This window comes from Pseudomonas sp. PDM02, from assembly GCF_014852285.1.
Taxonomy (GTDB): Bacteria; Pseudomonadota; Gammaproteobacteria; order Pseudomonadales; family Pseudomonadaceae; genus Aquipseudomonas; species Aquipseudomonas migulae.
On the sequence record NZ_JACVBL010000010.1, the window covers coordinates 1 to 56825 of the forward strand.

The window sequence follows — 56825 nt, forward strand, 5'->3', positions numbered from 1 at the left end:
AGCACAAGGTCGGCAGCCTCGCGCTTGAATTCAGGAGTAAAGGAGCGGCGTTGTTTGGTCATCTGACACCTCGATCTGGCGAGCATTCTCGCCTAAATGGGTGTCCGGTTTCATTAGACCACTACAGTATCCAGCGCCCAGATGCAATTGGAGCACTCGCTCTAACGGAAAAAAACGCCTTGATGACGCGCATTTTTTTCCCCGCTCACTCGCTCCATAACCGCTAGCATCCCCATCAATGTTTTTGGGGAGTGGCCGTATGACCATCATTACTTGCGTAGAAGATCTTCGCCTGTTAGCTCAGCGGCGTGTGCCGAGAATGTTCTATGACTATGTCGACACGGGCTCCTGGACTGAGAGCACTTATCAAGAAAACGAAAGTGACTTTGCGCGGATCAAGTTCCGTCAGCGGGTAGCGCGCAACATCGAAAACCGCTCACTGGAAGCCAAGATGCTTGGAATCGACATGGCAATGCCAGTCGCTATCGCCCCGACCGGGCTCGCTGGCATGATGCACGCCGACGGTGAAATTCTTGCGGCTCGGGCTGCAGCATCGGCGGGCATTCGCTACACCTTATCGACCGTCAGCATTTGCTCGCTGGAGGATATTGCTGATGAGGTGGGATCCCCTTTCTGGTTCCAGTTGTACATCATGCGTGACCGTGACTTTATCGGCCGCTTGATTGATAGAGCAAAAGCCGCAGGTTGTGATGCACTGGTGCTTACTCTTGATCTGCAACTCAGCGGCCAGAGGCACAAAGACCTGAAAAACGGTCTGAGCACCCCTCCTCGGCCAACCCCTGCAAATATCCTGAACATGCTGAGCAAACCCCGCTGGATCAAAGGAATGCTCGGCACCCGCCGACACCACTTCGGCAACATCATGGGGCACGTCAAAGGCGTCGATGACCTGAGCCAGCTTGCTGAGTGGACGTATGATCAATTCGACCCGAGCCTATGCTGGGACGATATTGCCTGGGTCAAGCAGCGCTGGGGTGGAAAACTAGTATTGAAAGGCATTCTGGATGTAGAGGATGCGCGAATGGCAGTCAAGGTCGGTGCCGATGCACTCATCGTGAGTAATCATGGCGGACGTCAACTCGATGGTGCACCTTCGAGCATCAAGATGCTGCCGGCCATTGTTGACGCAGTAGGCAACCAGGTCGAAGTCTGGCTCGATAGCGGTATCCGCAGCGGACAGGACGTGATCAAGGCACTGGCTCTTGGCGCCAAAGGCACTCTAATCGGTAGAGCCCACCTATACGGCCTTGGTGCATCTGGGGAAAAGGGTGTTCGGCAAACACTGGAGATCATTGCCAAAGAGATGGATCTTACAATGGCACTTTGTGGCTATACCGACATCAGCCAAATCAATCACAACATTCTGTTGCCTGGTAGCTACCCGACGCCATAACGAACCCATCAAAATTGCTTTTTTGTATAGTTATGGTGAAAACTTTTTCACCCATTTTTACAGCACTGGTTAATTCTCCGAATTTTCAACTGAAGCGACTTTAGATTAATCCTCAGTATTTCTCTAAAGAGCATCAAAATTATTTCAACTATGAAACTCAGCGCAACCACCTAATCAATTTCAAGAATATAAGCCCATAGTTAATTTTAAGAAGTGATTTAGACATACGAAAAACAGACTCCCAGGGAAGTAATCTTAACAGCAAACGGAATATTAGTTTCTGGAGTACCGCGCACATCAAATGGGTTGGTACTCAGAAAAACAAAAATAATAAACACTCGAGGACAATGCCCTTCCTTTTTATAGGCAAGCATTGCTACGTCCTATTCCTGCCCGCGAAAACCCCACTCTACAAAGGAGTCACGTAATGAGAAAAACTTCACTTATTGGTGCCATGGCACTGTCTCTGATATCACCATTGATTGCCATGGCCGATGGCACGCCCCCTTTGCGCATAGGTATCGAGGCAGCTTACCCGCCCTTCGCCTACAAGACTTCGGAAGGCAAGATAACCGGCTTCGACTACGACATAGGGAACGCCCTATGCGAAGAAATGAAGGTCAAGTGCCAATGGATAGAGCAAGAGTTCGACGGTCTTATTCCTGCCCTTAAAGTCCGTAAGTTCGATGCCGTGCTGTCATCGATAAGCATCACTGAAGAACGTCTCAAGTCGGTGGACTTCACTGATAAATATTACAATACCCCGGCTCGCCTAGCGATGAAAGAAGGTGCCGTGATCAACGATCCATTGACTGATCTGAAAGGTAAGAAAGTCGGTGTGCAACGTGCGTCAACCTTTGATCGCTACGCAAGCCAGGTCCTGGTTCCTGCCGGTGTGGAAGTGGTGCGTTACAGCTCGCAGAACGAGGTCTTTTTAGACTTGGCCGCAGGACGTTTAGACGCCACTCTGGCGGATGCGGTGAACATCGATAATGGCTTTCTGAAGACCGACGCCGGCAAAGGCTTCGCTTTGGCAGGTCCGGCCTTCACTGACAAGAATTACTTCGGTGAGGGTAAAGGTATTGCTGTGCGCAAGGGAGATAAGGTCTTGGCTGAAAAGATCTCCACAGCCATTGCAGCCATCCGGACTAATGGCAAGTATAAAGTAGTCCAGGATAGATACTTCCAGTTCGACGTCTTTGGCGACTAATTACTTCCCCTTGGTAATGGCGCAACTCTCAACTTAGTGATTGCGCCACTTTTTCGTTGAATTGGCAGCGCCCGATATCTCAGAGCGCGTTTTAAGGACTTGAATCATGCTTTATGGCTACGGTTCGACCATACTCGATGGTGCCTGGCTTACGCTGTTATTGGCCCTATCTTCCATATTGCTGGCGATCACTCTTGGCCTGATTGGCGCAGCGCTTCGGTTGTCGCGAATCAAGTGGATGGCGCTTTTGGGTGAAGGCTACGCCACCATCGTGCGAGGCATCCCTGACCTGGTGCTGATTCTATTGGTTTTTTACGGTGGCCAGCAGGTCGTGAACCTCGCAGCGTCGATGGTCGGCCACGAGAACTACATTGATCTCGACCCGTTCTGGTCTGGCGTGTTCACCCTGGGATTAATCTTCGGCGCCTACTTGTCCGAAACCTTCCGCGGTGCCTTTATGGCCATTGCAAAAGGACAGAGCGAGGCAGGAGTTGCCTATGGTATGAGCGACTCTCAGGTTTTTTTCCGTGTATTAGTACCGCAGATGATTCGCTTGGCCATTCCTGGTTTTACCAACAACTGGCTGGTGCTGACCAAGGCTACGGCGCTTATCTCCGTGGTCGGCCTGCAGGACATGATGTTCAAGGCAAAGAGCGCCGCAGATTCGACACACGAACCCTTCACTTTCTATCTGGCAGCGGCAGCGCTTTACCTGGTGCTGACCAGCGTTTCATTGCTGGCACTGCGTGTTTTGGAAAAACGCTACTCCGCGGGTATCAAGGCGGTTGAACTATGATCTTCGACTACAGCGTTATTCTGGAGAACCTACCGCTTTATCTTGCAGGCATGCTGGTAACCCTCAAACTACTCGTGATCTCCCTGACCTTGGGTCTGGTGTCGGCAGTACCGCTGGCACTGATGCGGGTGTCCAGAAACCCGTTGGTAAACCTGCCGGCGTGGCTCTATACCTACGTAATCCGTGGCACACCGATGCTGGTACAACTATTCCTGATCTACTACGGCCTGGCGCAGTTCGAGGCATTACGCGCAAGCGCGCTTTGGCCTTACCTCTCCAACGCCACCTTTTGCGCCTGTATAGCCTTTGCCATAAACACCAGTGCCTACACCGCTGAGATCCTTGCTGGCAGTTTGAAAGCTACACCTCACGGCGAGATAGAGGCGGCAAAAGCTGTCGGCATGTCGCGTGCCAAGCTGTATCGCCGGATCTTGTTACCTTCGGCCCTGCGCCGGGCGCTGCCGCAATACAGCAACGAAGTGATCATGATGCTGCACACCACTTGCCTGGCGTCGATTGTCACACTGATCGACATTACCGGTGCCGCACGCACGGTGAGTTCGCAGTATTACCTGCCGTTTGAGGCCTTCATCACAGCAGGCTTGCTCTACCTTGGCCTGACCCTAATCTTGGTGCGCCTGTTCAAGCACGCCGAGCGCCATTGGCTAGCGTACCTCGCCCCGCGCAAGCACTAGGGAGTGGTGCCAAGCACGCTCAATTCATTACGCGCCTAACCCCCCGCTTCTTCGCGCTGCCTGAACGATGGCTGGCCAAGGTCAGTCGTGAAGCCACCCATCAGGAGCGCGTTCCGAGCGACATGGCCACAGGAGATCGAAACCATGTACAAACTAGAAGTCCAAGACCTGCACAAACGCTACGGTACTCACGAAGTGCTCAAGGGCGTGTCCCTGACCGCCAAGGCTGGTGATGTTATTAGCATCATCGGTTCAAGCGGTTCCGGCAAAAGCACCTTTTTGCGCTGCATCAATATGCTGGAGCAACCTTACGGCGGAAAGATCCTGCTCAACGGCGAAGAGCTGAAGCTAACGCCAAGCAAAGACGGAGCGCTTAGAGCCGCTGACCCCAAACAATTGCAGCGTATGCGCTCGCGCCTGGCAATGGTGTTCCAGCACTTCAACCTCTGGTCACACATGAGTGCCATGGAAAACGTCATGGAAGCTCCCGTACACGTGCTCGGTTTTTCCAAAAGTGAGGCTCGCGACAGGGCCGAACACTACCTGAACAAGGTCGGAGTGGCACACAGGAAAGATGCTTATCCAGGACATATGTCTGGTGGCGAACAGCAACGCGTGGCCATTGCCCGCGCTCTTGCTATGGAGCCGGAAGTGATGCTGTTTGACGAGCCCACGTCGGCGCTAGACCCAGAGCTCGTTGGTGAAGTACTTAAGGTAATGCAAGACCTTGCGCAGGAGGGACGCACTATGGTGGTGGTGACCCACGAAATGGGCTTTGCTCGTGAGGTTTCTAACCATCTGACCTTTTTGCATAAGGGACTGGTAGAAGAGAGCGGTTGCCCTAAGGAAGTGTTGGCAAATCCAGAATCCGAACGGCTCCAGCAATTCCTTTTTGGAAGCTTGAAGTAGTCGGCCGCTTGCATCTCCGTCGTAGAGCGCCTTGGATTGCCTTCCCTACACACTAGCTTTCTAGCTGACAGGCCCAATAACGCCGAGCGAACCACCACGTAATCATTTCCAAAGCACTTTCATGACTTAGACCGTTGCTGTAGTGGTCATTTAGAAACAAAGTAGATCTATCGAAGGCTGAATGCACATGCATTCGGCCAACGTCAAATTATTAGAAACCGTATGTAATCCTCGATGATCAATGAGGCCAGAAATGCACGGATTATCGCCTGATTGCATCGGTAATTTGACTGACTGCAAAGGGTCGATTGCTGCCTGTCGCGGAGGGCAGCAATCGGCCATGAGCGGCCACTCGAACACATCACCTGATCGGCTGTTTTGCAGGACGAAGCAGTCACCGATGTTCCGCTGCCAACATTGACCTGAATTGAGAAGTGATCTCTGAAGATAGCCCGGCAGCTTCGAACACTGCGCAGGTGAAGCTAACGGGTGCAGGGCCTGGAGCAGTTATAATGCGGTCTGCAACCACAGCCACTGCACTGCATCGATAAAGCGTGCGCCCCTCATAACCTACGGCATTCTGCTGTAAGAAGTCAGCGCTGTTCGATGTATGAGGAACCGTGTCGAGAAGCCCGGCCCTCGCAAGTGCCAGCGTTCCCCCACAGATACCGGCAATTGTCGCTCCACTTGAACGACTAGCATGAAGAAACTCTCGAATATCCGGTGCTTCTGCACGCTCCCAGACCATTCCTCCAATGACGACAACAACGTCCGGTTTCCAGTCCAGACATTGTTGCAAGCTGCTATCGACAGTTACAGCCAATCCACCCTGCGAGAGGAACTGCCCCGTAGCAGAAGCGAAAAACCTGACGTCGATCCCGTAAAACGGAGACGCAGTTCCAGCAATGAAAGCATATTCCCAGTCCGTAAAACCGGGTGTCAGTATCAATCCCACGCGTGCCATCAGTCAGAATCCTCCATGAATGCCAATAACATATGGCGACAACACACATACATCAAGGGCTGCTATGGGTCGTTTGCTGCCCCTCGCGATAGGTCGTTATCAACCATTTGATGTGCCTACACCTTTGAGGGATATCCGCCCGGCTAACGTCCGTACAAACCCGGAAACCGTACTCAAGCCAGCAACTCACTAATCCACCGCGCCTGCCGGGCGACATCCTGCACCTTCTCCTCAGGCACAGCCTGCCGCGCGCGGGCGAACTGGGTGAGGGTCTGTTGCTTGTGACGCAGGATGCGCTGCCATTTGACCAGGAACGCCGGGGTGCGTGCCTGCATCTGCAGCGGGCCGAAGTACAGTTCTTCGGCGGTGTACGTCACTGGTCCGGCGCGCTCGGCGACGATGATTTCGTAGTCGAAACGGTTTTCGCGCAGCACTTCCTCGCAGAGGATGCGGTAGCCATTTTCCATCAGCCATTGGCGCAGTGGCTGCTCGCCGCCATTGGGCTGCAGGATCAGGCGTTCCTGGCCGCTCAGGTGCGCCTTGCCGCTGTCGAGGATGTCGCGGATCGTCTCGCCGCCCATGCCGCAGAGGCTGATCGCGGTGATCCCGTCGCCCGGTTCGATTGCCGCCAGGCCATCGGCCAGGCGCACGGTGATGTGCTGGTCCAGACCGTTTTCGCGCACGGTGCGTTCGGCCGAGTGGAACGGTGTCAATGCCACCTCGCCCGCCACCGCCGATGCGATGGCGCCACGGCGCATCAACGCCACCGGCAAGTAGGCATGATCCGAGCCGATATCGGCCAGGCGCGCACCGGCTGGCATATGCGCAGCCACGCGCTCCAGGCGCATGGACAATGTCTGTTCGTTCAACTGCAGGTCCTTTTCACCACGGATGTCCGGCACCGTTGGCATAAGTGCGGGCCGCACATGATGCTTGGTGAGGGTGGCAGGGTAAAGCGCCGGCGCGGGTTGTGTGATGAACTGCCTGTCGTCTTGCCTTCGGGTAGACAGGCTTGAACGGTTGAGTCGCCCTACTCCCGATCTTTCGTCGTACGGATGAGGTTGCCCCGTAACTTCACGATTGCCTGCTGCAATTGCACGAAGTCGTCGGCATCCAGACCGGTTTGCGGGAAGCCGTCTTCGGAGAGACCTTCACGCAATTTTCGCCCCTCTTTTGTGAGGCTGATCCGCACCTGGCGTTCGTCTTCCGGGTCGCGCTGGCGTAGCACATACCCCATGGCTTCCAACTTCTTCAGGATCGGAGTGAGGGTGTTGGATTCCAGGAACAGTTTTTCGCCGAGGCTGCCAACGGTCTGGTTGTCTTCCTCCCACAGCGCCACGAGGGTGATGTATTGCGTGTAGGTGAGTCCGAGCCGTTCGAGCATTGGCTTGTAAGCCTTGCCGAAGGCGAGGTTGGAGGAATAGACCGCAAAACACAGGAAGTCGGAAAGTTTCAGGTCGAGGGCGGATGTCTTTTCAGTGGGTTTCATGAGCATTCTCCGGGCCAAAGACAAATGGATCGCAAGGCCCGACTATACATCGCATGCGATGGTGTCGGAAGTGCTCGTTCCTCTGATGTTCGTTATCCAAGTGCAGCAGGCCGGTGACGGTCGACGCACGGCTCACCAGGGAGTCGTGCGTCGACGGACACTGCCGCCGTCAGCATCAAGTCTTCATGCTTTGGGCTTTTCACTTACCTCAGCGACTTGAACCCGGCTTTTTATATCGACTCACGACGTCTGAACATTCAAATACACATCAATGTTGCCGCGCGTGGCCTTCGAGTACGGGCAAATTTGATCCGCCGCATGTGCAACAGCGCAAGCGACCTCATAAGGCAGGCCTGGCAGGTTGACGTTGAACCCGGCCTGCAGGAAGTAAGCATTCCCGGTTTGCCCCAGATCAATCTCGATGTCGACGGACACGTCGGCCGGAATAGCCACCTTCAACTCTTTGGCCGCAAGGCCAAGCGCTGCGATGTAGCAAGCCGACCATGCGCCGGCAAACAACTGCTCGGCCGTCGGGTGCGGCTGGGTGGCGGCAAATACGTGGGCCGGTTTGGCGCTCCCCGGCGTTGAGAGTTCGATGTCGAGGTTGCCGTTGTGCCCGCGCGAATTGTTGCCGGAGCTGCTCAGGGTGGTGTGAGTCTTGCCGGTAGCCAAGACTTTTTCGATTTTGCTCATCAGTGATTCCTTGAGTTTTTTATTAAAGTCAAATAGCACAAAAGATACGTAACTATATGACTTGGCTCATTTTATAGACGAGATCAGAGCGCCGGGAATGACGGAAAAACCGATCACCTTCGGCTTTTCCGACCACCTTGCTGCCCTTCGCCAGTTGAGATGAAGCCCATCACCGCTCGTCGCCAAGTCGCGACAGGATCTTTGACATCAAGGGGTTTTTGCTTGAATATTAATACATCGCATACGATCTAATCGATAGCGATAACAAGCCACTACATCCCTTGCCGTTTGGAGAATCCGCCATGAACACCGCAAGCAGCCGCACAATCTCTATCTCTCACGCTGCCCATGGCCACAACGGCAACAACTGGATCACTGCTGCATGAAACTGATCCAGCTTCGGGCGTTCTGCTCAGTGGTCGACATGGGCAGTTTTCGTTCGGCGGCGCGAACGCTGGAAGCGGCTCAAAGCACCTTGACCGAGTCGATTCAAAGTCTGGAAAGAGAACTGGGGGCCATCTTGTTGGTGCGCTCCAATCAAGGCATCAGCCTGACCCTGGCCGGCAAGGTTTTCCTGACCAGGGCACGCTCGATCATTCTGGATTGTGATCGCGCAGTACAGGACGTCCGACAATGCAACGGTGCGCCCGAAGGTCAGATCGCATTGGGTGTCACGACGGAGCCCTTGGCTGCGTGCCTGATGCCGGTCTTCAACAGTTTTACCCGCCGATTTCCAAACGTGCAGTTGCACGTCGCCGGTGGCCAGACGAAGAAGTTGATCGAAATGATTCGCGCGGGCCGGCTCGACTTTGTGATGTGTCCACTGAGTGCCGACGTTTGCGATATCGACTTGCAGATTGAGCGGCTTTACCGCTCGAAAGCCAGCGTCATTGCGCGCAAGGGGCATCCCCTGGCGGAGGCTCGCTCAGTGCGCGACCTCGCCGACTGCCAGTGGATCAGCGTCCGCCCGGCGGGGATTGCCGGTAGCGCGGAGAAGCAACTGATCGAGCTGTTCAAAGCCCAAGGCTTGCCGCCCCCGAAGATCGCGATCACGACCGAGTCGCTGCTGGAAATGCTGCACATCATCTCCGAGACAGACTACCTGACCATTGAGCCCGGCATGCTTGCCGGCATGAAGCTGTTTTCCTCGTCGCTGACCAGCATTTCGATTCGCGAGCCGCTGGAGTCGTGCGAGGTGTGCCTGATCAGCCGTCGAGTGTCACCCTTCACCCAAGTGACACAAGAACTGACCAGCATGCTGATTTCGTACTCACGCTTGCGTCACCGAGCCAAGGGGTGAGGCTCGAGTCGTCATTCACGCGCGTCCATTACCGTCACCAGAATCCTGATCGCTCACGCCTGAAAGTGGTCCCCATGCGAAGTTCTCAGTATCCTGCGCAACACTGAAAACGCGTGACACAAGGAAGTCCCCATGTTTATCCATCGCAGTTGCATCACCTTGCTGGCGAGTCTGATGCCGTCGCTGTGCATGGCGAGTTCGTTTTCCATAGATTCTCGCTCCGAGAGTCTCTACCAACAGGCTGTCCCGTATCTGCAGCAAGCCAATAGCAAGCTTGAAGCGGTGCCTTCCAATTTTCCCACGGCGAGTGCCGAGGAGAAGCAGCGCTCAATGGCGCTGGTCGACGAAGCGGGAGTGTTGCTCAGGCCTGCGATCACATTGCTGGAGCAAGCCGCAGCGCTTGAGCATCCGGTAGCGCAGTATCGTCTGGCGTTGATCTACGTGATGCTCCATCCGAGCGACGTGATAAAGGAGAAGGCTTGCCCCTTGTTCGAACAAAGTCTGGTACATGGCTTTGCTCCAGCGGCACTCGAGATTTCGTCCTGGTGTGTGGCGTTCACGGACACCGTCCAATACCAGACAGCGCTGCAGGCGATCGAGGCCAGCATGCCCCTCTATGAGAAATACTTTCCGCAGCCGGTTGTAAAGCTTGAGTGTCGACGCGAAGAGCCCGTGGGCATGGCAATGCAATGGGGCAGCAGCCGTGATTATCAAGCGGAGATTTACCGGCTGCAGGGTGACAGTAACCGCGCGCAGCGCTGGGAGTTTTACCAGAAAGCGCTCGATATCAATGACTGCTACAGGGTGAAACGGCGCATGGCGAGTCGTACCTGACCTGCGCCCCCTGAACTGAAGGGCGGTGAATGGTGAAACGAAACCGGTGACGGCTATAACCGCCGTCTACCGGTTCAACCTCTCAAGCCAGCCGATTACAGATCGGTGATTTCCTTGTGGCGCGGTACCAGCAGTTTCATCACGCTCCACGCCACCAGGTAGGCCACCGCACAGATGGCGAACATGATCATGTAGCCGGTATGAATATCGTTGATCGATTTGTAGTAGTCGAACACCCAACCACCAAGCTTCGTCATCGCAACACCGCCCATGCCGCCGGCCAAACCGCCAATGCCGACCACTGACGCGATGGATTTTTGCGGGAACATGTCAGACACGGTGGTGAAGATGTTGCACGACCACGCCTGATGCGCCGACGCCCCGATGCCGATCAATATCACCGGTACCCAAAAGCTGATGTAACCCAGTGGCTGAGCCAGCAACACCAGCAGCGGGAAGAAGGCGATGACCAGCATGGCTTTCATCCGGCCGTCATACGGCGCATCGCCACGTGCCATGAAATAGCTCGGGAACCAGCCGCCGCCGATACTGCCGACCATGGTCATGCTGTACAACACGGCCAAAGGCAACACGATGGCCGCGCCCTTCATGCCGTACTGCGCCGACAGGTAGGTTGGCAGCCAGAACAGGAAGAACCACCACACACCGTCGGTCATGAATTTGCCGAAGGCGAACGCCCAGGTCTGGCGGTAGGTCAGCAACTTGAACCACGAGACTTTTTTCTCGGCAATGCCCGGTGCCGGGGTGGCAATCACCTGCGCATCGCTGCGGATGAAGGCCAGTTCCTCTGCCGAGAGGCGTTTTTGATTTTCAGGTTTTTCGTACAGCGCAATCCACACGGCCACCCAGACAAAGCCCAGCATGCCGATCACGATGAACGCCGCTTCCCAACCCCACAGGGCAGCAATCAGCGGCACGCAGATCGGCGCCAGGATCGCGCCCACGTTGGCACCGGAGTTGAAGATACCGGTGGCGAAGGAGCGTTCCTTCTTCGGGAAGTATTCGGCCGTGGCCTTGATCGCGATCGGGAAGTTACCCGCCTCGCCTATCGCCAGCACAGCGCGGGACAGCATGAAACCGGCAATCGAGACCGGGATCACCGCAAGGCCGAACGCACTGCTCACCGCTGCGATGCCCTCGCCCATCGGCACTGAAAAGGCATGCATCATGGCGCCGGTCGACCAGACAGCGATCGCGATGATGTAGGCCTTCTTGGTGCCGATCTTGTCGACGAAACGGCCGGCAAACAGCATGGATATCGCGTACACAAACTGGAAAACGGAAGCGATGTTGGCGTAGTCGCTGTTGCTCCAGCCAAATTGCGTCGACAAATCCGGCGCCAACAGACTGAGCACCTGGCGGTCGAGGTAGTTGACGGTGGTGGCGAAGAACAACAGTGCACAGATCGTCCAGCGATATTTGCCGACGGACTGGCCGACACGTTGCGCATTGATGGGCTCGTTCAGATTCATGGCATCACTTTATTATTGGATTGTGGTGATGATCTCTCGGTTTCAAGCGAGATCAATTCTTACGCGCAGCGAACTGCTCCGTGGCAATCGTCAGACGAGTAGCACGTGCAATCGGGGGGTATCTACAGATAACGGGGATGACTGAGCACCTGGGCAGGCAATCAGGACCGGACCACAAGAAGCGGTATGCGGGAAGGCTGGAAAGCGGATTGAGTTCATGATGGGACCCGGTTTTTGTTTTTAGGGGTGTAACATCGTATGTCGTCGTACAACTGCGCCTTTTATAACGACTCCCCTACCCGGCTGTCAATCCGGAAAATGGCCGTTCGTCTCGACAGACAACCCGCCGAACGGCAAAGGCTGTGCCGCCCTTGAAGAGATTAGTGGTCCGGGTGTGGTCGTGGGTATTTGAAAATCAGATAGTCGTACGACAACGCATGTCATTACGAACATTTGAACGGTAGGAGCGAGCCTGCTCGCGATGGTCGTGAACAAAAACGCGTGTTATCTGGATAAACGCGGTGTTCTGAAGTCCATCGTCGGAACGCCGCCCGGAGCCGGCTCGCTCCTACAAGTATTGAAGGGGCTTATTTGACCAGCCGTTTTTCCTTCGACGGCCTATACCCGAAATACGAGCTGTAGCACTTGCTGAAATGACTCGGTGACACAAAACCACAGGCCACCAGCACATCCACCTGGGACAGTTCCGTGTGCTGCAGCAGGCGCCGCGCTTCGGTAATGCGCAATTCCATGTAATAGCGCTGAGGCGTAGTACCGAGCTGTTCCTTGAACAGACGCTCGAGTTGGCGGCGAGAACGGCCTGCGTAGACGGCCAACTGCTCCAACTCCAGAGGTTCTTCGAGGTTGGCGTCCATCAGCTTCACCACCTCGCGCAAGGGTGCGCTCACGCAGACATTTTCCGTTGGTTTGATCCGCCGGTAACGCGACTCTTCGAACGCGAGGATGTCCTCGATCCCTTCGACAAGAGCCTTGTCGTGCAAGCTCTTGATCCAGTCCAGCGCCATGTGGAACGCGCCCGAAGGACTGGACGCCGTGAGCCGGTCCCGATCAATGACAAAAGGCTCGCTGGTGACATGCGTCGCTTTCGCCACTTCTGCGAGCGCGGGACGATGTTCGGGGTGAATCGCGCAGCGATAGCCGTCGAGCAAGCCGGCACTCCCGAGGAACCAGGCGCCGTTCCACAAACCGGCCAGGCTCACGCCATGGTCGGCGGCCGCTCTCAACAGACTGGCCAACTCGTCAGAGGCCTTCAGCTCGGTCCTGTAACCACCGCAAATGACCAACAGATCGAGTTCGTTTACGGCGGAACAATCGATGCGCGCATCCGGCCGGATGACCAGCCCCAGATCGCTGACGACCTCCCCGTCGTGCAAGCCGAACGTGCGCGACGAGAACAGTTTTGGCCGTAGCAGATTCGCCGTGACGATCGTATCCAGTGCCTGCGTAAATGCCGGCAGCGAAAAATGTTCGAGCAGCAAAAAGCCTGTCCGTGTCAGTTGAACAGGCTCGTCGGGGTTGTCGTTCAGATAGCGAAGATTTTTCCCCTTCATGCCTCCGCTAAATTGGCGTCGTTCGATCAAAGTTTTTGGCACTCGGTTACGGCGTAGATAAAACCTAATGCTACCTGCTGGCGCTCAAAACACCCTAGCGCCATTTACACCTGATCATGCCAACTGGAAGCCATGACGAAGCGGGTCCTTGTCATCGACAAAAATGGTGTTGTGCCCGGTAATCTGCGCCCAGCCACCGATGCTGGGGCGAATGCCGTCGAAAGGGCCGACTTTCTCCGCAGACTCGACTTTGCCTTCGAAGATCGTGCCGATCAGGCTCTCATTGCGGAACGTCTCGCCTACGCGCAACCGGCCCTTCCCCACCAGTTGCGCCATCCGCGCCGACGTCCCGGTGCCGCCGGGAGAGCGGTCAATCGCTTTGTCGCCGTAGAACACCGCACTGCGGCCATCGGCGGCGGTACCGTGTTCGTCGTCGCACCAGATGACATGGTGAACGCCACTGATCCGGTTGTTTTCGGGATGCACGGGATCACACACGCCTGCCAGTGCCGAACGAAGTTTCTGACTCAGGCTGACGATGTCTGCGGTCGTCATCCCCGTCAGGCCGGCCCAACTTTCTTGTGGTTCAACCACTGCATAGAAATTGCCGCCATAGGCAATGTCGACGGTGAAGGCTCCAATGCCCGGCACCTCGACCACCACGTCGGCGCTGTGCAGGTAGCTCGCCACGTTGAACAGTCGGATCGAGTCCACGTATTCGCCGCTCATGACGTAATCGACATCGACGCGCCCGGCCGGTGTTTCGATGGCCAGCCGGCCCGGTTCGCGAGGCGTGACCAGCCCCTCTTCAATCACCACGGTGGACAAGCCGATCGTACCCGCCCCGCACATTGGCAGGCAGCCGCTGACCTCGATGAACAACGCGCCAAAATCACAATCGTCGCGGTTCGACGGGTAGATGATCACGCCGGACATGATGTCGTGCCCACGGGGTTCGAACATCAGCGCGGTGCGAACCCAGTCATGATCACGCACGAAAATCTCACGGCGTTCGGCCATCGAAACGGACGGCAGCAGAGGCCCGCCACCGGTCACGACCCGCACCGGGTTCCCGCACGCATGGGAGTCGACACAAAAAAAGCTACGTCTCATTCTGAAGGTCTCTCAAAGAAGTGCGCGTGGGGAGTGACGCTGCAACGCGCCGCGTGTCAGCCGGTCCAGCAACAGTGCCACCGCGACGATCGCCAGACCGGCGCGCAACCCCAGGCCCATCTCCATTCTGGAAAGACCTCGCGTCACTTCGGCACCGAGTCCACCGGCACCAACCAGGCCCGCCAACACCACCATCGCCAGGGACATGAGAATGCATTGGTTGAGCCCGACCATCAGCGTCGGTGCGGCCGTCGGCAGTTCGATCTTGAACAGAATGTCCCGGGGTGAAGCGCCGGACGCCTGGCCCAGTTCCAGCAGGTCTTTCGGCAACTGTTTGAACGCCAGGGTGGTCAGCCTGAGCATCGGCGGAATGCCGTAGACGATGGTCGCGATAATTGCCGGCACTCGCCCGAGGCTGAACAGCATCACGGCGGGAATCAGGTAAACCCACGGTGGCACGGTTTGCATGATGTTGAGGATCGGCAGGAAGGCTTCATCCACGCGTTTTACCCGTGCCGCCAGCACACCAAGCGGAAAGGCGATGGCCACCGAGATCAACACCGCCACCGAGACCAGCGCGATGGTTTGCATGGAGGCCGCCCAAAGGCCGGCGAACAGGCAAAACGCCAACATCAAGGCGGCAAACACCGCGACGCGTTTGTTGGCGAAAAAGAACGCGCCGACCACGACGATGGCGATGAACAGATAAGGATGCGGCGCCAGCAACGCGGACTCCACCGTGCCCAGCACCGCCTCGATGACTTGGCTGATGCCTTTGAACACACCGTGCAGATTGGCGTTCAGCCAATCGACTGCGGGCGCCAGGAATTCACCCGGGGAAAATTGCAGTTCTGAGGCACTCATTGGCTTTCTCCCATCCGCGAGCGGGCAGCGTGCTGCGCCAACCGATCCAGAATCATGGTCAGAATGACGATGGCGATGGCCGCGTTGATCGACTTGGCGATATCCAGTGTACGAACAGCGCCGTAGATCGATTCACCCAACCCGCCGGAGCCGACGATGCCGGCGATAACCACCATGCCGAACGCCATCATCAAGCTCTGGTTCACCCCGGCCATGATGCTGGGCTTGGCGAACGGCAGGCGAATCTTGAAAAACATTTGCCAGCCGGTGACACCACTGGCATCGCCCAGCTCGATGAACTCTCGCGGGGTCATCCGAATCCCCAGGGATGTCAGGCGTATCGCCGGCGGCACGGCCACGATAAAAGTCGCCAGCAGTGCGGTGGCCGGGCCGTAGCCCAGCAGCGCGATGGCCGGCAACAGGTAGATGTAGGGCGGCATGGTCTGGATCAGGTCCAGCACCGGATCGACCACGCGATCAACCGACGGTGCGAGACCGGCCAGCACGCCCAATGGAATCGCGACCACCAGCGCCAGTACGGTGGCCGTCAGCACCAGCGCAAGCGTGCTGACCGTCTCTGGCCACAAGCCGATCACGTCGCAGAACACCAGCGCGAGGCCCGCGAGAATCGCGAACCGGGCGCCCACCACCCGCCATCCGATCAGGGCGATGGCCAGCGCGACGAGGTAATACGGCGGATAGGCAATGCACCAAAGCACACTTTTATAAACGCCCGTCAGCAGTGCATTGACGCCGTCGAACAAAAACTCGCCATGGTCCGAGAGCCATTCCAGGCTCGAGTCGATGGTCGCGTCGAATTGATCGGAAAAGTCCGGAATGCTCATGTCGATGCCTCCAGAACGGTTTCGGTTGTTGAGGCCGAGAATTCATTCGGAATGCCCTGAACGCCGCGAAGCAGATCGCGCGGCGTAATGATGCCCACCACCACGCCGTTGTCGATGACTGCCAGCGCGTCGCGCTCGGACTTCATCGTCAATCCGATCAGTTCGTTGATGTCTGCGCCCAGCGAAGTCTTGCTCAGCCTGGAAATGTCGCATCCCGGGTTTGCGACCTTGAAAGGCTCGACCGGCGTCATGACCGAGTGAGCCTTGACCAGGTGGAGCCGGGAAATACCTGCCACAAACTCCGCGACATAATCGTCCGCCGGGTTAAGCACGATTTCCTCGGCGGTGCCGACCTGGATGATCACGCCATCCTTCATGATTGCGATGCGATCACCGATGCGGATGGCCTCGTCCAGGTCGTGAGTGATGAAAACCGCGGACTTGCCAAGCTCCTTGGTCAGCTGGCGAAACTCATCCTGCAACTGCCGGCGAATCAATGGATCAAGCGCACTGAACGGCTCATCCATCAAAATCACTTCAGGGTCGGCGGTAATCGCGCGGGCCAGACCGACACGTTGCTGCATGCCGCCAGACAACTCCGTGGGGTAACGCGATGACCATTCGCTCAGCCCCACCTTGGCCAGTGCCTGCTCGGCCACTTTGTACCGCTCAGCCTTGCCGACGCCCTGCACTTCCAGACCGAATGCCGTGTTCTCCAGCACCGTTCGATTGGGCAACAACGCCACACTCTGGAAGACCATGCCGATGTGACGCGCCCTCACCTCTCGAAGCTGCGCTGGTGTCAGGGAAGACAGGTCCTTGCCTTTGACCAGCACTTTGCCTGAGCTCGGCGTGATCAGTTTGTTGAGGAGCCTGATCAAGGTGGATTTGCCACTGCCGGACAAGCCCATGATGCAGAAGATTTCGCCTCTTCGAACCTGGAGGCTGACGTCGGAGACCCCGACCACACAGCCGTAGTTTTGCAGGATCTGAGTCTTGGTCAGCCCTTGCTGAGTGACAGCGTTCATCGCTGCCGGTGCGGCTTTCCCGAAGATTTTCCAGACTGACTGGCAATCTATCAGCACTTCGTTAGTGTCTATTTTGGCCGTTGTCATTTTCGTAACCCGTGAACCAGTTTTCTGGTTTCTCTAATGAATCAAAGGGCGGCAGTGGCGTAAGGCATCAGCAATCAGTTCTTGATATTTTCCCAGCGCTTTAGCAGCTCGCTGTGGCTATCGGTCCAGCCCTTGATGGCCTGTTCCATGGTCTTGCCATCTTTGACTTCGGCGTTCATCGCGGTGATGTCGGCGATTGGCACGTACACGCTCGCCATCAGTTCACGCGCACGCGGATTGCTTTCAGCGAAGCCTTTGTGGCCGATCCAGTAGTAGCCTTGTAGCGGCGGGAAAATGCCTTTTGGATCTTTCAGGAATTTGAGATCGAATTTCTTGGTCATCCAGGACGGATCCCAAACGGTGACGACCACCGGCTCTTTACGGTCGACTGCCGATTTCAACGCCGCCGTCATTGCCGTGGTACTGCCTTCCACCAGTTTCAGCTTGAGGTCATAGGCCTTAACCACATTGGTCGCATCGTTCATCAGGCCGGAACCCGGTTCGATACCGATGATCTTGCCGCCCAGTTTTTCCGAATTGGCGTTCAACTGGTCGATGGAATCGATGTCGACATAACTCGGTACCGCAAGCCCTTGGTAGAGGCCAAACGAAACCGGCGAGAGTTTCTCGATTTTGTTCTTGTTTTTGTTCCAGTAATCGTTTGCCGCGTAGTCCGTTTGCGACGCCAGCACTTGAACATCACCTTTGCTTAATGCCGCATAAGCGATGCCCCACTCGGAGAACTCTACAACTTTTACGGTATAACCAGAGTCTTCAAGCACCTTCTTGGTAATACCCGTAATTGGCGTCAAGTCCTCCCACGTCATAGTACCCATGGTGATATTTTTTTCTTCGGCGTGAACTGGCAAACACATAACGCCGGCCACAGCGACAGCGCAGACTGCCTTCCAAATCTTTTTCATGGCGTGCTCCGATCTACGGTTAAAACTAGAGATTAGGCCTTTATGAAATAAAAGCCGGTGGTTTGAAACTATTCAGCCTTCTCGCCCTGCTCTGAGCGCCTGCCAGCGAATAACCGAGTTGACACCCAACATCGTCAATATCTTTGGTGGAAGCCGGCTAGGCCCTGGCAGTTGACTGAAACTTTGCAAAACCTGTGAATGGTGACCGCTGGCCAACTCGGCAGCCATCACGCCTGCCAATGTGCTTTTAACCGTGCCCAGCCCGTTTTCGCAGCAAGCGGAATAGAGGTTTTCCTCGATTTCGCCAAAGGCGGGAGCGCTGTTGCGACTCAGGCAAAGCCGCCCTGCCCAGCTGAATTCCAGCGGCGTCGATTTCAACTCCGGGAAACGCGCATCCAGAGAGTGCCGTTGTTCTTCGGCCACCGCCGCGACACGCATCGGTGTGACTTGAATACTCGGGTCGTAGGTAAACTTGGTGCGGATAACAATCCGCGAAAGTCCATTCGAAGTTATCTTGCGAACTGTCGCGCCCATCGGGTCCGCTGGCAATAAGGCCCAACGATCTTTACCGGTAACCGGTCTTGAAAACTCATCATGACTATAAGCAGCCGTCATTGAGGCGTAAGTAAAGACATGCAGCAACCGGCCTTGAAAGTGACCGAAGTCTTCAATATGGCCATTGACCGCAAGAATGACTTTAGGCGCACTAACGGAACCACGATGAGACTTCGCCTTCCAGCCAATTCCCGCCCGGGACAATTCCACAATCGGTGAACGCTCATACAGTTCAATTTGCCGATCAAGTCCGTTTGCAAGATCCCGAATATATTGCGCTGGCTGAATCATCACCGCACCAGGCGTATACAGCCCGTTGTGGTAATAAGTGGAACCGGTGATGTCTCGCATCTGCGCGGCGTCCAGTACTTCAAACCGCTCGCCAATGCCTTTTAACGATTTGGCATAGTTGTCATTGAGTTTCGTCCCCCGCTCGGTGGCGGCGGCGTTGATCTTGCCGGAAGGGTCGAACGTCTGCGCAGACATGCCATATTCACGAGCAGCGTCGGCGGCAAACGCAATGGCAAAACGGTTCTGGGCAATTTCCAGTGCCGTTGCCGACTCACCGCCCACCGAATACTCCCCGGAGGAAAGGCTGTGCGGCACATCGATCATGAACCCCGAGTTCCTGCCCGCCGGCCCCTTGGCGATTTCATGGGCGTCCACCACCGCAATGCGGCAGCCCGGATGCAGTTGAGCCAGCCTGCGAGCGGCAGACAGCCCGGCAAAACCCGCACCGATAATCAGCCAGTCCGCCGTGACGTTGCCATCAAGCAGGCGAACAGGCGCAGTGCGTACGGAAATTGCCTCCCAACCTGAAACCCCGGTGTCTACCGGAAGGCGCTTGATGGTATGGGTGCTCATTTTTCGTTCTCTTCATCCGACCGATCAGACACATCGATCCAGATGGTTTTGATTTCGGTGTATTGATCGTGGGCAAAAATCGATTTGTCCCGACCGCCGAACCCGGACTCCTTGTAGCCGCCAAACGGCGTGGAAGCATCGCCCTCGCCGAAGCAGTTCACGGTGACGATCCCGGCGCGAATCTCCCTCGCCAACTTGATGGCACGACGCAGGCTGCCGGTGTAAACCGAGGCGGCCAGGCCGTACACCGTGTTATTGGCGAGGGCAATGGCTTCAGAAATCGAGCTGAACGTGGTGACCGACAGAATCGGACCGAAGATCTCTTCCTGGAACAACCGACTCTCTGGCGCAACACCGTCAATCACGGTCGGCTCGACGAACGCACCGTCTTCGGTGCCACCGCCGTACACAACATCCAGTTTGCCGGCGCTGGCATGCTCAAGGTACGACTTCACTTTCGCGAAATGTTCGGGGCTGACCAACGCGCCGACGCGGTTTTGCGGGTCGAGTGGATCACCCATTTTCCATTCGCGGATGTAGGCGCCCATGCGTTCCAGCAGTTCATCTTTCACTGACGCGTGGACGATCAGCCGCGAGGTTGCGGAGCAGTTTTCGCCCATGTTCCAGAACGCGCCGTTGACGACATGCTGAGCGACGAGGTCGAGGTTTTGCGCATCGTCCATCACCACGGCCGGGTTTTTCCCGCCGCACTCGAGAACGATGCGTTTCAGGTTCGAATCGGCTGCGTAGTGCAGGAAACGGCGGCCGGTCGCAGTGGAACCGGTGAAGCTCACCATGTCGACGTCGTGATGCAGGCCGATCGGCTCGCCGACTTCTTTCCCGGTGCCGGTGACAATGTTGAGCACACCAGCAGGGACGCCCGCCTCGAACGCGAGTTGCGCCACACGCAGCGTCGTCAGCGTGGTCTGCTCGGCGGGTTTGACGATCACCGAACAGCCTGCGGCGAGTGCCGGGCCGATTTTCCAGGCCAGCATCAGCAGCGGGAAGTTCCAGGGCAGCACGCAGCCCACCACCCCGATGGGCTCACGCACGACCATGGTCAGCGCGTCACTGCCCACAGGGGCGGTGTTGTCATAAATCTTGTCGATCAACTCGGCGTGCCAGCGCAGCGTATGAATGGTGTCCGGCACATCGACCAACTGGCACTCGCTGACTGGCTTGCCGCTGTCGAGACTCTCAAGGACCGCCAGTTCGTGGCTATGCCGTTCGAGCAAATCGGCAAACTTCAACAGGACGGTTTTGCGCTCTTTTGGAGAAATGGATCTCCAGCGGCCATCCTCAAACGCTTCCTTGGCGTTGCTGACCGCGAGATCGACATCTGCCGACGCGCAAGCGGCGACGTCTGCCAGAAACTCACCGGTCGCCGGATTGTTCGTGGCGAAGGTTTTGCCCGAGATCGCGGGTTTGAACGCGCCGTTGATGAAGGCATTGCAGGGGAACGAAATGTCTTTGGCGATGGCGGCGTATTCGGCCTTGGTCAGGAGATCACCCATGGCTGGCTCCTGATGTGATGCGTGCAACGTCGCGCTTCACATTGGCAATGATGGTTTGCAGGCTTTGCTTTTCTTCCAGGTCGAGAGGTTGCAGCGGCAAGCGCACGTCCCCTACTTTCAGGCCGGCCAGTTCACAACCGTATTTGATCGACTGTACAAACTTGCCGCCGTCCAGGGCATTCATCAGCGGCATCATCGCCGACATGATCCGGCGGCCCTTGTCGAAGTCCTTTTCGAGCACACAGGCTTCATAAAGCGCCACGTGTTCGGTTGGCAGGAAGTTGGAACCGGCACACACCCAGCTTCGGGCGCCCCAGGCAAAAAACTCCAGTGCCTGATCATCCCAACCGCAGGACAGCGCGATGTTCGGGAACTCACGGGCCAGCAGATGAACGCGGCCCATGTCGCCGGAGCTTTCCTTGATGGCAACTACATTTTTGGAGGCGCTCACACGGGTGAGGTAATCCTCGTCCATCGAAACGGACATGCGGCCGGGGTAGTTGTAAAGCATGATCGGCAAGTCGGCAGCGCGATCGATGGTCAGCGCGTGGATCGCGTTTTCCTGGGAAGTCGGCAGCGCGTACGGCGGGCTGGTGACGAGAATGGCGTCCGCTTTGATCGCTTTGGCATCCTTGGCGTATTGCACCGAATCTTCGGTACGAATGGCCCCGGTGCTGACGATCAACTGGACCCGGTTGCCGATGACATCCTTGGCATAAGCGGCAAGCTCGGTACGCTCTTCCGAGGTCTGCGCATAATATTCGCCGGTCGAGCCGCCGATGATAATGCCGTGCACTTTCGCCTCGATCAGCGACTCCAGTACTTCGGAGTACACGCTCCAGTCTATTTCCCCATCCGGTTTATGAGGTGTCACTGCGGGTGTGTAGATGCCTTCAAATTTCAAGATGATTTCTCCGGAAATGAATTGCGTGGAAGATCAACGAGCGCGTCCGCCTTGATGCCTTGGGGCGCGATAAAAATCTCCATGTTTTCCCGGGACAGTTCCCAGTGTTCAAACACGAGATCGACTACTGCAGATTCATCGCGGCGTTCAATCGCCTCGATAAACAAATCGTGGTGCCCCGCCGACAGCTCAAGACGCTCTTCCATGTCCTCGTTTTGAGGCCGAAAAAAGGTATTGCCGATACGGGAGTGATCAATCAGCAATCTTTCCAGGCTGGGCTGGAGGTATTGATTGCCGGCCATTTCGCCCATGATCGCGTGGAAGCGGTTGTTCTCGACGACCATGGCCAGCGCATCCCTTGAGGTAGTGGCGATGCGGAACCGATGCTGCGTGTCCTTCAAGTCGACCAGTTGGCGCGGCTTGTAGTTTTGAACGGCCAGACGGCCAACGGCTGCGTAAATCATCGGTGCGACGAGGAAGAAATTGCGCAGGGTCGAGTGATTCATTGGAATCACCCGGGCACCGCGGTTTTCCCGAATGTCGACATAACCTTCACCGGCCAGGCGTCGGAATACTTCCCGGACCGGCGTGCGGGACAAGCCATATCGCTCGCTGAGAATGACCTCATCCAGCGCTTCGTCAGGGTCCAGTTCCATCGTCAGGATTTGACGTTTCAGATCTTCGTAAAGACTGGTTTTGCCGTTTTTCACAACGACCTCCAAGGGCAGTTTTGCGGTCAGGTGCGGCTGACTGATGAGTCGAGACTCGCACGGGTTTTTGGGTCGGTCAATAGATTGTATTTCTTGTGTATACATAGAAAACACAGGAAAAACACAACGAAATTTCGAGTAATTTCTTTTTAATTCATTTAGTTATGCGTTCACCTCAAAAATGAACTAGTCGGTTACAGAAAAGAAACACGTCGTTTTTGGAATGCTTATTTCTAGATCATTCCATCATAAAGCTTATTGCCAAGCGCACTTTGCCAGCAGCCCGGTTGACCCGTAGCGACATGGCGCAAGGCGTTTGCGACACGACTTTGCGAGCACTTCCCGGCGAGCAACGGAACAAGCGATAGTGTGTCGCCGGTTGAGCGGCTCCGTTCTCCTTCAGGATCGACCAAGATGGGCAGTGAAGAAACCAGTAAGAAGGTCAAGGGTTACCGCCGACTGATACCGTCCATGACGGCCTTGATGGAATTCGAGGCCGTCGCGCGGTTGAGCAGCTTCACGCTGGCGGCGCAAGAATTGGGCGTGACCCAGGCGGCCGTCAGCAAGCAGGTCAAATACCTGGAGGAAACCCTCGGCACCCGTCTGTTTCATCGACTGCACCGGGCGATCAAACTGACCAGCGAAGGCTACGTGCTGTATTCGGTGGTCGCCGAATCCATGCAGCGCATGGCGAATGTGTTCGACAAGATTTCCGAGGGGATTCCCGAGCAGGAACTGGTGCTCGCCTGCACCGCCGCGTTTTCACACCTGCGCATCCTGCCCCGGCTGGCTGCATTGCGCCTGTCGCAACCCAAGCTGCAATTGCGCCTGATCACCCAAGTCCACAATCCGGACGTGCACCGACAGGACGTCGACATCGCCGTGCGCTTCGGCAATGGAAAATGGGAGGACGGCACCGCGATTTTCCTGTTTGACGAAGAAGTGTTCCCGGTGTGTTCCCCCGCCTGGCTGACCACGCACCCTGCCCCGCTGTCGGTCAACGACTTCCTGCACATTGACCTGATCGATTCGGACACCACGCTCGAAGGCTGGATGACATGGAACAGCTGGTTCAAGGAGCTGGGCGAGAGTCGTCCCAAGGTGAATTACTGCCTGCGCTGCAGCAGTTACAACGACACAGTGCAGGCCGCGTTGCAGGGCTATGGCGTCGCGCTGGGCTGGAACCGTTTGTTGCGTCCGCTATTGCTGAGCGGCGAACTGGTGCGGATTACTGACTATGCGGTGAAACCGAAAGATGCCTATTACCTGATTGTTCCGAACGGCCGGGAAATAACCCCGCTGGTGCACGCCATCGTCGATTGGCTGCGGGATGAGTCGCTACTTTCACACTAAGGTCAGTTGTCGATTCTTCGCATAACTTTTAGCTATGCGAGGGTGAAATTAAAGCGCATTGACGCAAATCCGGACCATTTTGATACTTGCCTCACCGTCACTTGCTGACGATTCAACATCGCCCCCGTGAGGCAACAGATGACAACTACCGTCGCGAAATCCCAACAAGAACTGGTGACTGCACGCACCCCAGGCCATGGCATGCATGGCGCGTTGTTCGGGCGTCAGGACATTTTCGACAGCGACGTCGATATCTTTTTCACCCGGCACTGGATTCTGGTCGGCGTGACGGCGGACATCCCGGAGCCTGGGGATGTTTCGACCATAGACATCGGCAAATCCTCGATCATCCTCGTGCGCGATGACGACGAGCAGGTGCAAGCGTTTCGCAACGTTTGCCGCCATCGCGGGGCGCGCCTGAAGCAGGCCGGCAAATCAACGGTGGGCATGCTCGTGTGCCCGTATCACCAGTGGACCTACGACCTTGATGGCAGCCTCAAGCACGCCGCTCACATGGGCAAGGATTTCGATCCGACCTGCAAAAGCCTGACTCGTGTTCATACGAAAGTGGTCGGCACTCATGTGTTTGTTTGCCTGGGTGACCAACCACCGGAAGACATCGCCTACCTGGAGCAAACCATGGCCCCCCGGCTGGCACCCTACAACCTCACGTATTCGAAAATAGCTTATGAAGCAGAGATCATTGAAGACGGTAACTGGAAGTTGGTCATCGAAAACAATCGCGAGTGTTATCACTGCTCTGCGACGCACCCTGAATTAACCGCTTCATTCCTCCCGGAGGATTTTGGGTTCTGCGCTGAAGGTCTGAGTGAGGAATCGCTGCAAGCGCTGGATGAATATGAAGAACGCAATGCGGCGGCCAAACGCAGTTGGGAACGTGACGGTTTTATCTGCGACGCAGTGGAGCACCTGGACACAGATGCGGTAACCCAGTTCCGCACGCAGCGGCTGGTCATTGCCGGCAATGGCGAATCGCAAACGCTCGACACTCGGGTGGCCTGCACGCGGCTGTTTGGTGACTTGACCCGCCGCGATCTCGGCGACGTGCACCTGTGGACTCATAACTCCTGGACGCATGTGATGAGCGATCACGCCGTCATTTCGTACATCATCCCGCTCGCGCCCGACAAGACGTTGGTGCGCACCAAATGGCTGGTCCATGCCGACGCCATCGAGGGCGTGGATTACGACATCGAGAAACTGACCGAGGTCTGGAAAGCCACCAACCAGCAGGACGCAAACCTTGTTGCGATCACCCACAGCGGTACGCAAGATCCCGGTTACTCGCCTGGCCCCTTCTCGGCATTTACCGAATCCTACGTGGATCAATTCTCTCGCTGGTACGCCGCGCGGCTTGCCGCACAGGGAGTGTGAGCAATGACCATGACCCTCCTTGAAAAGCCGCCGGGTACAGCGAGCGCCGTGTCTGCACCGAACGTATTCACCCATCCGGACACGTGGGCCACCTACGGTGCGCAGTGGAACAGTGGCGAGCAAAAAGCGCTGCACTGTTGCGCCGTACGCGACGAAACCCACGACGTAAAAACCTTTACCTTTCGAAGTGCGGATTTCAGCGTCATCAGTTTTGAGCCAGGGCAGTTCATTACGGTATCGCCGACCATCTCGGGGCAACGCGTGTCGCGCTGCTACACGTTGTCATCGTCGCCCACCCGCCCCTTTGCGCTGTCGATCACGGTCAAGCGTGTTCCCGGCGGGACCGTATCGAACTGGCTGCACGATCACTTGCGCGAAGGCGACAGGCTGCTTGCCTCCGGCCCTGCGGGCAGCTTCACACCGATAGGCCGTCCAGCCGACAAGCTGCTTTATCTATCGGCGGGCTCCGGCGTGACACCGCTGATGTCCATGACCCGTGCGGGTTTCGACCTGGCAGCCCGACTGGATATCGTCTTTGTGCACAGTGCTCGAACCCCCGACGATATTATTTTCCATGAAGAACTGACACGGATGCAGGCCAGCATGCCGGGACTTCGTGTCGTGAATATCTGCGAAGGACACGGCGACAGCACGGATTGGGCTGGGCCGATTGGCCGCCTGGATCTGACCTTGCTCAGCGAACAGGTGCCGGACTTCAAGGAGCGGGAAGTGTTCACTTGTGGACCGCAAGGTTACATGGGCGCGGTCAAGTCGCTACTCAAACAGGGAAACTTTGATTTCCACCACTATCACCAGGAAAGCTTCGATATCACGGCGCTGGATGAGGCCCCTCTGATCGAAACGGCCTGCGTGCTCGATCAGCCGGAGAGCCTGTTTACGATCACGCTGTCCCGCTCCGGTAAAACCTTCAGCATGCCGGGCAACCAGACCGTGCTGACCGCAGCGAAGAAGGCCGGCGCCATCATCCCCTCCTCTTGCAGCCAAGGGGTCTGCGGCACCTGTAAAACGGCGGTGCTGCAAGGCACGGTGGCGATGAACCACAACGGCGGCATTCGCCAGCGTGAAATCGACAAGGGATTGCGCCTGCTGTGCTGCAGTAAGCCAACGTCAGACCTGGTCATCGATTTGTAGGGTCCATCAGAACGCTCAATGTGGTCTACGCTCCAGCCTTGGGTACCTTGTTCTGCCCCGGGCGACGTGCGTTTTCGGCATGGTGGTTTGCAGCGGATGCGGTACGCAACTCTCCATGCATCCTTCCGGGAAAACCACATGATCCGCACCCTGCTGACTGCTTCTTTGCTGCTTGCGCTAAGCCTGCCCGCCCATGCCGGCGTCACGCCATTCCCCACTTCGTTCCGCACCCAGGACATCGCCGTGGAAGGCGCGAAAATCCACGTGCGCGTCGGCGGCAAAGGGCCTGCCGTGGTGCTGCTGCATGGCTTCGGCGACACCGGCGACATGTGGGCGCCTCTCGCTGCCGACCTGGCCAAGGACCACACGGTCGTGGTGCCGGACCTGCGCGGCATGGGCTTGTCGTCGATCCCGGACGGCGGCTACGACAAGAAAACGCAAGCGGGCGACATACGCGCGGTACTCGCAGCCTTGAAAATCGACCACTCGGTGGTCATCGGCCACGACATCGGCACCATGGTCGCCTTCGCCTACGCCTCGCGTTATCCGCAGCAAACCGATCGCCTGGTGGTCATGGATGCGCCCGTACCGGGCATTCAGCCGTGGAACGAGATTGTGCGTTCACCGATGTTGTGGCACTTCGACTTTGGCGGTCCGGATGCCGAGCGCCTGGTGGCCGGTCGTGAGCGCATCTACCTCGATCGCTTCTGGAACGAGTTCGCCGGCGACCCGACCAAAGTGGACGAAGCCACCCGCCAGCATTACGCCAAACTCTACGCCCGCCCCGGCGCGATGCACGCGGCGTTCGCGCAGTTCCGCAGCATTCGCCAGGACGCCGTGGACAACGAAGCATCGATGAAGACACGCCTGACCATGCCCGTACTGGCCGTCGGCGGGGAAAAATCCTTTGGCAACAACGAAGCCATCGTCATGCGCAACGCCGCGGACAATGTCACGGAAGTGGTGATTCCAGGGGCAGGACATTGGTTGATGGAAGAGGCGCCTACGCAGACTATTCGGGCGATTCGCGACTTTTTGCAGTGACCGTCTGTGGCAGGGCAAAAACTGTCTACGGATCGTTGTCGAAGCCTGCCGCCCTGCCTGTTCGACGGGCACTCGCTCGACACTGCATCTACCCACCACTTAAAGTGCTGCCCCCTCAACAATGGATTGCCACCAAAAATGACTGAGACCTTCCAGGGCAGTTGCCTTTGCGGCGCCATCCAATACAAACTCCTGTCACGCCCCAAAGCTGTTTCGCACTGCCATTGCAGCCAATGCCGCAAAAGCCATGGCGCTGCATTTGCGAGCTACGGAAGTGTCTTGCGGGGCGACTTTGATCTGGTACAGGGTAACGACGACATCCGCTCTTACCCTTCCTCTGAATCTGTCGAGCGCCAGTTTTGCGCTCGCTGCGGCTCGTCGCTCTTCTGGTCAAATAACCAGGGCGAATACTCCGACTGGATCTCCATAGCCCTCGGTACGCTGGACACGCCCTTTACTTGCGATAAACAGAAGCATGTCGAGGTGACGTCCAAGGCTGTATGGCATGACATTCAGGATCACTGGCCGCAGTCCCGATAATCGCTTTGTGGCTCGAGAATGCTCATCCACCCCTGCATCATGCCGCTCGCTCCCCTTTCCCGTGGCACTCGTGCCAAAAGTGCAGAGCCTGCTACCACGCATCAGGTATTTACACTGCCAGCCCCAGGGGAGAAGCCTATCGAAATGGAAGTCATCTCATGTTTGAACGTAGCAAACTGGTTCCAGAGTTAATGGTCACCGACCTTGGTAACAGCCTGGATTTTTGGGTGTATTGCCTTGGCTTCGAAGTAGCGTATCAACGCCCGGAAGATGGATTCGCTTACCTCGACTTGAACGGTGCGCAGGTAATGCTCGAGCAGATTGATCCGGACGCAGGCCAATGGCTTACGGCCCCCCTGACGAAGCCATTTGGAAGAGGAATCAACCTGCAGATCGACGTTGCCGCTGTCGCACCCATCACCCAAAAACTTGACCAAGCCGGATTTCCACTCTATCGAGCATGCAAAGACACCTGGTATCGGGCTGATAACGTAGAAGTAGGCCAGCGCGAATTCATCGTCCAGGATCCCGATGGTTATCTCGTCAGATTGGTTGAGCGGTTGGGTGAGCGGCCGGCTTTTTCAATCTGAACGCAGGCCAAGGCGACCATCCGTTTAGTGTCGAAAGCATCCTTCCCTACTGACTGCAATCGACCTGAAAAACTGGGTAAAGTGTTGGCAAGACTGCCCGTACGAGCAAAAAAAGGATTAAAAAGTGAACGTCATAAAGGAATGGCTGGGTAAGCTGAAGAACAAGCAGGTGCCAGCCTCCTCATTGGCGGAGCATCGGCGAAACGAAGCGATGGAACTGCTGGGGAATGCTGAGAACAGTGGAAAATGGATAGAGATCAGTACTCACTACAACGGCTTCATTCGAGAAGTCGCTGTCAGGGGGCTGCGCGATCATCCTTCTCCTGAAGCGTTAGTCGCTTTGATAGAGCGTTTGAACGATTGGGTACCCCAGATTCGCGATCTGGCGTTGGAGGGGCTGAATCACTATTTAACTCCCTCTCGGGCCCAGGCGCTATTGATCGCACTGGAGCCACTCATAGCGTTGGCTGCGCGCCGAAGAGCCGATCATGGCCCCACGCTCATGGCCGCCCGCACAGTACTGCAGTCACCCGAGATCAAGGCTGAGGTCTACGCCAATTTCCTTGCGCGACAAGGTAAAGCTGCGCGCTATCTGTTTGCTCTTTTGCTGGAAAAGGACTCAACGCCGGAGACACTTTTAAGGGACGCCTTAGCCCATCGCGAGCTGACCGTACGCTTAGCTGCCGTGTCAGCTTGTCAGGATTTACCAGCTGCACAAGCTTCACCACTGCTACTCGAAGCCCTATCACGTCCGGGCGCCAAAGTTCGTGTCTGCGTGCTGCGCGCATTACTGCCTTTGTTCGACGATCCGAGGCCAATTTTGTGCAAGGCCTTGCTGGATGCATCCGCCTCAATCCGCAGTTTGGCGCGCTGGGCAGCAGCACGCCATGACGTCGATGCAAACGCGATCCTGAAAAAGAAATTGAATCAGGGCATTCCAACACGGAAACAGGATTGGCTCGGTGTCATTGGCTTGGCAACCGAACTTAACTTCCCTCTCGACAAGCTGTGGCTAACTGAAGCGATGCGCTCTCGCTATTCCACCGTGCGCCAAGCGGCCGTACGTCTGCTTGGCGATAACCAATTGTCCGAATTGCTGGGGGCGCTTGACGATCCGTCGGACAAAGTGTTTTACGCCGCAGTTGCTCAACTGGACAAGCTATCTTGGGCATCAGTGACACCTGGATCAGGTGCCAAACTAGATAGGGATTGGCATGAACTGTCGACAGCACGCCGCCAGGCGATACTTCAATTGAGACCTGGTTGGCAGCAGGTGGCGTACCTACTGGAGCGACTGGCTACTGAACCGGTTGCACAGGCTTTCTGGCTACGTCAGGTTGGCATGTGGTGCGATCGCCAATATCAAATCGTCGATCCGGTCACCTCAAAGGCCGAGCGAGAAGCATTGGCTCAAAAGCTTCGAAACCTGGCCGCAACAGGACTCATCGGCAGCGACAGCGTAGCCCGTGTTGCATCGACCGGTTGAATCCCCAACCAAAAGCTGACCTTTCAGGTCATCTGCCAGACGACAAATTTTCCACTGCTATGCTGATAAGACCTGTTTCTGCACTGGGGACGAGTAGCATGGCAGCACAAGGCAAGCATTCCCCATTCACGCTCAAGGCTATGGCCTGCTGGGCTGGGATTTTCCTTGTCGCTTGGGCTGTCATAAAGCTGCTCGACACTCACCTGGACCTGAGATTGTTGGCAGATAGCACGAGCTGGCCGCAACGTTTTTCGGATTGGCTTTCGCTGGAAACGCCAATGCCGAATTGGTCGCTGCTGATGATAATCGCGATTTTAATCAGCACTCTGTCTGCAGCGATTTACTACGCCCGCAACACTGATGGAGCTTACGACGAGCTACATGAGATAGAGCGAAAAGTTTACAAAATGAACAACCCTCAGTTCCCACGACTGACAGATAACCAAACGCTATTAATGGAAGCTTTGGCCTATCATGCAAATTTCAGGAAAGTTGCAAATCTGAACTCAATTTGCAAACTTGTCTCACTCAGCACAGCAGAAGTTGAAGCCGATCTAAAGCAACTTCAAGACAAACGCCTTATCAAACAAAAAGTGACACGGGGTACGTTTGGCGCCACCACTTTTGAACTTACCTTGGCAGGCAAGGATTATGCGTTAGAGCGTTTTCAGCTAACGTAGTACAGACAAAGTGGAGGTAGGCTGGAGGTGCTTTTTTGAGTAACGTAGTTCGCCCTCCAGGCGACATGACTCATCTTTTCACAAGATCAAGTGGCCCCATGTGGGTAATGTCCAAGGATGTGATCTTTCCCTACTGGACCGTCACTTTCCGGCTAGAACCAAACATACAGCTACTTCCAGACGCCACTTTGTAGACCACAGGTTTACAGACGTTGGTAGCGCCGTTCGAAATCACTGGCCAACTGTTCAAGCGTGACGCTTCCCAAGCGATCTATAAGCAGTGCCTGCGCCGCATCAAACGCTTCGGTCAGCGCAGCATTCACCGCTTGCTCCACCAGGCATTCTGGATGGTCGGTCGACAGACCGATGGCGAAAAGCGAGGACGAGCCCAAGGCCTGATGGATGTTCAACAGTGTTATATCCGCTAACGGTTTCGCCAGCGTCCACCCCCCACGGTGCCCCTTTTCCGAGCGCACATAGCCCCCGTCCTTGAGCAGCGCCATGGTCCGCCGGACCACCACCGGGTTGGTACCGAGCATCTGCGCGATGGTATCGGACGTGGCGGGCTGTTCGTGGCGAGCCATGTGGATCAGCACGTGCAGCATGCGGGACAAGCGAGTGTCATTTCTCATGGATGGCGGTTTCCTGAAGTTGCGTGTGCCGAGTATCGCTCGACACAGCATAAGTTACGAGACTGTTGACACCCCGACATCACGTAACTTACGTTGTATCTAGAGTTTTCGAGCAGGTCGAAGACCCAGGGAGACTGATCAATGGTTTACGACGTGATCATCGTTGGTGGCAGCTATTCCGGTATTTCCGCAGGCTTGCAACTGGCACGGGCGCGCCGAAAGGTGTTGGTGATCGATGCAGGTCTGCGCCGTAATCGGTTTGCTCACAATTCACATGGATTTCTCGGGCAGGACGGTCGTGATCCCGGCACGATAGCCAGCGAGGCACGTGCCCAGTTGCTGGCCTATCCAACAGTCGAGTGGCTTTCGCAACCCGCCACCCAGGCAAAGACGGGCGATGGTGGATTTGTGATAACAGCCGCGAACGGGGAGCAATTCGCAGCGAGGCGTCTGATCCTGGCCACAGGGGTGGTGGATGAGTTGCCTGCGATTCCCGGGCTGTCAGAGCGCTGGGGGCAGCGAGTGTTTCATTGTCCGTATTGCCATGGATATGAACTGTACGGCGGGCAGATTGGAGTTTTGGCGGCGTCGCCAGTTGCCATCCACCAATCGCTAATGTTGCCCGACTGGGGGCCAACGACACTCTTCCTCAACGAGGTATTCGAGCCTGATGCCGAGCAGTTGGCGAAGCTGGCCAGGCGTGGGGTTGCGGTGGAGCGCGAACCTGTCTTGTCGGTTGGCGGGGAACAAGCCGATGTGACACTGGCCAGCGGTCGTGTGATCAAATTTGCAGGGCTGTTCACTCAGCCTCTCACGCGTATGGGCAGCCCACTGGCAGCGCTGCTTGGTTGCGAGTTTGAAGCCGGGCCGACGGGAGAATTCATCAAGGTCGATGCGATGCGCGAAACCAGTGTACCCGGCGTGTTTGCCTGCGGGGATGCAGCAATAGCCGCAGGCAATGTGGCAGTCGCAGTGGGTGACGGCGCACGCACGGGCGGCGCGGCACACCAGTCGCTGATCTTTCGCTGAATACGGGTAGCAAGCGGATGAAGCGCGCCCGTCGCCCTCCGTTCTCAAGCCGATTGCCTGCGCCAGGTGCCGGGTGATGTGCCGAACTGGCGTTTGAATGCGCGACTGAACGCGGCTTCGGATTCGTAGCCCACTGCAAAGCCGATTTGCGCCACATTGCCGCGACCTTCGCGCAGGTGTTGAGCCGCCACGTGCATGCGCCAGAGCGTCAGGTATTGCATCGGTGGCTGGCCGACCAATGCCGTGAATCGCTCCGCGAAAACCGAGCGCGACATGCCCACTTCAAGCGCCAGGGCTTCTGCCGTCCAGCCCTCGGTTGGGCGAGCATGAAGCAGCGCCAATGCGCGCCCGATATGCGGATCCCGCAAACCCGCCAGCCACCCGCGCCGCTCAGCGGGAAGGCTCGCGACATACTGGCTGACGGCTTCGACGAAGAGCAATTCCGATAGCTTGGCGATGACCGTTGTCGAGCCGACGCGCCCCGCCGCGATCTCACTGACAGCAAATCGGAATGAGCTTTCAATCCAGGCTCCCGAAGCCGTCGCGCGCACGTCCAGTTTCAATAAGGATGGCAGCGACGAGAGCAACGGACTGAAAGGGGTTTCAGTGCCGAGGAACCCACACAATAACTGCGTGACCTCGCCGCCTCCGCCGCACTTGATACGTGAAATACCACCGACTTCCGGCGGCTGAATAACGTCGCGCGCCGACATGGGAGCAACGCTCAGGTCGCTGCCAAACTTATGAACGTCATTGCGCGGAAGCAGAATGAGTTCGCCTGCCCGCACGTCGAGGGGGGCTTCACCGTCGATTTTCAATTGCATGTGCCCCGCAGCGACAAAATGCGACGCAATGACATGTCGAGGGGCCGCCAGGAACGGTTTGCAATCGTCCGCAGAGATTTTTCCGCTGAGGCACCAGGGCGCAGTGAATTCCGCCTCGAGGAAGACTCCTCCAGAGAGCCGAATGACACGCAAGACATCAGAAAGCGCATCCAGCAATTGCCAGCCCTCCTTTCCGGAGTCCGGAGCATGTAATCAGGCGCACCGGTCATTCTGCACCTGAACGGCGAGGCCTAGATTAGCACCAACGCGGACTCAGTGATCGGGACGCCCCCCAGAGGTTTCACCCAGGGTCACTGGTTCCGACGTTAACCGTAATGGCCCCCTTCCAGTTCGACCAGGAAGCAGGAGATCGATATGAACACCGTCGCAACCTTACCCGACGCAGATTCGGGCAACGCCGCCCGTTATGCTCAACTCGTCAGGTCCTCGAAAAAAGCCGAATGGCAGATCGATCGCGATTTGCTGCAGGACCGCAGTTTCGACTTCTCGCGCAAATTCTTGCCCGACGGACTCTCGCGGATCGACCGCCTGACCTTTCTCACCCTGGAAGAAGCGCGCCTGCTCAGCCAGATTCAGGGCCGAACCTATGCGTATATCTTTGGCCTGGTCGAGCGTTTCATCAGTGCCAAAATGCTCGATCAAGGTCGGGCCCATGTCTTTGACGATCAGCTCGCGCTTGAAGCGCTGGTGCGATTTTCCAATGACGAGATCAAGCATCAGGAGCTGTTCCGGCGCATAGAAACGATGATGGATGCGCAATTGCCGGCGGGATATCGCCAAGTGGCCGATCCAAACGATGTGGCGCGTGCGGTACTGGCGGCCAGCACCTGGTCGGTGCTGGCGCTGACCTGTCATATCGAGCTGTTTGTTCAAACGCATTACGCAAAAAGCATCGCCCCGCGCGAGGAGTTGTGCCCGCTCTTCAAGGATGTCTTCAAATTTCACTGGAAGGATGAAAGCCGGCATGTCGTACTCGATGAGCTGGAATGGAAAGCGGAGCATGCGAAACTTTCGCCAGTCGAGCGCGACCAGGCAGTGAGCGATCTGATTGCGCTGGTGGCAGCCGTCGATGCAATCCTGCAGGCGCAATCGGCATCCGATGCCAACTACTTCATTCGCAATGTTCCACGCTCGTTCAGTGTTGACGAGACCGCGCAAATCAATGCCTCCGTGCTGGGCGCCTACCGCTGGCAGTACATTATCTCGGGCGTGCAGCATCCACATTTTGGCCAACTGCTTGCGCGCATGACAACACCCGAACAGATGTCCAGGATTCAGACCGCACTGGCTCCCATCATGAGCAACTGATCTACAGGGTGCGGCCGACCTCGCGTCGGTCGCGCGGATGTGCAATGACGTGCTGGATTGAGGATGGCAGCCATGACGATACCGATGTGGATGTTGCTGGGGTTCGCGACCTGGACTTTGCTGCTGTTGATGGCAACCGTCGGGGTGTATCGCTGGGTCAGAATCCTGTTCTCGAATGTTCCGATTGCCTCTTTCCGAAGCGATCAGCCCGATGGCGAGGATTGGTATCGGCGCGGAACACGAGCGCATGCGAACTGTGTGGAAAACCTGCCGGTCTTTGGCGCCATCGTGTTCGTGATTTCAGCCCTTGGTATCAACACACCCGCCGTTGACTACTTGTCCATGCTCGTCCTGATCGCTCGTGTGTGCCAGTCTCTGGTTCACGTATCTCATGTGCAGACAAACAGGTTCGTGGCGGTTCGGTTTACCTTCTTTTGCGTTCAGTTGGTCTGTTTCCTTGCGCTCATTGTGATAGCCGCGAGTTACGGCGCATGAGTAAGGGATGAAGTGCTTGCTTGCCGCAAACGTCGAGGGCAATGCGTTGCCGCTCTCGGCAAGCATGCGGCACGGCCCCATCTCAGCGACGCTGTTCGGCTCGCAAACAAACCCCATGTAACCCCTTCTGATCCTGAGGGTGACGTCGTTATCATTGACGCCGGTTTGACAGGAGAAATGCAATGGAACTGAAGTTCAGTCACGTCGATGTACTGGTCACGAATCTCGAAGAAGCCTGTGCTTACTACGCACAGACACTGAAGGCCAGGATCTCTAAAACGCTCGTCTGGGAACGCGGTGGCCTGCACGTGCGCTACGCGATTGCGTTGATTGGTCAGGAGCGTTTCATGCTGGTGCAACCGTTGGCGGGGAACCTGAAAGAACTCCTGGATTCATCGGGTGAAGGCATGATTTATCGCCACTGCTACTCCACGCCGGACATCGAGAAGGCCTATGACGAATTGATGGCCAGTGGTGTTCAGCCAGAAGACGAAAACGGCAAACCACTGGCCCGCGCGAACCTGCAGTCCCCGTCCGGGGCCCGCATCATCTGGTTGCCCAAGCGCTTCGGGCACTTCTCCATCGAGATATTGGAAGACAAGGCGCTGGAAGCATTTATCGAGGAGGCGTTTGCCTGAAATCTGGTCTCGGGATTCGGAAGTTGACCACAGCGCTCCGGCCATCTGCCTCAATAATTTTTTGCCAAGCCCTCAGCAGCTGAGATGTATCCCGTCCTCCTGAAAACAGATCAGAAGGTGTAAACCTTATTCAGGACGGGACAACTCTCGAATTAAAGCCCCCCGCCAGCGCCTTTTTTGTAGTTCAGTGCCCCGCAACCGCAGGCCGGCCAGCCGCACGCGGCCCCGATTTGAAGCCGTGAGCCCGAGCCCCCCAGACAATCGCAAACCCCACTCCCACCAACACCATCATTGCCCACGGAAAAGAGGCGATGCCCCATCTATCCAGCAACACGCCGCCCACTACCCCACTCCCCGCAATCGCACTGTTCCAGGCCACCACATTCAGCGACAACGCCACATCGGCCCCATCTCCCGCCGCGTCTGCCAGCGCCGTTTGCAACAACGTCGCCGCCCCGCCGAAGCTCAACCCCCAAACCGCCACGCCGATGTAGATCACTTCAGGCACGCTCCCCAAAAATCCAAGCACTACGCAAACCGCCGCAAACGTCGCCAGGCTCACCAACACTGTCTTGCGCAACAACGGCTCAACCAATTTGGCAGTCAGCCAGATCCCCGCCAACGCCGCAGTACCAAACACCAACAATACTAAATCCACCCGATCCCCCAACCCCGCCGGCACCACGAACGGTGCGATGTAGGTGTAGAGAATGTTGTGGGCCAGCATCCAGCAGATCACCACCGCCAGCACGGGGCGCACGCCCGGAGTGGTCAGAACGGTGCGCAGCGACAGGCGCTGGTGCTCGGCTTGGGAGGGGTAGTCCGGGACTTTCACCAGCACCCAGGCAATCAGCACCAGGGTCAGGGCCGACATGATGCCGAAGGTCGTGCGCCAACCCACGAGGCCGCCCAGCCAGGTGCCGAGGGGTACACCCAGGGACAGGGCAATCGGTGTGCCGACCATGGCCAGCGCCAGCGCCTTGCCCTGTTGATGGGGCGCGACCATGCGTCGGGCGTATCCGGCCAGCAGGCTCCAGGCCAGCCCCGCCGCGACGCCGGCGAAGAAGCGCGCCACCAGGGTCGCTCCGTAGTGGGATGACAGCGCGGTGATGGAGTTGAACAGCAGGAAACCGACGATGGTCAGCAGCAGTACATTGCGGCGGCGCCAGCCACGGGTGGCGATGGTCATGGGGATCACCGCCAGAACCGAACCCAGCGCGTAAGCGGTGACCATCTGCCCGGCCATGGAGGGGGAAATCGCCAGTCCTTCGCTGATCAGGGGCAATAGGCCGGCGGGCAATGTTTCGGTGACGATGCAGATGAAGCCGGTCATGGCCAGTGCAAGCAAGGCGCCAATGGGTAGGCGCTCGGGCGCCACCGATAAGGTAATTGAGGGTGTCACGGTAGATTCCTTGAGTGAGGATTTTCGACTTAAATACTGATCGATACAAATGTTGAAGGCTGCCAGCACTCGTTGTCAACGACTTATGTATCGACTAGTATTTATCTCGTAATCCTCAGGAGCCTTGAAATGGCGCAAATGGGCCGCCCCCGAACCTTTGACCGCGACCAAGCCGTGGAACAGGCCATGCACCTGTTTTGGCAACACGGCTACGACGCGACCTCCCTCGCTCAGTTGAAAGCCGGATTGGGCGGCGGAATTTCCGCACCGAGTTTTTACGCGGCATTCGGCTCCAAGGAAGCGTTGTTTGACGAGTGTGTGCAGCGTTATCTGGCGACTTTCGCTCAAGTCACCGAATGCCTGTGGGATGGGAGCCTGCCTCCACGCCAGGCTATCGAAACCGCGCTGCGCCAATCGGCGCGCATGCAATGCGAAGAAGGTCATCCCAAAGGCTGCATGGTGGCCCTCGGCGTGATGAGCGCGCCCAGCCCGGAGAGTGCGCGGGTGGTCGATGCATTGACCCATTCACGCACCCGCACTCGTGCGGGGATTTTGGCGTGTGTCGAGCGGGGTATCAGTACAGGTCAATTGCCGGGCAATGTTCACGCGCCCGCGATGGCTACGGTGTTCGACAGTTTCCTGCAGGGTATTTCCATCCTCGCTCGGGATAACACGTCGCATGAGGTAATTGATGCGGCCATCACCCAGATACTGCTGACTTGGGACATTACGGCCTCTTCCGCTCCGCCAGCTATCGCAATGGCCAACAGGGACTGATTGACTTAACCCGTGAGGCCATGGCGTGAATCCGGCGCAACTGCGTAATTGTCAAAGGCCCGTCCAGGGCCGGGTTATCGGATAGCCGGGAACTCTTCGACGTTGTCAGGCCAGGCAGATAGAACCTCAAAGCCATCGTCAGTGACCGCCACCATGTGCTCCCACTGGGCTGAAAGGGAGTGATCCTTGGTGACAACGGTCCAGCCGTCCGCCAGGGTTTTCACGTGACGCTTACCCGCATTCAGCATGGGCTCAATGGTGAAAATCATGCCCGTTTTCAACTGCAATCCCTGGCCGGGGTAGCCGTAATGGAGGATCTGCGGCTCATCGTGATAGACCTTGCCAATACCGTGACCGCAGTATTCGCGCACAACACTGAATCCATCCCTTTCGGCGACCGACTGAATGGCATAACCGATATCGCCCAGCGTGGCGCCGGGGCGAACGACTCGAATACCGGCGCACAGCGCTTCGTAGGTGGTCTTGACCAAATGCCGAGCCTGCGGACTGGGTTCACCCACGTAATACATTCGACTGGTGTCGCCATACCAACCGTCCTTTTTGACAGCGACGTCGATATTCACAATGTCGCCATCCTTCAGGACAGTGGCCGAAGGCAGGCCATGGCAGACCACCTGATTGACGGACGTCAGCACGGTTTTCGGGTAGCCGAGATACCCGATATTCCCCGCAATGGCCTTTTGCACATTGACGATGTAATCGTGACAGCGCTGATCGAGCTCGTCGGTGGTGACACCCGCTTTCACATAAGGCCCAATCATGGCCAGCACCTCGGCCGCCAGCGTTGCAGCGGCACGCGAGCTGGCGATGTCTGCCCGGGTATTAATGCGCACGTTCGCCCTCATTTTCTGGCACCGATGGCTGCATGAACCTGTGGGCCTTGCGAACTTTCTTCGAGGGCGCAGAGCTTCTTCAAATCAAGACCACCTTGCAGTTCTGCACGAATCAACATGCGGCAAATGTCGCTGTGATCCAGGTCGGGGTGTAATTCGGCAAGCATCCCGATACGCATCCAGTGCTCGGCCTGAGCGTTGATCGAGCGACTCAACGCATCGCTCGCGACGCGCAGATGCTCATGCATGTCTTCAGAAATTTTTACGATGCCCATCAGCTTCACTATATGAAATGGATATGGAACGTATATTAGTCGGTTTGGGCGCTAAATCAAATGCACGTTATGGCAATGAGGAAGGAATACTGATGGATCTGATCGATCCGCCTGCAAAGGTAGTAATGATTTGGGCGAATGAGTCAGCCCTACGGACTCTGCAGCGGCCTCGTTCTCAAAGACCGCATTCCAGCAACGCCCCATGCCAGGCAATGAATTGACAGTCAGACAGCATTTGACCACCCCATATGGAAAACCGTATATTCGATTAACCATATGTACCAAGAGAAGTCACCATGCGCGTTCTGTTCATGTGCACCGCCAATAGCTGCCGCAGCATCCTCTCCGAAGCGATGTTCAATCATCTCGCGCCGCAAGGTTTTCAGGCAGTCAGTGCCGGCAGCTTCCCCAAGGGCCAGGTTCTGCCGCGCAGTCTTGTGACGCTGCAAGAAGCCGGCATCGCGATTGACGGGTTGAGCAGTAAAGGCAACGACGCCTTCGAAGCCAACCCACCGGACATTGTCATCACCGTCTGTGACAAGGCTGCCGGCGAGGCGTGCCCGGTTTACTTCGGCCCGGCGCTGAAAGCCCATTGGGGATTGGAAGATCCGTCCGAGGTGAAGGGCGACGAAGCGGTCGTGACCGCAGCCTTCCACTCAACCCTGGCGCGCATCGAAACACGCTGCCGGGCCTTCCTCGCCCTGCCCTTCGGCGAACTTGACCGGGATGCGTTGAAGCGCGAACTCGATCGCATCAGCACCCTGTAACCGGAGCCCTCATGTCCCACGAACTGCCCAATCTAGACGCCTCCCTGATTCAATCCATTGCCGGTGACGACATCCCGCACAAGCCGCGAATCCTGCTGTTGTACGGGTCGACTCGACCGCGCTCATTCAGTCGTCTGCTGATCGAGGAAGCCGCCCGATTGCTCGAACATTTCGGTGCAGAAACGCGAATCTTCAATCCATCCGGCCTTCCTCTGCCGGACGATGCACCGACCGATCACCCGAAAGTCCAGGAACTGCTCGAACTGATGCAATGGTCGGAAGGACAGGTCTGGTGTTCGCCTGAACGTCACGGCTCGATGTCGGCCGTGTTCAAGGCGCAAATAGACTGGGTGCCGCTCGCGCTAGGCGCCATTCGCCCGACCCAGGGTAAAACCCTCGCGGTCATGCAAGTCAGTGGTGGTTCTCAGTCGTTTAACGTGGTGAATCAACTGCGCGTGCTGGGGCGCTGGATGCGGATGTTCACCATCCCCAACCAGTCTTCCGTGCCGAAGGCTTATCTGGAATTCGACGAAGACAACCGCATGAAACCGTCCGCGCTTTATGACCGGGTGGTGGACGTCATGGAGGAGCTGGTGAAGTTCACCCTGTTGCTGCGCGAGCGCCCGGACCTGGTTGACCGTTACTCGGAACGCAAGGAGTCGGCGGAGGAACTGACCCGGCGGGTGAATCAGCGGTCGATTTGAAGCACCCCAACGCTTTATAGATCGCAACGAATAAAACACCGATGTGGCGAGATAGAGAAAACCCTATCTCGCCACACCGGTGTTGTCGTAGTCGGCAGCCCCACTATCAACCCTGTGCTTTGCTCATTTTGGTGAACAGCTCGGTTGGCACTTTCTTGCCGTTGGAGGTGAACTGGTTGGTGCGGAATTTGTAGACCTCGCCTTCGGAAAGAAAACCGTCGTTGTTGGTGTCCATCGCCTTGAACTCTTCAGCACCCTTTGGGGCCACGGTCAGCAATTCTTTCAGGGAAACGCGGCCGTCGTGGTCGGTGTCGGTACGGGCGAAGGAAGCGTCGCCGCATTTGCCTTCACCGCATTTGCCTTCACCGGCCTTGGTGACTTTGGCGCCGGTTTCGCTGGCGCCGCACTTGCCTTCGCCACACTTGCCTTCACTGGTCTTTTCCGCCGCGGCGAGTTGGTAGCCTTGAGGCAGTGCGTCAGCGGCGAAGGCGGACGAAGCGAGGTTCATGCAGCCGACCAGTGAAACAGCGATCAGGCCAATACGGGATTTGTTCGAAAGACGGGACATGGTTATTTCTCCGGATACTGTGTGCGGTGAGGCCGCTCAGGGTCATGCCACCAGGGCGATAAGCCGTGGTGCGAGGTGCGTTTGCTTTCTCGCTAAGGCCAGGCTATTTGACTGCAACCGTGTATCCCGGATGTATCCGGATCGAGGGGCATTTGTACGCCAGCATCTTTACAGCGGGTCTGGATACACAGCGATACATTTGGCCCACTGCTTTTTATCTTTGCCGCCTGGAAGGCCCTGAACAAATCGGCATCAAACCTATCCCTGAGCAATTCCAACACGATCGTAGTCGGGGCCCCGCCGCAGAAGATGTCCGGGCCAGACTCGCTCATCCTGCAGCCCTGCCATACTGTTCATCATGGCCAGTGCAACCTTCCGCTTCTACGAGGAGCTCAACGATTTCCTGCCGGCCGAACGGCGGCGGCAGTCATTCACCTGCAAGTGCGCGCGAGGGGCGACGGTCAAGCACATGATCGAGGCGCTCGGGATACCGCACACGGAGGTCGAACTGGTGCTGCTCAACGGTGAGTCGGTGGGTTTCGAGCGGGTGATCTTCGATGATGACCGGTTGGCGGTGTATCCCAAGTTCGAAACGCTGGACATCAGCCCGCTGTTAAAGGTTCGGGCTCAACCTTTACGGGTGCTGCGCTTCGTCGCGGATGCGCACCTGGGCGGGCTGGCCAACCTGCTGCGCATGAGCGGCTTCGACACCCTCTACGACAATGGCTTCGAGGATGGCGAGATCGCTGAGATCGCTGCGCAGCAAGGACGTATCGTGCTCACCCGTGACCGCGAACTGCTCAAGCGGCGGATCATCAGCCACGGCTGTTACGTGCATGCCCTGAAACCGTCGCTGCAGCTGCGCGAATTGTACGAGCGCCTCGACCTGGCGCGTAGCGCGCGGCCATTCAGCCTGTGCCTTCATTGCAACCTGCCGCTGCACGAGATCAGCCCGGAACTGGCCCGGCCGCAGGTGCCGCCACGCGTTGGCGCGCTCTATTCGCACTTCCTGCGCTGCGACGCCTGCCAACGGGTTTACTGGGAGGGTTCGCACTGGCGCAGCATGTGTGCACTGCTGGCACCTCTGCTGAACCGATAGCCGAATGCATCGACAGGGAAGAGATCGCATCCATCTCCATACCTGTCCCGCTCGTACTAGCGTTTGCGAGGCTTGCACCGGTGTAGGGAGGTTAACCATTGGTCGAGAAAAACTCAGGGCAGAAGTCCTCCCCTTAACTACTGATCTAGTATCAACGCAAGTTTCGGCAGGAGATTCTCATGTCGTTGGCTGAAGAACAAAAACCGCAGCGTCGCAAAGAAGCCCGGCTGTTTGTCTTTCTTGTCGTCTGCCTTTTTCCGCTGCTGTCGGTCGCGATAGTGGGCGGCTATGGCTTCCTCATCTGGTTTTTCCAAATGCTCTACGGCCCGCCCGGACCACCTAACTGATAGTTCTCTTTCAGAGCCTGTTGGAGTCAGCGCATGGACGAAACTCTGCATATAGCCAGCCTGGTGGTACTTGCCCGACCTGAACTATTCGACGCCGTCAAAGCCAACTTGCGTCTATTGGACGGACTGGAATTACATCACGAAAGTGCCGCCGGAAAACTGGTGGTCGTGCTTGAGGCCAGCCACGAAAATCAGATCCTGCAACGTATCGAGCAAATCAACAATCTGCCGGGTGTGCTCAACGCCGCGTTGATCTATCACGAACTCCTAGAGCCCACAGGAGACACCGAATGAGCATGTCCCGCCGAGAGTTCGTCAAGGCCCAGGCCGCGGCCATCGCAGCCGCCGCCGCTGGCCTGCCGATTGCCACGTCCGCCAGCAACCTGATTACCGAGGCGGACATGGTCACCCTGGACTGGAACAAGGCGCCCTGCCGTTTCTGCGGCACCGGGTGCAGCGTGATGGTCGCGACCCGCGACAACCGGGTGGTCGCCACCCATGGCGACGTCAAGGCCGAGGTCAATCGCGGACTCAACTGCGTGAAGGGCTATTTTCTCTCCAAAATCATGTACGGCGTGGACCGCCTGACCCAGCCTCTGCTGCGCATGACCAACGGCCAGTTCGACAAACAGGGCGAATTCCAGCCGATCAGCTGGGACCAGGCCTTCGACATCATGGAAGAAAAGTTCAAGCAAGCCCTGAAGAACAAAGGCCCGGAATCGATCGGCATGTTCGGTTCCGGGCAATGGACGGTTTGGGAAGGTTACGCGGCCAACAAATTGATGAAAGCCGGTTTTCGCAGCAACAACATCGACCCCAACGCCCGCCATTGCATGGCCTCGGCGGTGATGGGTTTCATGCGCACTTTTGGCGCGGATGAACCGATGGGCTGCTACGACGACATCGAAGCCACCGACGCCTTTGTGCTGTGGGGCTCGAACATGGCGGAGATGCACCCGATTCTATGGAGCCGGGTCACCGACCGGCGCCTGAGCCAGCCGCATGTGAAAGTCGCGGTGCTGTCGACCTTCGAGCATCGCAGCTTTGAACTGGCCGATATTCCCATGGTATTCACGCCGCAATCCGACCTGCTGATCCTCAATTACATTGCCAACCACATCATTGAAAACGGTAAGGTCGATAAGGATTTCATCAGCAAGCACACGCGCTTCGCCAAAGGCGCCGATGACATCGGCTATGGCTTGCGTCCTGACGACCCACGGGAAAAACAGGCGAAGAATGCCGACAAAGCCAATACCTGGACCGACATGTCCTTCGAGCAGTTCGCCGCGTTCGTCAAACCCTACACCCTGGAACGTACCGCGAAAGAGTCCGGTGTTGCCCCGGAACACCTCAAGGCCCTGGCTGAACTTTATGCGGACCCCGAACGCAAGGTCGTGTCGTTCTGGACCATGGGTTTCAACCAACACACACGCGGGGTGTGGGCCAACAACCTGATCTATAACATCCACCTGCTCACCGGCAAGATCAGCGAGCCGGGCAACAGCCCATTCTCGTTGACCGGCCAGCCGTCAGCCTGTGGCACTGCGCGGGAGGTCGGCACCTTCTCCCACCGCTTGCCCGCCGACATGGTAGTGACCAACCCCAAGCACCGCGCCACCGCAGAACAGATCTGGAAACTGCCGGCCGGAACCATCCAGGAGAAAGTCGGTTTTCACGCGGTACAACAGAGCCGCATGCTCAAGGACGGCGTCCTCAACGTGTATTGGACCCAGGCCAGCAACAACATGCACGCCGGGCCGAACATCATGCAGGAAGTCTTGCCTGGCTGGCGCAACCCGGAAAACTTCGTCATCGTCTCGGACGTTTACCCCACCGTTTCCGCCCAGGCCGCCGACCTGATCCTGCCCAGCGCCATGTGGGTGGAAAAGGAAGGCGCCTTTGGCAATGCCGAACGTCGCACGCAGTTCTGGCATCAATTGGTCAGCGCACCGGGAGACGCCAAATCGGACTTGTGGCAGCTGATGGAGTTTTCCAAACGCTTCACCACCGACGAAACCTGGCCCGCCGAGTTGCTGGCCAAATCGCCGCAATACAAAGGCAAAACCCTGTTCGAGGTTCTATTCAGGAACGGTCAGGTCGACCAGTTTCCCGTCGAGCAAATCGAGGCCGGCTACAAGAACGACGAAGCCAAGGCCTTTGGTTTCTATGCGCAAAAAGGCTTGTTCGAAGAGTACGCCCGGTTCGGTCGTGGCCATGGACATGACCTGGCACCCTTCGACCTTTACCACAGCGAACGTGGCCTGCGCTGGCCGGTGGTCGACGGCAAGGAGACCCGCTGGCGTTATCGCGAGGGCCTCGATCCTTACGTGGAGGCCGGCAGCGAAGTACAGTTCTATGGCTACCCGGACAAGAAGGCGATCATCTTCGCCCTGCCCTACGAGCCACCGGCCGAAATCCCGGATGCTGACTACCCGTTCTGGCTAAGCACCGGCCGGGTCCTCGAACACTGGCATACGGGCAGCATGACCCAGCGAGTCGAGGAGTTGTACAGAGCGGTGCCGGACGCCCTGGTGTACATGCATCCGGAGGACGCCAAGGCCTTGAAGGCACGGCGTGGCAGCGAAGTGAAGCTGATCAGCCGCCGCGGTGAAATCCGCGCGCGCATCGAAACCCGCGGGCGCAACAAACCACCCCGTGGCCTGGTGTTCGTACCGTTTTTCGATGCCAATAAGTTGATCAACAAGGTCACGCTCGACGCCACCGACCCGATCTCCAAGCAGACCGACTACAAGAAATGCGCCATCCGCATCGAGTTGATCAGCGCGGCTTGAGGAGAACCGTCATGACTTTTCGAATCTGGCCCTTGGTACTGCTTGCCGCAATGGGCTTGGTGCTCGCCGCCGAGGTCGATTACCCACTGGATGCGCCCGGCCCCGACGGTCGCCGCCCCGGCGGTACCCTCACCCGGAGCATGCCCGCGCCACCGATTGCCAACGATGAAAACAAGGACCTGAAGCGCGAGCGCAACTATCCTGACCAGCCGCCGACCATTCCCCACAGCATTCGCGGGTACCAGATCGACAAGAACGGCAACAAATGCCTGACGTGCCACAGCCGGGCCAATAGCGCGCGCACCCAGGCGACGATGATCAGCATCACCCACTATATGGACCGCGACGGTCAGGCGCTGGCGGCGGTCTCGCCCCGGCGCTACTTCTGTACTCAGTGCCACGTGACGCAAAAAGAGGTACTGCCGCTGGTGGGCAACACCTTTGAAACCATCGACAAAATCCTGCAAGACGATGCCAACGCTGCGCAAAAACCTTGAGGAGGCGCCATGAAAGCACTGTTCGCCCTGCTTAAGGATTATTGGGGCATCCTCTGTCGACCCAGCGTTTACTTCAGCCTGGGGTTTCTGACACTGGGCGGCTTTATCGCCGGGATCATTTTCTGGGGCGGTTTCAACACGGCACTGGAGCTGACCAACACCGAGAAGTTCTGTATTTCCTGCCACGAGATGCGCGACAACGTCTATGTCGAGTTGCAGGACACCATTCACTACACCAACCGTTCCGGTGTGCGCGCCAGTTGCCCGGACTGCCACGTTCCCCATGAGTGGACGCACAAGATCGCGCGCAAGATGCAGGCATCGAAGGAAGTCTGGGGCAAGCTGTTTGGCACCATCGACACCCGCGACAAATTCCTCACCTTGCGCCGTGAACTGGCGGAACATGAATGGGCCAGGCTCAAGGCCAACGACTCGCGCGAATGTCGCAACTGCCACAACTTTGAGTTCATGGACTTTACCCGTCAGGGCAAACGCGCTGCGGCCATGCACTCCACCGCATTGGCCAATGGCGAGGCCACTTGCATCGACTGCCACAAGGGCATTGCGCACAAGTTGCCCGATATGAGCGGAGTGAAAGGATGGTGATGCATCCGAAATATCCAACCCGCCGCCCCACACCGTCAGCGTAGGGCGACAGATCTCACACCAGCATCAGTTCGTGGCTACCACTTTTTTGTCGCCACTGTCCCACCCTCCTCCCAACGCCTTATAGATCGCGACGATGCCCCGGTACTGATCAATCTCACCCAGCGCCTGCGCATCCTCGGCGTTCAGGCGTTCACGCTGCGCATCCAGCAACACCAGATAATCCACCGTGCCTTCCTTGTACTGAATCGCCGCAAGGTCTGCAGCCGCTCGGCTCGACTCACTTTGCTTGATCAACGACAGCAGCCGCTGCTGGCGTTTGCCGTAGTCGCTGAAGGCGTTTTCCGACTCTTCCAGCGCCAGCAGCACTTGCTGTTCGTAGGTGGCCAAGGCGCCTTCGGCATTCGCATCGGCACCCCGGATGCGCGCTCGCACACTGCCCAGGTCAAAAGCTGCCCAGGTAATGCTCGGTCCCAATCCCCAGGCTCTGGCGGCACTGGAACCAATCTGCGATCCACGGCCAGCGGTGAAACCGAGGAAGCCGCTCAAACTCACTCGAGGGAACAGGTCGGCGGTGGCCACGCCGATTTCCGCCGTGGAGGACGCCAGCCTGCGCTCGGCGGCGAGCACATCGGGACGCCGGCGCAGCAGCTCGGCGGGATCACCGATCGGCAACGCTTTGGCGATGGCGGGCAACTGCGCAGGGCTCAACGACACGCTCAACGTATCCGGGCGTTCACCCAACAGCGTGGCGATGCGGTTTTTCTGCCGCACCTGTTCCGCTTGCAGTTGCGGAACCGTCGCCTCGACAGCCGCCAAACGTGCGTCGGCACGCACCACGTCGAGCTCATTGCCCACGCCGGCATCGCGCAGGCTGACCGTCACGCTGCGCGAATCCTGCTGATTCTTCAGGTTGGCCAGGGCAATTTTTTCCCGCAACTGCGCGCCGCGTAATTGGCCGTAGGCATCCACCAGCTCGGCGATCATTGTCACGCGAAGCTGATACAAGTCTGCGGCGGCAGCGTCTTCCTGGGCGCTGCTGGATTCCAGTTGACGCTGGATCCGGCCGAACAGATCGACTTCCCAAGCCATGTCGAGGCCCAGGTCGTAGCGTTCGATATTGACGCGGCTTTCGGTCAGGCCAGGCACTTGCGACTTGCCCTGCTGGCTGCTGACGCGGCTGGTGACGACCGGCAAATTGTCATTGCTGACGTCATCACGAATCGCCCGGGCCGCTTTCCAGCGGGCAAACGCGACGCGCAAGTCGCGGTTGCCCTCCAGGGATTTGCTCACCAACTGATTGAGCGTGGGGTCATCAAACTGTTGCCACCACACCGTTTCAAAACGCGATTGATCGTAGGCACTGCCTTGGGCAGACACGACGTTGGCAGGCGCGGTGTCCGGCGTTTTGTAGTCGGGGCCTACCGTGCAGGCGCCGAGCGCGACGACCAGGAGGCTGGGTAAAAAAAGCTTCAAGGTGTTCATGAATGTGCCTCCTGATTGAGCGCGTTTACCTGATGAGCCTTGGTGACCTTGCGCGCGTTTTTGCGCTCGATGTAGCGACGAATCAGCACGAAGAACACCGGCGTCAGCAGCAACCCGAAGAAGGTCACTCCGAGCATTCCGGAGAACACCGCGACGCCCATCGCACGGCGCATTTCCGAGCCGGCACCCGTGGACGTCACCAGCGGAATCACCCCCATGATGAACGCGAAGGACGTCATCAGAATCGGCCGCAGACGCATGCGGCAAGCGTCCAGCACTGCATCCAGCGGCGACATGCCCTGGTCCTGTTTATCCTTGGCGAACTCGACGATAAGGATCGCGTTTTTGCAGGCCAGGCCAACCAGTACGATCAGGCCGATCTGGGTGAAGATGTTGTTGTCGCCCTTGGAAATGATCACCCCGGCAATCGCCGACAGCAGGGTCATCGGCACAATCAGAATCACCGCCAATGGCAGGCTCCAGCTTTCATACAGCGCCGCCAGCACCAGGAACGCCAACAGCACGCAGAGCGGGAACACCAGCAAAGCCGTGTTGCCCGACAGGATTTGCTGGTAGGTCAGGTCGGTCCACTCGTACGTCATGCCGTTGGGCAATTCTTCCTTGAGCAACTTTTCAATCGCGGCTTGTGCCTGTCCGGAGCTGTAGCCGGGGGCTGCACTGCCGTTGATTTCGGCGGTGAGGAAACCGTTGTAGTGCGAGACCCGGTCAGGGCCTGACGTCGGGCTGACCTTGACGAACGTGGCCAGCGGAATCATCTCGCCGCGATCATTGCGCACCTTCAACTGACCGATCTGTTCAGGCTCCTGGCGGAACTGTTGCTCAGCCTGCACGTTGACCTGATAGGTCCGGCCAAAACGGTTGAAATCGTTGGCGTACAGCGAGCCCAGGTAGACCTGCAAGGTGTCGAAAATATCGTTGATCTTCACCCCGTGAGTCTTGGCTTTTTCCCGGTCAATGGCGGCTTCGACCTGCGGCACGTTGACGGTGTAGCTGGTGAACAGGTTGGCCAGCTCCGGCGTGCTACGGCTCTTGGCGATAATGTTCATCGTCTCTTTGTACAGCTCGTCGTAGCCCAGGTTGCCACGGTCTTCGATCTGCAGACGGAAGCCACCGATGGTGCCCAGGCCTTGTACCGGAGGTGGCGGGAACACGGCGATGTAGGCGTCCTGAATGCCGCCGAACTTGCCGTTGAGCGAGGCGGAAATCGCCTTGGCAGACAGGCTCGGGTCTTTACGCTCTTCGAACGAACTCAAGCCGATGAACGCAATACCGGCGTTCGGGCTGTTGGTGAAGCCGTTGATTGAAAGGCCCGGGAATGCCACGGCACTGTCGAAACCCGGCTCGTTCATGGCGATGGTGCTCATGCGACGGATCACCGATTCGGTGCGGTCGAGACTCGCGGCATCCGGCAGTTGCGCGAAGGTCACCAGGTACTTTTTGTCCTGGGTCGGCACGAAGCCGGTCGGCGTGGTGCTGAAACCCATCCAGGTCATGGCGATCAGACCGGCGTACACCAACAACGCCACGCTGCTGCCACGAATGACTTTGGCCACGGCAACCATGTAGCCGTGACTGGCCTTTTCGAAGAAACGGTTGAACGGTTTGAACAGCCAGCCACCGAGCAAACGATCCAGCACTCTGGAGAACCGGTCTTTCGGTGCGCCATGGGCCTTGAGCAACACCGCTGCCAACGCCGGTGACAGAGTCAGGGAGTTGAACGCCGAGATCACTGTGGAGATCGCGATGGTCAACGCGAATTGTTTGTAGAACTGTCCCGTTAGACCCGAGATGAAAGCCGCAGGCACGAACACCGCGCACAGCACCAGCGCCGTGGCGATAATCGGCCCGGTCACTTCGCCCATGGCTTTCTTGGTCGCTTCGACCGGCTCCAGTCCGGATTCAATGTTTCGTTCGACGTTCTCCACCACAACAATGGCATCGTCGACCACGATCCCGATGGCGAGGACCAGACCGAACAGCGACAGCGCGTTGAGCGAAAAACCGAGCAGATGCATCACGGCAAACGTACCGATCAGCGACACGGGCACGGCCACCAAAGGAATGATCGACGCGCGCCAGGTTTGCAGGAACAGGATGACGACCAGCACCACGAGAATCAGCGCTTCGAACAGCGTGTGCACCACCGCTTCAATCGAGCTGCGGACGAAAATCGTCGGGTCGTAGACGATCTCGTAATCCATGCCTTCCGGGAAGTTTTTCTTCAGCTCGGCCATCTTCGCCCGCACCTGGTCGGAGACGTCGATGGCGTTGGAACCCGGCCGCTGGAAGATCGGCATCGCCACCGCTTCCTGGTTGTTGAGCAAGGCGCGCAAGGCGTACTGGTTGGAACCCAGTTCGATCCGGGCAATGTCCTTCAGGCGCGTGATTTCGCCGTTCGGACCACTGCGCACGATCACGTTTTCAAACTCTTCTTCGCTGACCAACCGTCCCTGGGAGTTGATCGACATCTGGAAGCTGGTGGCATTCGGCGCAGGCGGCGAACCCAGTTGCCCGGCGGCGACTTGACGGTTTTGTTCGCGCACCGCAGTGACCACATCAGTGGCAGTCAGATTGCGCGAGGCGGTTTTGTCCGGATCGAGCCAGATACGCAGCGAGTAATCGCCGATGCCGAACATCTTCACATCGCCGATCCCTTCCAGGCGCGACAGCTCGTCCTTGACGTTGAGGATCGCGTAGTTGGACAGGTAGAGCATGTCGTAGCGTTTGTCCGGAGAGATCAAATGCACCAGCAACGTCAGCTCGGGAGACGCCTTGTCGACGGTGATACCGATACGCGTCACTTCCTCGGGCAGCTTGGGCTCGGTACGGGTCACGCGGTTCTGGACCTGGACCTGGGCGTTGTCCAGATCGGTGCCCAACGCGAAAGTCACGGTCAGGGTGAGCCGGCCGTCAGCCGTGGATTGCGAGGACATGTACAGCATGTTCTCGACGCCGGTAATGGCTTGCTCCAAAGGGGCTGCCACGGTTTCGCCGATGACTTTCGGGTTGGCGCCCGGGTAGTTGGCGTGAACGACAACGGTCGGTGGAACCACTTCCGGATATTCACTGATCGGCAACTGGAACAGCGAGATCGCGCCAGCGATCAGGATCAGCAGCGACAGCACCGCCGCGAAGATCGGCCGCGTGATAAAGAACTGGGAGAACTTCATGTCGGTGCTCCTTATCCGCGAGGTGCAGCGGCAGAATCCGCTTTCACCAGGGCAGGTGATTTAGCGGCAGCCGGCTGATTGGAGGCTTCGATGGCCTGACGTTGGCGAGCCAGTGTGGCGACGGTTTCCGGGCTGGCCATCGGCGCATCCTGCGGGTCGATCACTGCACCGGGCCGCACGCGCTGCAAGCCGTTGATGACGATGCGATCGTCCTTCTGCAAGCCGCTGCGCACGATGCGCAAGCCTTCAAGCTTCGGCCCCAGATCGACGCTGCGATACACGGCTTTGTTGTCCTGATCGACCACCAGCACGAATTTTTTGCCGAGGTCGGTGCCCACCGCTTCGTCCTTGATCAACAGACCGGGATAGGCGGCGCTGCCCACCAGTTTCAACCGGGCGTACAGGCCGGGGGTGTACTGGCCGTCTGCGTTGTCGAACACCGCGCGACCACGGATGGTGCCGGTTTTCGGATTGACCTGGTTGTCGACGAAGTTCATCTGCCCGAGGTGGCTGTTGCCCTCCTCGTTCGACAGGCCCATGTACACCGGCGTGGCTTGACCGCGCTGGCCCTGGCGGGAAAGCAGGCTGTACTTGAGGAACATGCGCTCGTCCGCATCGAAGTAGGCGTAGACCTTGTCCGTGGAGACCACGCTGGTCAGCGCTGTTGTGTCGGCGGTCACGATGTTGCCGGCGGTGATTTCCGCACGGCTGACGCGGCCGGTGATCGGCGCGGTAACGCGGGTGAAGCTGAGGTTCAAACGCGCCAGATCCAGCTGCGCCTGAATGGCATCGACACCGGCCCTGGCCTCTTGCGCCGTGGTCGTGCGGGTGTCGGCGAGCTCGGCGGAGATCGCGTTGCTGCTCAACAGTCGCTGGCCGCGCTGCGCTTCGTTGCCGGTGCGGACCAGGGTGGCGCGTGCCTGTTGCAGCTGCGCCTCGATGCGATGCACCTCATGTTCGAACGGCCGTGGATCAATCTGGAACAGCAAGTCGCCCTTCTTCACCAGCGCACCATCGGTAAAGGCCACGCGTTCGATCTGGCCCGACACCCGTGGACGAACCTCTACGGTTTCCGGTGCTTCCAGGCGAGCGGTGACTTCATCCCACTCAGTAATAGGCTGCTCGAGCACTTTGGCGACGGTGACGTGCGGCGCCCCCGGAGCCTGTGCGGCGCTGGGTGTACGTTCACACGCGGCAAGCATCAGCAGCGCCAACGCAGCCAGGGGATAACGCAAAGGTTTGAGTGACTGTTCCATGGGTTGTGTCCGCCAGACGGTTTGGGATTTTGCGGATTCTCGGCCTCGCGCGAGGTCACGACGAATCGAACGGAGTGAAGTTGGCTATCATCATTAATGATAGCCGTCATGTTTAAGGGCAAAAAAAGGGGACGACCCGGTTAACCCCTCGTGTGAGCGATTGCCGAACACACGCAATCCAGCGCCGGCCCCAGCGTCTGCGCCGCACTCAATGCCCGTGGAGTGGGCACCATCCGGCGACCGATGCGCTCGAACAAAGGGTCGTTGAACAACTTGCGCAAACGCACCAGCGCCGCGCTGATGGCGGGCTGGCCCAGCGACAGTTTCTCAGCGGTGCGGGTGAGGTTTCCCTCCTGAATCAGCGTGTCGAATACCACCAGCAGATTCAGATCGATACTGTGCAGATCATTACGATTCATGGGGCAGGTCCACGTAGAGATTTTTGACTTGAGCCACAGGCGGGGAATCCGCCAGACTTGAGTCGATACCGGAAAAGCCATTGCAGCGACTTTATATGACGCGCATCATCAATACCAGCCTCTCAGCACAGCTTTTCCCAAGCGATGCCGACCTGGCGACAGGAGCAGTCTCATGAAAGTCACGAAAGACCAGGCCGCCGCGAACAAAGAGGCGATCCTCACGGCCGCGTCCCGGCTGTATCGGGAAAAGGGAATCGACGGCATCGGCATTGGTGAACTGTCCCGTTCCGTGGGCCTGACCCATGGCGGCTTTTACGGACAGTTTCCGGGCGGCAAGGAGCAGTTGGCTTCAGAAGCCGTCACCCGCACGTTCGAGTCCAATATCCAGGACTGGCGGGACGCCAAATCCATTCCCGAGCTCATCAAGGGTTACCTGACGCAAGGGCACCTGGATAACTGGACCGAGGGCTGCCCCATCCCGGCACTGGGCGCTGACGTTGCCCGCGCCGGCGGGACCGTCAGCAACTCCTTCACCAAAGGCGTCGAGCGCTTGATCGAAACGTTGATGGCGCTGGTCGAGGGGGAAAATCACGAGGAGAAATACCAGGAATCGCTGCGCATCCTGTCATCGATAGCCGGGGCGATGTTGATTGCCAGGGCGTTGGACAACCCGGAGTTGTCCGGGCAGTTCCTGCAATCGGTGATCAATGCCTGGCCTGCTGTTCCAGAGAAAGAAGAGCAGGCAGGCGTTCCGGACTGACGCCCTACTCTTCACTCAACGAGCACATGCTCCAACACCACCTCCAGCGGGTGACGCAGTTGCTTGCTGGCCAGGCGCTTGACCTGGCTGCGGCACGAATACCCCGTCGCCAGCGCTTCACCCGCCTTGTCCAGCTTGCCCGCCCATGACTGCTCGAAGATAGTCCGCGAGGTCTCCTGGTTGCGCGCTTCGTGGCCGTAGGTGCCCGACATGCCGCAACAGCCGGTTGCCTCGGTCACCAGCTTCAGCCCAAGCCTGGCAAACACGGTTTCCCATTGCGAGGTGCTGGCCGGGACGTTGGTCTTCTCGGTGCAGTGCGCCATCAAACGGAACGTCTGATCAGCGTGACGGGACCTTTCAGGCAACACATCAACCAGCCACTCCTGGGGCAGCAAGACTTTCGGGCAGCCGTCGAGGCCCGGCACTTTCTGATATTCCTGGCGATAGACCAGCGTCATCGCCGGGTCCAGGCCAACCAACGGCACGCCACAGTCGGCCAGGGCCTTGAGCTGATTGGCATTGCGGATCGCCGCTTTGGCGAATGCACCGAGGAAACCCTGCACGTGCAAAGGCTTGCCGTTGGCACTGTAGGGCGCCAGAAACACGCGGTAGCCCAACTGATGCGCCAACTGGATATAGCTCGCCAACAGCGGCGTTTCAAAGTAGCGGGTGAAGGCGTCCTGCACCAACACCACGCTTCGCTCACGTTGCGCGGCAGTCAGTTCGCGCAGGGCGGGCACGCTGGCGACAGCGACTTTGCAGCGGGTCAACGTGTTCTGCAGGTCGAAGCGGTGGATCAGCGGACTGTCGAGCATGCCGACGTGTCGCTCCAGCAAACGACTCACCCAATTCGAACCCATCACCGCGTTGTACAGGCCCGGCGCGTAGGCCATGTAGGGAATGGTGAACTCCAGCGAGCCGATCAGATAATCGCGCATCGGGCGTTGATAGCGACCGTGATACAGCTCGAGAAAACGCGAGCGGAATTCCGGGACATTGACCTTGACCGGGCATTGTCCCGCGCAGGATTTACAGGCCAGGCAGCCTGCCATGGCGTCGTACACCTCATGGGAGAAATCCGCCTCGCCGCGCGAGCGCGCCAGGTTGTTGCGCAGCCGCGTCGGCAACCCGCTCAACCACGTCAACTTGCCCCGGGCCGCTTGCAACACATCAATATTGGCCGCGCCTTGCAGACGCAACCACTCGCGAATCAATGACGCCCTGCCCTTCGGCGAATGCTGGCGTTCCCGGGTGGCTTTCCACGAGGGGCACATCGCATCGTTGGGGTCATAGTTGTAGCAAGCGCCGTTGCCGTTGCAGTGCACGGCGCTACCGAAACTCTGCCAAACGCGTTCATCGATTTGTCGATCCAGATCACCGCGCAGCGTCACTTCGTTGACCTTGAGCAAGCCTTGGGTCGCATCCGGCGGGGTGCAGATCTTGCCGGGGTTGAGCTGATTGTGCGGGTCGAACGCGCCCTTGAGCGATTGCAGCGCCGGGTACAGTTCGCCAAAAAAATCGGGGACATATTCCGAGCGCAAACCCTTGCCGTGCTCGCCCCACAACAGCCCGCCATAACGCCGGGTCAGCTCGGCCACGGCATCGGAAATCGGCTTGACCAGCGCGGCCTGCTTCGGGTCTTTCATGTCCAGCGCCGGACGCACATGCAACACGCCGGCATCGACGTGACCGAACATGCCGTAGGCCAGGCCATGGCTGTCGAGCAATGCGCGGAACTCGGTGATGTAGTCGGCCAGTTTCTCAGGCGGTACGGCGGTGTCTTCAACAAACGGCTGCGGGCGGACTTCGCCTTCGACGTTGCCCAATAGCCCGACGGAGCGCTTACGCATGGTGTAGACACGGGTCACCGCTTCAGCACCTTCGGCCAGCGTGTGGCCCAGCCGTTCGATCGTCGTATCGGCCTGCAAATGCGTCACAAACGACGCCACGCGAGCGTTCACCTCCGACAGGTCTTCGCCGCTGAATTCAACCAGGTTGATACCCAGCGTCGGGCGCTCGGCATCCGTCGGGAAATACTCGGCGACGCTGTGCCAGACGATGTCTTTCATCGCCAGCAGCAACACTTTGGAGTCCACGGTTTCGATGGACAGCGGCTTGTGTGCCAGCAATGCATTGGCATCGCGCAGCGCATCCATGAAGCTGCTGTAGCGCACGTTCACCAGCACCGAATACTTGGGAATCGGCAGCACGTTGAGCTTGGCTTCGACGAGGTAACTCAACGAACCTTCCGCACCGCACAGCACGCTATTGAGGTTGAAACGCCCCTGCTCGTCGCGCAGGTGCGCCAGGTCGTAACCGGTCAGGCAGCGATTGAGTTTGGGGAACACCGCCTCGATCAGCTCGGCCTGGGTTTCCTGGATCTGCCGCGCGGTGCGGTACACCTCGCCAATACGGCCGGGTTGCGCACATGCAGCTTCCAGCTGTGCATCGGACAGCGGCTGGCTGTGCAGGCGCTCACCGCCGAGCATTACGCTGTCCAGTTCCAGCACATGATCGCGGGTCTTGCCATAGGTGCAACTGCCCTGGCCGCTGGCGTCCGTGTTGATCATGCCGCCAACGGTGGCCCGGTTGGACGTCGACAGCTCCGGGGCGAAAAACAATCCATGAGGTTTGAGCGCGGCATTGAGCTGGTCTTTGACCACGCCTGCCTGCACCCGCACCCAACGTTCGGCGACGTTGATTTCGAGGATGGTGTTCATGTGTCGCGACAGGTCAACCACGATGCCGTCGGTCAACGACTGGCCGTTGGTGCCGGTGCCGCCGCCACGTGGGGTCAGCTTGATCTGGCGAAAGCGCGGTTCGGCCATCAATGTTGCGATGCGCACGATGTCGTCTGCATCCAGTGGGAACACCGCCGCTTGCGGCAGACGCTGGTAAATCGAGTTATCGGTCGCCAGCACGGTGCGGGTGGCATAGTCGGCACTGAGCTGACCGCGGAAACCGGCGGCACGCAAGGCCTGGAGGAATTCCGGGTACTGTGCGGCGGGTGCAGCGGTAGGCAACTGGGCGATCATCGCTGGAGAATCTCTTGTAGGTCTAA

At 57.8% G+C, this 56825-nt stretch carries 56 protein-coding genes; 30 read left to right on the top strand and 26 right to left on the bottom strand.

Going from position 1 to position 56825, the window contains the following annotated elements; all coding sequences use genetic code 11:
* From IB245_RS29090 to IB245_RS18270, 6 genes are all read left to right on the top strand, one after another.
* On the top strand, positions 1 to 227 hold a 227-nt coding region (locus IB245_RS29090; RefSeq protein WP_225609919.1), incomplete at its 5' end, for a hypothetical protein.
* 32 nt (positions 228 to 259) lie between these two features.
* Entirely contained in the window at positions 260 to 1414 is a 1155-nt protein-coding gene (locus IB245_RS18250) for an alpha-hydroxy acid oxidase (protein ID WP_192228226.1), read from the top strand.
* 427 nt (positions 1415 to 1841) lie between these two features.
* A complete protein-coding gene (locus IB245_RS18255) occupies positions 1842 to 2624 on the top strand; it encodes an ABC transporter substrate-binding protein (RefSeq protein WP_192228227.1) in 783 nt (260 codons plus the stop codon).
* 106 nt (positions 2625 to 2730) lie between these two features.
* Positions 2731 to 3420, top strand: coding sequence for an ABC transporter permease (locus IB245_RS18260; protein ID WP_192228228.1), 690 nt, complete (start codon positions 2731 to 2733; stop codon positions 3418 to 3420).
* Positions 3417 to 4115, top strand: a complete 699-nt coding sequence (locus IB245_RS18265; protein ID WP_192228229.1) for an ABC transporter permease — start codon at positions 3417 to 3419, stop codon at positions 4113 to 4115. Before IB245_RS18260 ends, IB245_RS18265 begins: the two co-directional genes overlap by 4 nt.
* A gap of 144 nt (positions 4116 to 4259) precedes the next feature.
* On the top strand, positions 4260 to 5024 hold the full coding sequence (locus IB245_RS18270; RefSeq protein ID WP_192228230.1) for an ABC transporter ATP-binding protein: 765 nt from the start codon (positions 4260 to 4262) through the stop codon (positions 5022 to 5024).
* A 394-nt stretch (positions 5025 to 5418) separates the two neighbouring features.
* On the opposite strand, the gene IB245_RS18275 is transcribed toward IB245_RS18270, so the two are convergent.
* The 4 genes from IB245_RS18275 to IB245_RS18290 all read right to left on the bottom strand — a co-directional run bounded on the left by IB245_RS18275 (position 5419) and on the right by IB245_RS18290 (position 8170).
* Positions 5419 to 5988: a DJ-1/PfpI family protein gene (locus tag IB245_RS18275; protein WP_192228231.1), complete on the bottom strand. Its 570-nt coding sequence runs from the start codon at positions 5986 to 5988 to the stop codon at positions 5419 to 5421.
* Positions 5989 to 6161: 173 nt separating this feature from the next.
* Positions 6162 to 6857 carry a tRNA (adenine(22)-N(1))-methyltransferase gene (locus IB245_RS18280; RefSeq protein ID WP_318652974.1) on the bottom strand — a complete coding sequence of 232 codons (696 nt, stop codon included), beginning with the start codon at positions 6855 to 6857 and terminating at the stop codon, positions 6162 to 6164.
* 161 nt (positions 6858 to 7018) lie between these two features.
* Complete coding sequence (locus IB245_RS18285; RefSeq protein ID WP_008033385.1) at positions 7019 to 7477, bottom strand: MarR family winged helix-turn-helix transcriptional regulator; 459 nt, start codon at positions 7475 to 7477, stop codon at positions 7019 to 7021.
* Between the two features lie 240 nt (positions 7478 to 7717).
* Positions 7718 to 8170, bottom strand: coding sequence for an Ohr family peroxiredoxin (locus IB245_RS18290; protein WP_192228233.1), 453 nt, complete (start codon positions 8168 to 8170; stop codon positions 7718 to 7720).
* 382 nt (positions 8171 to 8552) lie between these two features.
* Here IB245_RS18290 and IB245_RS18295 point away from each other — a divergent pair, with 382 nt between their 5' ends.
* Both IB245_RS18295 and IB245_RS18300 read left to right on the top strand, forming a co-directional pair.
* On the top strand, positions 8553 to 9470 hold the full coding sequence (locus IB245_RS18295) for a LysR substrate-binding domain-containing protein (protein WP_192228234.1): 918 nt from the start codon (positions 8553 to 8555) through the stop codon (positions 9468 to 9470).
* Between the two features lie 132 nt (positions 9471 to 9602).
* Complete coding sequence (locus tag IB245_RS18300; RefSeq protein WP_192228235.1) at positions 9603 to 10304, top strand: hypothetical protein; 702 nt, start codon at positions 9603 to 9605, stop codon at positions 10302 to 10304.
* Positions 10305 to 10399: 95 nt separating this feature from the next.
* On the opposite strand, the gene IB245_RS18305 is transcribed toward IB245_RS18300, so the two are convergent.
* The 11 genes from IB245_RS18305 to IB245_RS18355 all read right to left on the bottom strand — a co-directional run bounded on the left by IB245_RS18305 (position 10400) and on the right by IB245_RS18355 (position 22775).
* Complete coding sequence (locus IB245_RS18305) at positions 10400 to 11797, bottom strand: MFS transporter (RefSeq protein WP_192228236.1); 1398 nt, start codon at positions 11795 to 11797, stop codon at positions 10400 to 10402.
* A 587-nt stretch (positions 11798 to 12384) separates the two neighbouring features.
* Complete coding sequence (locus IB245_RS18310) at positions 12385 to 13368, bottom strand: GlxA family transcriptional regulator (RefSeq protein ID WP_192228411.1); 984 nt, start codon at positions 13366 to 13368, stop codon at positions 12385 to 12387.
* 114 nt (positions 13369 to 13482) lie between these two features.
* The gene (locus IB245_RS18315; protein ID WP_192228237.1) at positions 13483 to 14481 is read right to left on the bottom strand and encodes a 4-hydroxyproline epimerase; all 999 of its coding nucleotides are present in this window, start codon (positions 14479 to 14481) and stop codon (positions 13483 to 13485) included.
* A gap of 12 nt (positions 14482 to 14493) precedes the next feature.
* A complete protein-coding gene (locus IB245_RS18320) occupies positions 14494 to 15345 on the bottom strand; it encodes an ABC transporter permease (RefSeq protein WP_192228238.1) in 852 nt (283 codons plus the stop codon).
* Complete coding sequence (locus IB245_RS18325; RefSeq protein WP_008038802.1) at positions 15342 to 16190, bottom strand: ABC transporter permease; 849 nt, start codon at positions 16188 to 16190, stop codon at positions 15342 to 15344. Before IB245_RS18325 ends, IB245_RS18320 begins: the two co-directional genes overlap by 4 nt.
* A complete protein-coding gene (locus tag IB245_RS18330) occupies positions 16187 to 17305 on the bottom strand; it encodes a quaternary amine ABC transporter ATP-binding protein (RefSeq protein ID WP_192228239.1) in 1119 nt (372 codons plus the stop codon). The genes IB245_RS18325 and IB245_RS18330 overlap by 4 nt, the downstream gene beginning before the upstream one ends.
* Before the next feature lie 74 nt (positions 17306 to 17379).
* The gene (locus tag IB245_RS18335) at positions 17380 to 18228 is read right to left on the bottom strand and encodes a glycine betaine ABC transporter substrate-binding protein (RefSeq protein ID WP_008038804.1); all 849 of its coding nucleotides are present in this window, start codon (positions 18226 to 18228) and stop codon (positions 17380 to 17382) included.
* Between the two features lie 72 nt (positions 18229 to 18300).
* Positions 18301 to 19647 carry an NAD(P)/FAD-dependent oxidoreductase gene (locus IB245_RS18340; RefSeq protein ID WP_192228240.1) on the bottom strand — a complete coding sequence of 449 codons (1347 nt, stop codon included), beginning with the start codon at positions 19645 to 19647 and terminating at the stop codon, positions 18301 to 18303.
* Positions 19644 to 21161, bottom strand: a complete 1518-nt coding sequence (locus IB245_RS18345) for an aldehyde dehydrogenase (RefSeq protein ID WP_192228241.1) — start codon at positions 21159 to 21161, stop codon at positions 19644 to 19646. The genes IB245_RS18340 and IB245_RS18345 overlap by 4 nt, the downstream gene beginning before the upstream one ends.
* Positions 21154 to 22065, bottom strand: a complete 912-nt coding sequence (locus IB245_RS18350; RefSeq protein ID WP_192228242.1) for a dihydrodipicolinate synthase family protein — start codon at positions 22063 to 22065, stop codon at positions 21154 to 21156. The genes IB245_RS18345 and IB245_RS18350 overlap by 8 nt, the downstream gene beginning before the upstream one ends.
* Complete coding sequence (locus IB245_RS18355) at positions 22062 to 22775, bottom strand: GntR family transcriptional regulator (protein ID WP_008033405.1); 714 nt, start codon at positions 22773 to 22775, stop codon at positions 22062 to 22064. The genes IB245_RS18350 and IB245_RS18355 overlap by 4 nt, the downstream gene beginning before the upstream one ends.
* Positions 22776 to 23189: 414 nt before the next feature.
* Here IB245_RS18355 and IB245_RS18360 point away from each other — a divergent pair, with 414 nt between their 5' ends.
* From IB245_RS18360 to IB245_RS18395, 8 genes are all read left to right on the top strand, one after another.
* On the top strand, positions 23190 to 24128 hold the full coding sequence (locus IB245_RS18360) for a LysR substrate-binding domain-containing protein (protein WP_192228243.1): 939 nt from the start codon (positions 23190 to 23192) through the stop codon (positions 24126 to 24128).
* 138 nt (positions 24129 to 24266) lie between these two features.
* Complete coding sequence (locus IB245_RS18365; protein WP_192228244.1) at positions 24267 to 25523, top strand: aromatic ring-hydroxylating oxygenase subunit alpha; 1257 nt, start codon at positions 24267 to 24269, stop codon at positions 25521 to 25523.
* Between the two features lie 3 nt (positions 25524 to 25526).
* Positions 25527 to 26675: a 2Fe-2S iron-sulfur cluster-binding protein gene (locus IB245_RS18370; RefSeq protein ID WP_412548044.1), complete on the top strand. Its 1149-nt coding sequence runs from the start codon at positions 25527 to 25529 to the stop codon at positions 26673 to 26675.
* A 138-nt stretch (positions 26676 to 26813) separates the two neighbouring features.
* Complete coding sequence (locus IB245_RS18375) at positions 26814 to 27719, top strand: alpha/beta fold hydrolase (RefSeq protein WP_192228245.1); 906 nt, start codon at positions 26814 to 26816, stop codon at positions 27717 to 27719.
* Between the two features lie 138 nt (positions 27720 to 27857).
* On the top strand, positions 27858 to 28259 hold the full coding sequence (locus tag IB245_RS18380) for a GFA family protein (protein ID WP_192228246.1): 402 nt from the start codon (positions 27858 to 27860) through the stop codon (positions 28257 to 28259).
* A gap of 158 nt (positions 28260 to 28417) precedes the next feature.
* Positions 28418 to 28849 (top strand): bleomycin resistance protein, encoded by a 432-nt coding sequence (locus IB245_RS18385; RefSeq protein WP_192228247.1) that lies wholly within the window; start codon positions 28418 to 28420, stop codon positions 28847 to 28849.
* Positions 28850 to 28973: 124 nt separating this feature from the next.
* Complete coding sequence (locus IB245_RS18390; RefSeq protein WP_192228248.1) at positions 28974 to 30335, top strand: HEAT repeat domain-containing protein; 1362 nt, start codon at positions 28974 to 28976, stop codon at positions 30333 to 30335.
* Positions 30336 to 30433: 98 nt separating this feature from the next.
* Positions 30434 to 31015, top strand: a complete 582-nt coding sequence (locus IB245_RS18395; RefSeq protein WP_192228249.1) for a hypothetical protein — start codon at positions 30434 to 30436, stop codon at positions 31013 to 31015.
* A gap of 203 nt (positions 31016 to 31218) precedes the next feature.
* Here the strand turns inward: IB245_RS18395 and IB245_RS18400 are convergent, their stop codons facing one another.
* Positions 31219 to 31647, bottom strand: a complete 429-nt coding sequence (locus IB245_RS18400) for an Rrf2 family transcriptional regulator (protein ID WP_008038831.1) — start codon at positions 31645 to 31647, stop codon at positions 31219 to 31221.
* 141 nt (positions 31648 to 31788) lie between these two features.
* Between IB245_RS18400 and IB245_RS18405 the strand changes: the two genes are divergently transcribed.
* Complete coding sequence (locus IB245_RS18405; protein WP_192228250.1) at positions 31789 to 32676, top strand: NAD(P)/FAD-dependent oxidoreductase; 888 nt, start codon at positions 31789 to 31791, stop codon at positions 32674 to 32676.
* A 44-nt stretch (positions 32677 to 32720) separates the two neighbouring features.
* Here IB245_RS18405 and IB245_RS18410 read toward each other — a convergent pair whose 3' ends face one another.
* Positions 32721 to 33677, bottom strand: a complete 957-nt coding sequence (locus IB245_RS18410; protein WP_192228251.1) for an AraC family transcriptional regulator — start codon at positions 33675 to 33677, stop codon at positions 32721 to 32723.
* A gap of 198 nt (positions 33678 to 33875) precedes the next feature.
* On the opposite strand from IB245_RS18410, the gene IB245_RS18415 reads away from it, so the two are divergent.
* The 3 genes from IB245_RS18415 (at position 33876) to IB245_RS18425 (ending at position 35962) form a co-directional block, all read left to right on the top strand.
* Entirely contained in the window at positions 33876 to 34829 is a 954-nt protein-coding gene (locus IB245_RS18415; protein WP_192228252.1) for a diiron oxygenase, read from the top strand.
* Positions 34830 to 34901: 72 nt separating this feature from the next.
* Complete coding sequence (locus IB245_RS18420) at positions 34902 to 35324, top strand: MAPEG family protein (protein WP_192228253.1); 423 nt, start codon at positions 34902 to 34904, stop codon at positions 35322 to 35324.
* Between the two features lie 182 nt (positions 35325 to 35506).
* A complete protein-coding gene (locus tag IB245_RS18425; protein WP_192228254.1) occupies positions 35507 to 35962 on the top strand; it encodes a VOC family protein in 456 nt (151 codons plus the stop codon).
* Positions 35963 to 36146: 184 nt separating this feature from the next.
* Here the strand turns inward: IB245_RS18425 and IB245_RS18430 are convergent, their stop codons facing one another.
* On the bottom strand, positions 36147 to 37364 hold the full coding sequence (locus IB245_RS18430) for an MFS transporter (RefSeq protein ID WP_008038838.1): 1218 nt from the start codon (positions 37362 to 37364) through the stop codon (positions 36147 to 36149).
* A 129-nt stretch (positions 37365 to 37493) separates the two neighbouring features.
* Between IB245_RS18430 and IB245_RS18435 the strand changes: the two genes are divergently transcribed.
* The gene (locus IB245_RS18435; RefSeq protein ID WP_008038840.1) at positions 37494 to 38141 is read left to right on the top strand and encodes a TetR/AcrR family transcriptional regulator; all 648 of its coding nucleotides are present in this window, start codon (positions 37494 to 37496) and stop codon (positions 38139 to 38141) included.
* Between the two features lie 74 nt (positions 38142 to 38215).
* Here the strand turns inward: IB245_RS18435 and map are convergent, their stop codons facing one another.
* Positions 38216 to 39007 (bottom strand): type I methionyl aminopeptidase, encoded by a 792-nt coding sequence (gene map, locus IB245_RS18440; protein ID WP_192228255.1) that lies wholly within the window; start codon positions 39005 to 39007, stop codon positions 38216 to 38218.
* Positions 39004 to 39270, bottom strand: a complete 267-nt coding sequence (locus IB245_RS18445; protein WP_008038842.1) for a ParD-like family protein — start codon at positions 39268 to 39270, stop codon at positions 39004 to 39006. The genes map and IB245_RS18445 overlap by 4 nt, the downstream gene beginning before the upstream one ends.
* Before the next feature lie 296 nt (positions 39271 to 39566).
* Here IB245_RS18445 and IB245_RS18450 point away from each other — a divergent pair, with 296 nt between their 5' ends.
* Both IB245_RS18450 and arsH read left to right on the top strand, forming a co-directional pair.
* Entirely contained in the window at positions 39567 to 40037 is a 471-nt protein-coding gene (locus tag IB245_RS18450; RefSeq protein WP_008033448.1) for an arsenate reductase ArsC, read from the top strand.
* 11 nt (positions 40038 to 40048) lie between these two features.
* Complete coding sequence (gene arsH / locus IB245_RS18455; protein ID WP_008038847.1) at positions 40049 to 40741, top strand: arsenical resistance protein ArsH; 693 nt, start codon at positions 40049 to 40051, stop codon at positions 40739 to 40741.
* A gap of 106 nt (positions 40742 to 40847) precedes the next feature.
* Here the strand turns inward: arsH and IB245_RS18460 are convergent, their stop codons facing one another.
* Positions 40848 to 41309, bottom strand: a complete 462-nt coding sequence (locus tag IB245_RS18460) for a hypothetical protein (protein WP_192228256.1) — start codon at positions 41307 to 41309, stop codon at positions 40848 to 40850.
* A gap of 358 nt (positions 41310 to 41667) precedes the next feature.
* Between IB245_RS18460 and IB245_RS18465 the strand changes: the two genes are divergently transcribed.
* The 6 genes from IB245_RS18465 to IB245_RS18490 all read left to right on the top strand — a co-directional run bounded on the left by IB245_RS18465 (position 41668) and on the right by IB245_RS18490 (position 46653).
* Positions 41668 to 42408, top strand: a complete 741-nt coding sequence (locus IB245_RS18465) for a Mut7-C RNAse domain-containing protein (protein WP_192228257.1) — start codon at positions 41668 to 41670, stop codon at positions 42406 to 42408.
* A gap of 179 nt (positions 42409 to 42587) precedes the next feature.
* Entirely contained in the window at positions 42588 to 42755 is a 168-nt protein-coding gene (gene napE / locus IB245_RS18470; RefSeq protein ID WP_008038857.1) for a periplasmic nitrate reductase, NapE protein, read from the top strand.
* Positions 42756 to 42788: 33 nt separating this feature from the next.
* Positions 42789 to 43049: a chaperone NapD gene (locus IB245_RS18475; protein ID WP_008038861.1), complete on the top strand. Its 261-nt coding sequence runs from the start codon at positions 42789 to 42791 to the stop codon at positions 43047 to 43049.
* The gene (gene napA / locus IB245_RS18480; RefSeq protein WP_192228258.1) at positions 43046 to 45550 is read left to right on the top strand and encodes a nitrate reductase catalytic subunit NapA; all 2505 of its coding nucleotides are present in this window, start codon (positions 43046 to 43048) and stop codon (positions 45548 to 45550) included. Before IB245_RS18475 ends, napA begins: the two co-directional genes overlap by 4 nt.
* A gap of 11 nt (positions 45551 to 45561) precedes the next feature.
* On the top strand, positions 45562 to 46047 hold the full coding sequence (locus IB245_RS18485; RefSeq protein ID WP_192228259.1) for a nitrate reductase cytochrome c-type subunit: 486 nt from the start codon (positions 45562 to 45564) through the stop codon (positions 46045 to 46047).
* A 9-nt stretch (positions 46048 to 46056) separates the two neighbouring features.
* Entirely contained in the window at positions 46057 to 46653 is a 597-nt protein-coding gene (locus IB245_RS18490; protein ID WP_192228260.1) for a cytochrome c3 family protein, read from the top strand.
* 66 nt (positions 46654 to 46719) lie between these two features.
* On the opposite strand, the gene IB245_RS18495 is transcribed toward IB245_RS18490, so the two are convergent.
* The 4 genes from IB245_RS18495 to IB245_RS18510 all read right to left on the bottom strand — a co-directional run bounded on the left by IB245_RS18495 (position 46720) and on the right by IB245_RS18510 (position 53004).
* Complete coding sequence (locus tag IB245_RS18495; RefSeq protein WP_192228261.1) at positions 46720 to 48138, bottom strand: efflux transporter outer membrane subunit; 1419 nt, start codon at positions 48136 to 48138, stop codon at positions 46720 to 46722.
* Positions 48135 to 51329 (bottom strand): efflux RND transporter permease subunit, encoded by a 3195-nt coding sequence (locus IB245_RS18500; protein WP_192228262.1) that lies wholly within the window; start codon positions 51327 to 51329, stop codon positions 48135 to 48137. The genes IB245_RS18495 and IB245_RS18500 overlap by 4 nt, the downstream gene beginning before the upstream one ends.
* An 11-nt stretch (positions 51330 to 51340) precedes the next feature.
* A complete protein-coding gene (gene mexE / locus IB245_RS18505) occupies positions 51341 to 52585 on the bottom strand; it encodes a multidrug efflux RND transporter periplasmic adaptor subunit MexE (RefSeq protein ID WP_192228263.1) in 1245 nt (414 codons plus the stop codon).
* A 140-nt stretch (positions 52586 to 52725) separates the two neighbouring features.
* Positions 52726 to 53004 carry a LysR family transcriptional regulator gene (locus IB245_RS18510; RefSeq protein ID WP_192228264.1) on the bottom strand — a complete coding sequence of 93 codons (279 nt, stop codon included), beginning with the start codon at positions 53002 to 53004 and terminating at the stop codon, positions 52726 to 52728.
* Positions 53005 to 53176: 172 nt separating this feature from the next.
* Here IB245_RS18510 and IB245_RS18515 point away from each other — a divergent pair, with 172 nt between their 5' ends.
* Positions 53177 to 53764 carry a TetR/AcrR family transcriptional regulator gene (locus IB245_RS18515; protein ID WP_192228265.1) on the top strand — a complete coding sequence of 196 codons (588 nt, stop codon included), beginning with the start codon at positions 53177 to 53179 and terminating at the stop codon, positions 53762 to 53764.
* Positions 53765 to 53775: 11 nt separating this feature from the next.
* On the opposite strand, the gene IB245_RS18520 is transcribed toward IB245_RS18515, so the two are convergent.
* Positions 53776 to 56799, bottom strand: coding sequence for an FAD-binding and (Fe-S)-binding domain-containing protein (locus IB245_RS18520; RefSeq protein WP_192228266.1), 3024 nt, complete (start codon positions 56797 to 56799; stop codon positions 53776 to 53778).
* Between the last annotated feature and the right edge of the window lie 26 nt (positions 56800 to 56825).

What these genes read in the sequence shown, in the direction of transcription:
- IB245_RS18335 (WP_008038804.1), bottom strand. Translation starts at nt 18,228, where the DNA reads ATGAAAAAGATTTGGAAGGCAGTCTGCGCTGTCGCTGTGGCCGGCGTT.
- IB245_RS18510 (WP_192228264.1), bottom strand. Translation starts at nt 53,004, where the DNA reads ATGAATCGTAATGATCTGCACAGTATCGATCTGAATCTGCTGGTGGTA.
- IB245_RS18495 (WP_192228261.1), bottom strand. Translation starts at nt 48,138, where the DNA reads ATGAACACCTTGAAGCTTTTTTTACCCAGCCTCCTGGTCGTCGCGCTC.
- IB245_RS18330 (WP_192228239.1), bottom strand. Translation starts at nt 17,305, where the DNA reads ATGACAACGGCCAAAATAGACACTAACGAAGTGCTGATAGATTGCCAG.
- IB245_RS18380 (WP_192228246.1), top strand. Translation starts at nt 27,858, where the DNA reads ATGACTGAGACCTTCCAGGGCAGTTGCCTTTGCGGCGCCATCCAATAC.
- IB245_RS18340 (WP_192228240.1), bottom strand. Translation starts at nt 19,647, where the DNA reads ATGAGCACCCATACCATCAAGCGCCTTCCGGTAGACACCGGGGTTTCA.
- IB245_RS18395 (WP_192228249.1), top strand. Translation starts at nt 30,434, where the DNA reads ATGGCAGCACAAGGCAAGCATTCCCCATTCACGCTCAAGGCTATGGCC.
- IB245_RS18290 (WP_192228233.1), bottom strand. Translation starts at nt 8,170, where the DNA reads ATGAGCAAAATCGAAAAAGTCTTGGCTACCGGCAAGACTCACACCACC.
- IB245_RS18450 (WP_008033448.1), top strand. Translation starts at nt 39,567, where the DNA reads ATGCGCGTTCTGTTCATGTGCACCGCCAATAGCTGCCGCAGCATCCTC.
- IB245_RS18460 (WP_192228256.1), bottom strand. Translation starts at nt 41,309, where the DNA reads ATGTCCCGTCTTTCGAACAAATCCCGTATTGGCCTGATCGCTGTTTCA.
- IB245_RS18385 (WP_192228247.1), top strand. Translation starts at nt 28,418, where the DNA reads ATGTTTGAACGTAGCAAACTGGTTCCAGAGTTAATGGTCACCGACCTT.
- IB245_RS18305 (WP_192228236.1), bottom strand. Translation starts at nt 11,797, where the DNA reads ATGAATCTGAACGAGCCCATCAATGCGCAACGTGTCGGCCAGTCCGTC.
- IB245_RS18420 (WP_192228253.1), top strand. Translation starts at nt 34,902, where the DNA reads ATGACGATACCGATGTGGATGTTGCTGGGGTTCGCGACCTGGACTTTG.
- map (WP_192228255.1), bottom strand. Translation starts at nt 39,007, where the DNA reads ATGAGGGCGAACGTGCGCATTAATACCCGGGCAGACATCGCCAGCTCG.
- IB245_RS18320 (WP_192228238.1), bottom strand. Translation starts at nt 15,345, where the DNA reads ATGAGTGCCTCAGAACTGCAATTTTCCCCGGGTGAATTCCTGGCGCCC.
- IB245_RS18285 (WP_008033385.1), bottom strand. Translation starts at nt 7,477, where the DNA reads ATGAAACCCACTGAAAAGACATCCGCCCTCGACCTGAAACTTTCCGAC.
- IB245_RS18445 (WP_008038842.1), bottom strand. Translation starts at nt 39,270, where the DNA reads ATGGGCATCGTAAAAATTTCTGAAGACATGCATGAGCATCTGCGCGTC.
- IB245_RS18250 (WP_192228226.1), top strand. Translation starts at nt 260, where the DNA reads ATGACCATCATTACTTGCGTAGAAGATCTTCGCCTGTTAGCTCAGCGG.
- IB245_RS18315 (WP_192228237.1), bottom strand. Translation starts at nt 14,481, where the DNA reads ATGAGACGTAGCTTTTTTTGTGTCGACTCCCATGCGTGCGGGAACCCG.
- IB245_RS18400 (WP_008038831.1), bottom strand. Translation starts at nt 31,647, where the DNA reads ATGAGAAATGACACTCGCTTGTCCCGCATGCTGCACGTGCTGATCCAC.
- IB245_RS18520 (WP_192228266.1), bottom strand. Translation starts at nt 56,799, where the DNA reads ATGATCGCCCAGTTGCCTACCGCTGCACCCGCCGCACAGTACCCGGAA.
- IB245_RS18375 (WP_192228245.1), top strand. Translation starts at nt 26,814, where the DNA reads ATGATCCGCACCCTGCTGACTGCTTCTTTGCTGCTTGCGCTAAGCCTG.
- IB245_RS18465 (WP_192228257.1), top strand. Translation starts at nt 41,668, where the DNA reads ATGGCCAGTGCAACCTTCCGCTTCTACGAGGAGCTCAACGATTTCCTG.
- IB245_RS18365 (WP_192228244.1), top strand. Translation starts at nt 24,267, where the DNA reads ATGACAACTACCGTCGCGAAATCCCAACAAGAACTGGTGACTGCACGC.
- IB245_RS18310 (WP_192228411.1), bottom strand. Translation starts at nt 13,368, where the DNA reads ATGAAGGGGAAAAATCTTCGCTATCTGAACGACAACCCCGACGAGCCT.
- arsH (WP_008038847.1), top strand. Translation starts at nt 40,049, where the DNA reads ATGTCCCACGAACTGCCCAATCTAGACGCCTCCCTGATTCAATCCATT.
- IB245_RS18515 (WP_192228265.1), top strand. Translation starts at nt 53,177, where the DNA reads ATGAAAGTCACGAAAGACCAGGCCGCCGCGAACAAAGAGGCGATCCTC.
- IB245_RS18370 (WP_412548044.1), top strand. Translation starts at nt 25,527, where the DNA reads ATGACCATGACCCTCCTTGAAAAGCCGCCGGGTACAGCGAGCGCCGTG.
- IB245_RS18295 (WP_192228234.1), top strand. Translation starts at nt 8,553, where the DNA reads ATGAAACTGATCCAGCTTCGGGCGTTCTGCTCAGTGGTCGACATGGGC.
- IB245_RS18425 (WP_192228254.1), top strand. Translation starts at nt 35,507, where the DNA reads ATGGAACTGAAGTTCAGTCACGTCGATGTACTGGTCACGAATCTCGAA.
- IB245_RS18405 (WP_192228250.1), top strand. Translation starts at nt 31,789, where the DNA reads ATGGTTTACGACGTGATCATCGTTGGTGGCAGCTATTCCGGTATTTCC.
- IB245_RS18490 (WP_192228260.1), top strand. Translation starts at nt 46,057, where the DNA reads ATGAAAGCACTGTTCGCCCTGCTTAAGGATTATTGGGGCATCCTCTGT.
- IB245_RS18415 (WP_192228252.1), top strand. Translation starts at nt 33,876, where the DNA reads ATGAACACCGTCGCAACCTTACCCGACGCAGATTCGGGCAACGCCGCC.
- napE (WP_008038857.1), top strand. Translation starts at nt 42,588, where the DNA reads ATGTCGTTGGCTGAAGAACAAAAACCGCAGCGTCGCAAAGAAGCCCGG.
- IB245_RS18255 (WP_192228227.1), top strand. Translation starts at nt 1,842, where the DNA reads ATGAGAAAAACTTCACTTATTGGTGCCATGGCACTGTCTCTGATATCA.
- IB245_RS18475 (WP_008038861.1), top strand. Translation starts at nt 42,789, where the DNA reads ATGGACGAAACTCTGCATATAGCCAGCCTGGTGGTACTTGCCCGACCT.
- IB245_RS18300 (WP_192228235.1), top strand. Translation starts at nt 9,603, where the DNA reads ATGTTTATCCATCGCAGTTGCATCACCTTGCTGGCGAGTCTGATGCCG.
- IB245_RS18275 (WP_192228231.1), bottom strand. Translation starts at nt 5,988, where the DNA reads ATGGCACGCGTGGGATTGATACTGACACCCGGTTTTACGGACTGGGAA.
- IB245_RS18265 (WP_192228229.1), top strand. Translation starts at nt 3,417, where the DNA reads ATGATCTTCGACTACAGCGTTATTCTGGAGAACCTACCGCTTTATCTT.
- IB245_RS18260 (WP_192228228.1), top strand. Translation starts at nt 2,731, where the DNA reads ATGCTTTATGGCTACGGTTCGACCATACTCGATGGTGCCTGGCTTACG.
- IB245_RS18485 (WP_192228259.1), top strand. Translation starts at nt 45,562, where the DNA reads ATGACTTTTCGAATCTGGCCCTTGGTACTGCTTGCCGCAATGGGCTTG.
- napA (WP_192228258.1), top strand. Translation starts at nt 43,046, where the DNA reads ATGAGCATGTCCCGCCGAGAGTTCGTCAAGGCCCAGGCCGCGGCCATC.
- IB245_RS18500 (WP_192228262.1), bottom strand. Translation starts at nt 51,329, where the DNA reads ATGAAGTTCTCCCAGTTCTTTATCACGCGGCCGATCTTCGCGGCGGTG.
- IB245_RS18360 (WP_192228243.1), top strand. Translation starts at nt 23,190, where the DNA reads ATGGGCAGTGAAGAAACCAGTAAGAAGGTCAAGGGTTACCGCCGACTG.
- IB245_RS18345 (WP_192228241.1), bottom strand. Translation starts at nt 21,161, where the DNA reads ATGGGTGATCTCCTGACCAAGGCCGAATACGCCGCCATCGCCAAAGAC.
- IB245_RS18325 (WP_008038802.1), bottom strand. Translation starts at nt 16,190, where the DNA reads ATGAGCATTCCGGACTTTTCCGATCAATTCGACGCGACCATCGACTCG.
- IB245_RS18270 (WP_192228230.1), top strand. Translation starts at nt 4,260, where the DNA reads ATGTACAAACTAGAAGTCCAAGACCTGCACAAACGCTACGGTACTCAC.
- mexE (WP_192228263.1), bottom strand. Translation starts at nt 52,585, where the DNA reads ATGGAACAGTCACTCAAACCTTTGCGTTATCCCCTGGCTGCGTTGGCG.
- IB245_RS18435 (WP_008038840.1), top strand. Translation starts at nt 37,494, where the DNA reads ATGGCGCAAATGGGCCGCCCCCGAACCTTTGACCGCGACCAAGCCGTG.